The sequence below is a fragment of the Halomonas sp. B23F22_20 genome (assembly GCF_043496985.1).
In the GTDB taxonomy this organism is placed as follows: Bacteria; Pseudomonadota; Gammaproteobacteria; order Pseudomonadales; family Halomonadaceae; genus Halomonas.
On the sequence record NZ_JBIEKH010000009.1, the window covers coordinates 1 to 57,671 of the forward strand.

The 57,671-nt window shown below is 65.6% G+C and carries 40 protein-coding genes (1 of these 40 running past the window's edge); 17 read left to right on the forward strand and 23 right to left on the reverse strand.

Annotated elements, in window-relative coordinates:
• Nucleotides 1-199: 199 nt before the first annotated feature.
• The 9 genes from ACGTN6_RS08935 to pilM all read right to left on the reverse strand — a co-directional run bounded on the left by ACGTN6_RS08935 (nt 200) and on the right by pilM (nt 13,140).
• Complete coding sequence (locus ACGTN6_RS08935) at nt 200-1,618, reverse strand: FAD-dependent oxidoreductase (RefSeq protein WP_394591079.1); 1,419 nt, start codon at nt 1,616-1,618, stop codon at nt 200-202.
• A 23-nt stretch (nt 1,619-1,641) separates the two neighbouring features.
• Nucleotides 1,642-6,090, reverse strand: coding sequence for a glutamate synthase large subunit (gltB, locus tag ACGTN6_RS08940; protein WP_394591081.1), 4,449 nt, complete (start codon nt 6,088-6,090; stop codon nt 1,642-1,644).
• A gap of 452 nt (nt 6,091-6,542) precedes the next feature.
• Entirely contained in the window at nt 6,543-7,649 is a 1,107-nt protein-coding gene (gene aroB, locus ACGTN6_RS08945; RefSeq protein ID WP_394591083.1) for a 3-dehydroquinate synthase, read from the reverse strand.
• Nucleotides 7,650-7,652: 3 nt separating this feature from the next.
• Nucleotides 7,653-8,195, reverse strand: a complete 543-nt coding sequence (aroK, locus tag ACGTN6_RS08950; protein WP_394591085.1) for a shikimate kinase AroK — start codon at nt 8,193-8,195, stop codon at nt 7,653-7,655.
• A complete protein-coding gene (gene pilQ, locus ACGTN6_RS08955) occupies nt 8,195-10,300 on the reverse strand; it encodes a type IV pilus secretin PilQ (protein ID WP_394591088.1) in 2,106 nt (701 codons plus the stop codon). Before pilQ ends, aroK begins: the two co-directional genes overlap by 1 nt.
• A gap of 71 nt (nt 10,301-10,371) precedes the next feature.
• The gene (locus tag ACGTN6_RS08960; RefSeq protein ID WP_394591090.1) at nt 10,372-10,896 is read right to left on the reverse strand and encodes a pilus assembly protein PilP; all 525 of its coding nucleotides are present in this window, start codon (nt 10,894-10,896) and stop codon (nt 10,372-10,374) included.
• The gene (locus ACGTN6_RS08965) at nt 10,893-11,525 is read right to left on the reverse strand and encodes a type IV pilus inner membrane component PilO (protein ID WP_394591092.1); all 633 of its coding nucleotides are present in this window, start codon (nt 11,523-11,525) and stop codon (nt 10,893-10,895) included. Before ACGTN6_RS08965 ends, ACGTN6_RS08960 begins: the two co-directional genes overlap by 4 nt.
• The gene (locus ACGTN6_RS08970) at nt 11,522-12,082 is read right to left on the reverse strand and encodes a PilN domain-containing protein (protein WP_394591094.1); all 561 of its coding nucleotides are present in this window, start codon (nt 12,080-12,082) and stop codon (nt 11,522-11,524) included. Before ACGTN6_RS08970 ends, ACGTN6_RS08965 begins: the two co-directional genes overlap by 4 nt.
• The gene (gene pilM / locus ACGTN6_RS08975; protein WP_394591246.1) at nt 12,079-13,140 is read right to left on the reverse strand and encodes a type IV pilus assembly protein PilM; all 1,062 of its coding nucleotides are present in this window, start codon (nt 13,138-13,140) and stop codon (nt 12,079-12,081) included. The genes ACGTN6_RS08970 and pilM overlap by 4 nt, the downstream gene beginning before the upstream one ends.
• A 261-nt stretch (nt 13,141-13,401) precedes the next feature.
• Between pilM and ACGTN6_RS08980 the strand changes: the two genes are divergently transcribed.
• Together ACGTN6_RS08980 and ACGTN6_RS08985 are read left to right on the forward strand one after the other, a co-directional pair.
• Entirely contained in the window at nt 13,402-15,927 is a 2,526-nt protein-coding gene (locus tag ACGTN6_RS08980) for a penicillin-binding protein 1A (RefSeq protein WP_394591096.1), read from the forward strand.
• 67 nt (nt 15,928-15,994) lie between these two features.
• On the forward strand, nt 15,995-16,741 hold the full coding sequence (locus ACGTN6_RS08985; RefSeq protein ID WP_394591097.1) for a DUF481 domain-containing protein: 747 nt from the start codon (nt 15,995-15,997) through the stop codon (nt 16,739-16,741).
• Nucleotides 16,742-16,817: 76 nt separating this feature from the next.
• Here the strand turns inward: ACGTN6_RS08985 and ACGTN6_RS08990 are convergent, their stop codons facing one another.
• Together ACGTN6_RS08990 and rpmE are read right to left on the reverse strand one after the other, a co-directional pair.
• Nucleotides 16,818-18,089, reverse strand: coding sequence for a malic enzyme-like NAD(P)-binding protein (locus tag ACGTN6_RS08990; protein WP_394591098.1), 1,272 nt, complete (start codon nt 18,087-18,089; stop codon nt 16,818-16,820).
• A 266-nt stretch (nt 18,090-18,355) separates the two neighbouring features.
• Nucleotides 18,356-18,568: a 50S ribosomal protein L31 gene (rpmE, locus tag ACGTN6_RS08995; protein ID WP_183388321.1), complete on the reverse strand. Its 213-nt coding sequence runs from the start codon at nt 18,566-18,568 to the stop codon at nt 18,356-18,358.
• 20 nt (nt 18,569-18,588) lie between these two features.
• Between rpmE and ACGTN6_RS09000 the strand changes: the two genes are divergently transcribed.
• The 13 genes from ACGTN6_RS09000 to tatC all read left to right on the forward strand — a co-directional run bounded on the left by ACGTN6_RS09000 (nt 18,589) and on the right by tatC (nt 31,103).
• Nucleotides 18,589-20,946 carry a primosomal protein N' gene (locus tag ACGTN6_RS09000; protein ID WP_394591100.1) on the forward strand — a complete coding sequence of 786 codons (2,358 nt, stop codon included), beginning with the start codon at nt 18,589-18,591 and terminating at the stop codon, nt 20,944-20,946.
• Between the two features lie 215 nt (nt 20,947-21,161).
• Nucleotides 21,162-22,847 (forward strand): arginine--tRNA ligase, encoded by a 1,686-nt coding sequence (gene argS / locus ACGTN6_RS09005; RefSeq protein ID WP_394591101.1) that lies wholly within the window; start codon nt 21,162-21,164, stop codon nt 22,845-22,847.
• A 3-nt stretch (nt 22,848-22,850) separates the two neighbouring features.
• Nucleotides 22,851-23,561 carry an SPOR domain-containing protein gene (locus tag ACGTN6_RS09010; RefSeq protein WP_394591102.1) on the forward strand — a complete coding sequence of 237 codons (711 nt, stop codon included), beginning with the start codon at nt 22,851-22,853 and terminating at the stop codon, nt 23,559-23,561.
• Between the two features lie 126 nt (nt 23,562-23,687).
• A complete protein-coding gene (gene hslV, locus ACGTN6_RS09015; protein ID WP_394591104.1) occupies nt 23,688-24,206 on the forward strand; it encodes an ATP-dependent protease subunit HslV in 519 nt (172 codons plus the stop codon).
• 2 nt (nt 24,207-24,208) lie between these two features.
• Nucleotides 24,209-25,531, forward strand: a complete 1,323-nt coding sequence (gene hslU, locus ACGTN6_RS09020; protein ID WP_394591105.1) for an ATP-dependent protease ATPase subunit HslU — start codon at nt 24,209-24,211, stop codon at nt 25,529-25,531.
• A gap of 179 nt (nt 25,532-25,710) precedes the next feature.
• Nucleotides 25,711-26,094, forward strand: coding sequence for a gamma-butyrobetaine hydroxylase family protein (locus ACGTN6_RS09025; RefSeq protein WP_394591106.1), 384 nt, complete (start codon nt 25,711-25,713; stop codon nt 26,092-26,094).
• A 108-nt stretch (nt 26,095-26,202) separates the two neighbouring features.
• Entirely contained in the window at nt 26,203-26,958 is a 756-nt protein-coding gene (gene ubiE, locus ACGTN6_RS09030) for a bifunctional demethylmenaquinone methyltransferase/2-methoxy-6-polyprenyl-1,4-benzoquinol methylase UbiE (protein ID WP_394591108.1), read from the forward strand.
• Nucleotides 26,959-26,965: 7 nt separating this feature from the next.
• Entirely contained in the window at nt 26,966-27,607 is a 642-nt protein-coding gene (locus ACGTN6_RS09035) for a ubiquinone biosynthesis accessory factor UbiJ (protein WP_394591112.1), read from the forward strand.
• On the forward strand, nt 27,604-29,226 hold the full coding sequence (gene ubiB / locus ACGTN6_RS09040; RefSeq protein ID WP_394591113.1) for a ubiquinone biosynthesis regulatory protein kinase UbiB: 1,623 nt from the start codon (nt 27,604-27,606) through the stop codon (nt 29,224-29,226). The genes ACGTN6_RS09035 and ubiB overlap by 4 nt, the downstream gene beginning before the upstream one ends.
• A 28-nt stretch (nt 29,227-29,254) precedes the next feature.
• Complete coding sequence (locus tag ACGTN6_RS09045) at nt 29,255-29,590, forward strand: phosphoribosyl-ATP diphosphatase (RefSeq protein ID WP_394591114.1); 336 nt, start codon at nt 29,255-29,257, stop codon at nt 29,588-29,590.
• A 44-nt stretch (nt 29,591-29,634) separates the two neighbouring features.
• Nucleotides 29,635-29,898: a Sec-independent protein translocase subunit TatA gene (gene tatA / locus ACGTN6_RS09050; protein WP_394591115.1), complete on the forward strand. Its 264-nt coding sequence runs from the start codon at nt 29,635-29,637 to the stop codon at nt 29,896-29,898.
• A gap of 6 nt (nt 29,899-29,904) precedes the next feature.
• A complete protein-coding gene (gene tatB / locus ACGTN6_RS09055; RefSeq protein ID WP_394591116.1) occupies nt 29,905-30,333 on the forward strand; it encodes a Sec-independent protein translocase protein TatB in 429 nt (142 codons plus the stop codon).
• Nucleotides 30,330-31,103, forward strand: a complete 774-nt coding sequence (tatC, locus tag ACGTN6_RS09060; RefSeq protein WP_394591117.1) for a twin-arginine translocase subunit TatC — start codon at nt 30,330-30,332, stop codon at nt 31,101-31,103. Before tatB ends, tatC begins: the two co-directional genes overlap by 4 nt.
• Before the next feature lie 177 nt (nt 31,104-31,280).
• Here the strand turns inward: tatC and elbB are convergent, their stop codons facing one another.
• Nucleotides 31,281-31,943 (reverse strand): isoprenoid biosynthesis glyoxalase ElbB, encoded by a 663-nt coding sequence (gene elbB / locus ACGTN6_RS09065; RefSeq protein WP_394591118.1) that lies wholly within the window; start codon nt 31,941-31,943, stop codon nt 31,281-31,283.
• A gap of 210 nt (nt 31,944-32,153) precedes the next feature.
• Here elbB and hemB point away from each other — a divergent pair, with 210 nt between their 5' ends.
• Nucleotides 32,154-33,161, forward strand: coding sequence for a porphobilinogen synthase (gene hemB / locus ACGTN6_RS09070; protein WP_394591119.1), 1,008 nt, complete (start codon nt 32,154-32,156; stop codon nt 33,159-33,161).
• A 44-nt stretch (nt 33,162-33,205) separates the two neighbouring features.
• Nucleotides 33,206-35,410, forward strand: coding sequence for a polyphosphate kinase 1 (ppk1, locus tag ACGTN6_RS09075; protein ID WP_394591120.1), 2,205 nt, complete (start codon nt 33,206-33,208; stop codon nt 35,408-35,410).
• Nucleotides 35,411-35,624: 214 nt separating this feature from the next.
• Here the strand turns inward: ppk1 and ACGTN6_RS09080 are convergent, their stop codons facing one another.
• The 11 genes from ACGTN6_RS09080 to rho all read right to left on the reverse strand — a co-directional run.
• On the reverse strand, nt 35,625-36,431 hold the full coding sequence (locus ACGTN6_RS09080; RefSeq protein ID WP_394591122.1) for an OmpA family protein: 807 nt from the start codon (nt 36,429-36,431) through the stop codon (nt 35,625-35,627).
• A 17-nt stretch (nt 36,432-36,448) separates the two neighbouring features.
• Entirely contained in the window at nt 36,449-48,988 is a 12,540-nt protein-coding gene (locus ACGTN6_RS09085) for a YadA-like family protein (RefSeq protein ID WP_394591123.1), read from the reverse strand.
• Between the two features lie 1,148 nt (nt 48,989-50,136).
• Nucleotides 50,137-52,266, reverse strand: a complete 2,130-nt coding sequence (locus ACGTN6_RS09090) for a PhoX family protein (protein WP_394591124.1) — start codon at nt 52,264-52,266, stop codon at nt 50,137-50,139.
• A gap of 142 nt (nt 52,267-52,408) precedes the next feature.
• Nucleotides 52,409-53,479 (reverse strand): 3-deoxy-7-phosphoheptulonate synthase, encoded by a 1,071-nt coding sequence (locus ACGTN6_RS09095; RefSeq protein WP_394591125.1) that lies wholly within the window; start codon nt 53,477-53,479, stop codon nt 52,409-52,411.
• Nucleotides 53,480-53,486: 7 nt separating this feature from the next.
• Nucleotides 53,487-53,651, reverse strand: coding sequence for a hypothetical protein (locus ACGTN6_RS09100; protein WP_394591126.1), 165 nt, complete (start codon nt 53,649-53,651; stop codon nt 53,487-53,489).
• A gap of 124 nt (nt 53,652-53,775) precedes the next feature.
• Nucleotides 53,776-53,922 (reverse strand): hypothetical protein, encoded by a 147-nt coding sequence (locus tag ACGTN6_RS09105; RefSeq protein ID WP_394591127.1) that lies wholly within the window; start codon nt 53,920-53,922, stop codon nt 53,776-53,778.
• A gap of 63 nt (nt 53,923-53,985) precedes the next feature.
• Nucleotides 53,986-54,114 (reverse strand): hypothetical protein, encoded by a 129-nt coding sequence (locus tag ACGTN6_RS09110; protein WP_394591129.1) that lies wholly within the window; start codon nt 54,112-54,114, stop codon nt 53,986-53,988.
• A gap of 34 nt (nt 54,115-54,148) precedes the next feature.
• Nucleotides 54,149-54,862 (reverse strand): dihydromonapterin reductase, encoded by a 714-nt coding sequence (gene folM, locus ACGTN6_RS09115; protein WP_394591130.1) that lies wholly within the window; start codon nt 54,860-54,862, stop codon nt 54,149-54,151.
• On the reverse strand, nt 54,859-55,644 hold the full coding sequence (locus ACGTN6_RS09120) for an NAD(P)H-flavin reductase (protein WP_394591131.1): 786 nt from the start codon (nt 55,642-55,644) through the stop codon (nt 54,859-54,861). The genes folM and ACGTN6_RS09120 overlap by 4 nt, the downstream gene beginning before the upstream one ends.
• A complete protein-coding gene (ubiD, locus tag ACGTN6_RS09125) occupies nt 55,641-57,134 on the reverse strand; it encodes a 4-hydroxy-3-polyprenylbenzoate decarboxylase (protein ID WP_394591132.1) in 1,494 nt (497 codons plus the stop codon). The genes ACGTN6_RS09120 and ubiD overlap by 4 nt, the downstream gene beginning before the upstream one ends.
• Before the next feature lie 354 nt (nt 57,135-57,488).
• A protein-coding gene (gene rho / locus ACGTN6_RS09130; protein ID WP_016853467.1) for a transcription termination factor Rho crosses the window boundary here: on the reverse strand, nt 57,489-57,671 show its end. The gene runs 1,077 nt beyond the window's last position; 183 of the gene's 1,260 nt are visible here — the last part of the coding sequence; its start codon lies off the right edge, out of view — the gene reads right to left on this strand; its stop codon occupies nt 57,489-57,491.

Here is a 57,671-nt window from a genome sequence, read left to right on the forward strand (position 1 = left end):
CTGCGGGCTGCGGGCTGCGGGCTGCGGGCTGCGGGCTGCGGGCTGCGGGCTGCGGGCTGCGGGCTGCGGGCTGCGGGCTGCGGGCTGCGGGCTGCGGGCTGCGGGCTGCGGGCTGCGGGCTGCGGGCAGGATGATAATGCCGTCCTGCCCGCGGCTGACGCAAAGCGTCTCGCTCGAGGCCCGAGGCCCGAGCTGAGCCTTATACCTCCAGGTAGTCGAGGATGCCCTCACCGGCCTGCCGACCTTCGAACACCGCAGTAACCACCAGATCGGAGCCGCGCACCATGTCACCACCGGCGAAGATCTTCTCGTTGGTGGTCTGGAAGGCGTAGGCGCCGTGCTCGGGAGCCTTGACCCGGCCGCGCTCGTCGAGCTCGATGCCCACGGTGTCGAACCAGGGCGCCGGGCTCGGCTGGAAGCCGAAGGCAATGACCACGGCATCGGCGGCCACCACTTCCTCGGAGCCGGGCACCACCTCGGGGCGCTGGCGGCCGTTCTCGTCGGGCTCGCCGAGACGGGTGCGGACGACCTTCACGCCCTCGACCTTGTCCTCGCCGACCACCGCTACCGGCTGGCGATTGAACAGGAACTCCACGCCTTCCTCGCGGGCGTTGGCTACCTCCTTGCGCGACCCGGGCATGTTGTCCTCGTCGCGGCGGTAGGCACAGGTCACCGCCTCGGCTCCCTGACGGATGGCGGTGCGGTTGCAGTCCATGGCAGTATCACCGCCGCCCAGGACCACGACCTTTTGCCCTTCCAGGGAGACGTAGTCCGCCGGGTCCTTCTCGAAGCCCAGGCAGTGGTTCACGTTGGCGATCAGGTAGTCCAGCGCCTTGTGCACACCCGGCAGGTCCTCGCCCGGGAAGCCACCCTCCATGTACTTGTAGGTGCCCATGCCGAGGAAGACGGCGTCGTACTCGGCGAGCAGGCTATCGAAAGGGATGTCCTTGCCGATCTCGACACCCAGGCAGAATTCCACGCCCATCTCCTCGAAGACGGCGCGGCGGCGCTCCATCACGGTCTTCTCGAGCTTGAACTCGGGAATGCCGAAGGTCAGCAGCCCGCCGATCTCGGGATACTTGTCGAATACGACCGGCTTGACGCCGTTACGCACCAGGATATCGGCACAGCCGAGCCCCGCCGGACCGGCACCGATGATCGCCACCTTCTTGTCGGTCCAGGTGACCTGGGACATGTCCGGCCGCCAGCCCATGGCGAAGGCGGTATCGGTGATGTACTTCTCCACCGAGCCGATGGTCACGGCCCCGAAGCCGTCATTGAGGGTGCAATCACCCTCGCACAGGCGATCCTGCGGGCACACCCGGCCGCACACCTCGGGCAGCGAGTTGGTACGGTGGGAGAGCTCGGCGGCCTCCAGGATGTTGCCCTCGCTGACCAGCTGCAGCCAGTTGGGAATATAGTTGTGGACCGGGCACTTCCACTCGCAGTAGGGGTTGCCGCAGTGCAGACAGCGATGCGCCTGGGTCGCCGCGTCCTGGGGCTTGAACGGCTCATAGATCTCGGCGAACTGCTTCGCCCGCGTCACGGCCGGCTTCTTCTCCGGATCCTGACGCCCCACGTCGATGAACTGAAAGTCGTTGCTCAAACGGTTGGCCATGTTGTGTTCTCCTCTCTGCAGGCTTACTCGGGACGCCGACGGGATTCATCCAGCAGGCTGGCGAGACTCGCCGCCTTGGGCTTCACCAGCCAGAAGTGGCGGATGAAGTCGCTGAAGTCCTCGAGGATGTCGCGGCCGCGCTGCGAGCCGGTTTCCGCGACGAACTCCTCGATGATCTCCCTCAGGTGTCGCCGATGGGCCTCCATGGCCTCGGTGTTGACGCGGTGGATTTCCACCAGTTCATGGTTGTACTTGTCGACGAAGGTGCGGTCCTCGTCCAGCACGTAGGCGAAGCCGCCCGTCATGCCGGCACCGAAGTTGACACCGGTCTCGCCCAGCACCGCGACCAGACCACCGGTCATGTACTCGCAGCAGTGGTCCCCAGCCCCCTCGATCACCGCGTGGGCGCCGGAGTTGCGCACCCCGAAGCGCTCTCCGGCGGTGCCTGCGGCGAACAGCTTGCCGCCGGTGGCGCCGTACAGGCAGGTATTGCCGATGATCGCCGTCTTGTGGCTCTCGAACTGGCTCTCGCGCGGTGGCACGATCACCACCTTGCCGCCGTTCATGCCCTTGCCGACATAGTCGTTGGCGTCGCCTTCCAGGTAGAGGTGCAGGCCGCTGGCGTTCCACACCCCGAAGCTCTGGCCGGCCACGCCGGTGAAGCGGGCGGTCACCGGGGCATCCTCGAGGCCCGCTTCGCCATGGCGCTTGGCGATGGTGCCGGAGACCAGGGCACCCACAGAGCGGTCGCAGTTGGTGATCGCAAACTCGAACTCGCCACCGGACTTGTCCTCGATGGCCGTCTTCAGCGCTTCGAGCACCTCCTGGTTCTTGGCACCCGGATCATGGGGCACGTTACGGCTGACCTGGCAGAACTGCGGCGCCTCGGCGGGCACGAAGTCGTTGGTCATCAGCGGCGACAGGTCCAGCCGACGCTGGGAATCGGTCACCCCTTCGATCGCCTCGAGCAGGTCGGTGCGGCCGATCAGGTCGGTGAGCTGGCGCACGCCCAGCATCGCCATCAGCTCACGCACCTCCTCGGCGATGAAGCGGAAGTAGTGCTTGACCATGTCGACGGTGCCACGGAAGTGCTCGTCGCGCAGGTACTGGTGCTGGGTGGCGACCCCGGTCGCGCAGTTGTTGAGGTGGCAGATTCGCAGGTACTTGCAGCCCAGCGCGACCATCGGCGCGGTGCCGAAACCGAAGCTTTCGGCGCCGAGAATCGCCGCCTTGATGACGTCGAGACCGGTCTTCAGACCGCCATCGGTCTGCAGGCGAATCTTGTCGCGCAGGCCGTTGATGCGCAGCGCCTGGTGCACCTCGGGCAGACCCAGCTCCCAGGGGCTGCCGGCGTGCTTGATCGAGGTCAGCGGACTCGCCGCGGTACCGCCGTCATAGCCGGAGACGGTGATCAAATCGGCATAGGCCTTGGCCACGCCGGTGGCGATGGTGCCGATGCCCGGCTCCGAGACCAGCTTCACCGATACTTGGGCGCTCGGATTGACCTGCTTGAGGTCGAAGATCAGCTGGGCCAGGTCCTCGATGGAATAGATGTCGTGGTGCGGCGGCGGCGAGATCAGGGTCACGCCGGGCACCGCATAGCGCAGCCGAGCGATCAGTCCGTTCACCTTGCCGCCGGGCAGCTGACCGCCCTCACCGGGCTTGGCGCCCTGCGCCACCTTGATCTGCAGTACCTCGGCGTTGGCCAGGTAGGCCGGCGTCACGCCGAAGCGCCCCGAGGCGATCTGCTTGATCTTGGAAGAGCGAATGGTGCCGTAGCGGGCCGGATCCTCGCCGCCCTCGCCGGAATTGGAGCGACCACCGGCCTCGTTCATGGCTTGAGCCAGGGCCTCGTGTGCCTCCGGCGACAGCGCGCCCAGCGACATGCCGGCGCTGTCGAAGCGCGGCAGCAGGTCCTCGACGGGCTCGACCTCGTCCAGCGGCAGCGCCGTTTCGGCCGGTTTCAGCCGCAGCAGGTCACGAATGGTCGCCGGGTCACGCTCGTTGACCAGCGCCGCGAACGTCTTCCACTTGGCGTAATCGCCCTCCTGAACCGCCTCCTGCAGAGCCTTGACCACGTCCGGGTTGTAGGCGTGGTACTCGTGGCCGTGGACGTACTTCATCAGGCCGCCGTGAGAGATGCCCTTGCGCGGCGTCCAGGCCGTCTTGGCCAGCAGCTCCTGCTGCATCTGCAGCTCGGCGAAGCCGGTGCCCTCGATCCGCGAGGCCATGCCGGTGAAACACAGGTCCATGACCTCGGAGGCCAGGCCCACCGCCTCGAACAGCTGGGAGCCGCGATAGGACGCCAGCGTCGAGATCCCCATCTTGGAAAGGATCTTGAACAGGCCCTTCTGCAGACCCTTGCGATAGTTCTCGCGGGCATCGGCCGGATTGCCAACCAGCTCGCCGGTGCGATGCATGTCGGCCATGACCTGGTAGGCCAGCCACGGATAGACGGCCGTGGCACCCACACCGAACAGCACTGCCATCTGGTGGGCGTCGCGGGCGTAGCCGGTCTCGACGATCAGGTTGACCCGCGGCCGTAGGGCCAGGCGACCGAGGTGATGATGCACGGCACCCACCGCCAGGGCGGCATGAATCGGCAGCTGCCCCTTCTCAAGCTCGGCGTCGGAAAGCACCAGCAGCACCTTGCCGTCGCGTGCAGCCTGCTCGGCCTCGGCACATAGTGCCTGGAGCGCCCCCTTGAGACCGGTGACCTCGGGATCATAGGCCAGCGACAGAGTGTGGCTGACGAACGCCGGATCCTCGTGGGCCACCAGGGCGGAAAACTTGCGCGGCGACAGCACCGGAGTGGTCAGGATCAGCCGGTGTGCATGCTCCGGCGTCGCCTCGAAGACGTTGCGCTCGGACCCGATGCAGCTCTCGAGCGACATCACGATCGCTTCGCGCAGCGGATCGATAGCCGGATTGGTCACCTGAGCGAACTTCTGGCGGAAGTAGTCGGTCAGCAGCCGATGCTTGCCGGAGAGCACCGCCATGGGGGTATCGTCACCCATGGAGCCCACCGCTTCCTGGCCACTCTCGGCCAGCGGGCGCAGTACCTGGTCACGCTCCTCGAAGCTGACCTGGAACATCTTCTGCTGCACCGCCAAGGCATCGGCGTCCATGTTCTGGAAACGCGCCAGCTCGGTGAGCGCCGACTCCAGATAGCTGGCCTCCTGCTTGAGCCAGCGCTTGTAGGGATAGGCGGACTTGAGGCGCGAGTCGACGTCCTCGGTATGCAGCACCTCGCCGGTCTGGGTATCCACAGCCAGAATCTGGCCGGGGCCGACGCGGCCCTTGGCCACGACGTCTTCGGGCTTGTAGTCGTAGGTGCCGATCTCGGACGCCAGGGTGATGTAGCCGCTTTTGGTGATCACCCAGCGCGCCGGGCGCAGACCGTTGCGGTCGAGCATGCACACCGCCTGGCGACCATCGGTCATGACCACGCCGGCCGGGCCATCCCAGGGCTCCACATGCATGGAGTTGTACTCGTAGAAGGCGCGCAGATCGCCGTCCATGATCTCGACGTTCTGCCAGGCCGGCGGCACCATCATGCGCACCGCACGATGCAGCTCCATGCCCCCGGTCAGCAGGACTTCGAGCATGTTGTCCATGCTCGAGGAATCGGACCCGGTGGTATTGACGATCTCGTCCAGCTCGGCGATGTCGGGCAAGCGCGCGCTGGTGAAGTTCTCCTTGCGCGAATTGGCCCAGCCACGGTTGGCCTGGATGGTGTTGATCTCGCCGTTGTGGGCCAGCAGACGGAACGGCTGGGCCAGCGGCCAGCGCGGCGCGGTATTGGTGGAAAAGCGCTGGTGGAAGACGCAGATGGCGGTCTCGAGCCGCTCGTCGCCCAGATCCCGGTAGAAAGCCGGAAGATCCACCGGCATCACCAGCCCCTTGTAGGAGACGACCTCGGAGGACAGCGAACAGACGTAGAAATCCTCGTCGTCGCGCAGCGCCTGCTCGGTTCGGCGACGGGCCATGAAGAGTTCGACGTCAAAGGTGTCCGCGGCGGTCTCGCCAGGCTCGACGAACAGCTGACGAATGCGCGGCAGGCAGTCCAGGGCCATGGGCCCGCAGACGCTGGGATCGACCGGCACCTCGCGCCAGCCCAATACCTTGAGGCCACGACCCGCCAACTCCTGCTCGAGCGTCTCACGCCCCCGTGTCTCACGGGCGTCGTCATCGGGCAGGAAGACGGTTCCCACGGCAAAGCGCTCCCCGAGCTCGATACCCAAGGCTTCCTTGGCGGTGGCGCGCATGAAGGCTTCGGGCATCTTGAGCAGCAGGCCACAGCCGTCGCCGGTCTTGCCATCTGCGGCGATACCGCCCCGGTGGGTCATGCAGGTCAGTGATTCGATAGCGGTCTGCAGCAGATCGTGGCTGGCCTGACCCTCCATATGGGCGATCAGTCCGAACCCGCAGTTGTCGCGAAACTCGCCGGGTTGGTGAAGACCTCTGTTCATGGGCGTGCCTCAGTGTTGAAAGGATTTCATTCGCAGTATTTTTGTGGTATTATTTAAAGTTTTTCTTTTTTTATGATGCCCATTCTGCGGCATCATGACTGCGCGGCAAAAGGTTTGACAGCATAGCCACCGCCCCCTTCCCATGCAATGCCCCCGCCTCGCCACCACCCCAAAAATCATTGTCAAATCCGCTACTTGGCGAACCGCTCAAGAAAAAAACCACCACAACTCAACGGCTTGCACCGCCCTCTCGCCGGCACTTCCCATTGACACTTCACACATAGACTTTGGTCTATCACCCCAGATAACCCCCATGCCGATGCTGCATATGGCATGCGCGTTCCATAATTCTTGACACCCCTACCACCCCATCGTGCAAAGGGTTTCCACAAACGACGACGCCCGCTGCGAAAGGCAGCGGGCGTCGAGAGAGCGACAACCAGAACGCGTCGTCAGCGTCGGGGAAATGCTTCCAACAGAGCAGCCAAGGTGTCGGGAGGGGTCTCGTCGTGAACACAGGCCTCCCCGAGGCGCGTCAGCAGGATCAATCGCAGGCGCTCGTCGAGATTCTTCTTGTCCAGACGCATGATCGACACGAAGTCTTCGACGCCCATCTCGACCGGCGCAGCCAACGGTAGACCGGCGTCTTCCAGGATCGCACGAGTGCGCGCCACATCGGCTTCGGACAGCCAACCCAGCCGCCGGGACAACTCCGCCGCCATCAGCATGCCTGCCCCCACCGCCTCACCGTGCAACCAGCAACCATAGCCCTGATGGGTCTCGATGGCATGCCCGAAGGTATGGCCCAGGTTGAGCAGTGCCCTCACCCCCTGCTCGGTCTCGTCCTCGGCAACGATCTCGGCTTTGAGGCTGCAGCTGCGCTCGATGGCACGGGCCAGGGCGACGACCTCGAGCCCCTGCAGCGCCGGCATGTTCGCCTCCAGCCAGGCCAGGAAATCGGCATCGCGGATCAGGCCATACTTGATCACTTCGGCCAGGCCTGCAGACAGCTCACGCGCCGGCAGCGTCGACAGGGTATCGGTATCGATCAGCACCGCCCGGGGCTGCCAGAAGGCGCCGATCATGTTCTTGCCGCGAGGGTGATTGACGCCGGTCTTGCCGCCCACCGAGGAATCGACCTGGGACAGCAGCGTGGTCGGCACCTGCACGAAGGCCACACCGCGCTGGTAGCAAGCCGCCGCGAAGCCGACCATGTCACCGATCACCCCGCCACCCAGCGCCACCAGGGTACAGCGGCGATTGAACCCGGCCTCGAGCAGGGCATCCCAGATGCGCTCGACGCTGGCCAGGGTCTTGGTGGCTTCACCGTCCGGCAGCACCAGCTCACGCACCGTCAGGTCATCGCCCAGGCCGGCCTTGAGCCGCTCCAGGTAGAGCGGCGCCACGGTCTCGTTGGTCACCACCATCACCTGGCGACCAGCGAGATGGGGTCTCAGCCGTTGGGGGTCCCCTAGCAGACCAGGGCCGATATGGATGGGATAGCTACGCTCACCCAGGGCGACGCGCAGGGTGCTCTGGGCCTCTTCGGGTCGGGTCATGGTTCAGGCCTTGCAATGAAGGGGATCGATCATCCGCTCGACGCGACGCACGATCTCGTTGGACACCGCACGAGGGCCACGGCGATCGGTACGCACCACCATGTCGGCGGTCGCCCGATAGAGCGGGTCGCGCGTCCGGAACATCTCCTCGAGCACCTGCTCGCGGTCGCCACGCTGCAGCAGTGGACGGTTGCGATCCTTGGCGGTTCGCCGCAGCTGTTGCTCCACGGTAGTGTAGAGATAGATCACCGTACCACCGTCGCGCAGCATCCGGCGGTTCTCCTCGCGCAGCACGGCGCCACCGCCGGTGGCGATGACCACTCCCTCGCGCGTTGCCAGCTCTTGGATCATCTGCGTCTCGCGCTCGCGGAAGCCCGCCTCGCCCTCGACGTCGAAGATCCAGGGAATGTCGGCACCGCAACGATCCTGAATCTCATGGTCGCTGTCGAAGAAATCTCGTGATAGCTCGGCCGCCAGAAGGCGGCCGATGGTGCTCTTTCCGGCCCCCATGGGGCCAATCAATATCAGGTTGGGTAATGCCGGCATCAGCGAATCGCCAGGTTGTCATCCAGTATTCGGGGCGTGATGAATACCAGCAACTCTACCTTATCGTTGGAGTCCTCGGTATAGCGGAACAGATTTCCGAGCACCGGCAGGTCGCCGAGCAGGGGCGTCTTGAACAGGCTACGTACCTGCTCGGTGGTCAGAATACCGCCCAGCACCACGGTCTCGCCGTCGCTCACCAGCACCTGGGTGTTGATCTCGTTGGTATCGATGGCGGGCACGCCGTTGAACATTTCCCCCACGGTATCGTTGTTGATGGCCAGATCCATGATGATGCGATCGTCCGGGGTAATCTGCGGCGTCACCTCCAGCGACAGTACCGCTTCCTTGAACTCGGTGTCGGTCGCCCCGCTGGAGGTCGACTCCTGATAGGGGATCTCGGTGCCCTGCTTGATCACGGCAGTACTCTGGTTGGCGGTGATCACCCGCGGCTGGGAGATGGTCTGGCTCTTGCCTTCACTCTCCAGGGCTCTCAGCTCCAGATCGAGAAGGATGTCGCCGGAGAGGTAGCCGAAGGAAAAGCTGGTGGTGGGGTTCTCGCTGCCCAGATCCACCGCCAGCCCACCGCGCTCGAACACGGAGCCGCCGGGATCCTCGAACTGGCCGGTATACCGGCCGTCGGCATAGCGCTGTCCGTCCTGGCTCAATGCCTGCCCACTGGAAGCGCCGCCCAGGTCGAGCCGCCCGTCGCCATCGGTCGACAGCCCCCAGTTGACCCCCAGCTCCCGAGTCGCGCTGTCCCGGGCGATGACGATCCTCGCCTCGATCTGTACCTGACGCACGGCCACGTCGAGTCGCGCCAGGGTCTGCCGAATGCTGTCGATCTGGGCGGCGGTGTCCTGCACCAGCAGCGTATTGGTCCGTGGATCCACGGCAACGCGCCCACGCTCGGTCAGCAGCCCGAAACCGCTTTCGCCACGCAACAGCTGGGCGAGATCCTCGGCCTTGGCGTACTTGACCTGAATGTATGCGGTCTCCATGGGCGCCAGGGTCTCGAGCTGCTCACGAGTCTGCAGTTCCAGCTGCTCGCGGACCGCCAGCTCCTCGGCCGGCGCCACCACGATGACGTTGCCTTCCTGGCGACTGGCCAGGCCATGGCTCTTGAGCACCAGATCCAGGGCCTGATCCCAGGGCACGTCCTCGAGATTGAGCGTGACCCGACCGGTGACGCTGTCACTGGCCACGAGATTCAAGCCGGTGAAGTCGGCGATGACCGCCAGCACCGAGCGCACCTCGATGTCCTGGAAGTTCAGGGTGATGCGCTCACCGGTATAGGGAAACGGCTCGCGCTCCTCGCGATCGCGCGCCTGGGTACTGACCGGCTGAGCCGAGATGACCAGCTGCCGCCCGGCCTGGGTGGATAGCATGGCGAAGTCGCCACTGCCCTGGATCTCGAGGGTAACGCCATCACGCCCGACCCTTGGCGTGATGCGCCGCAGGGGCGTGCCGAAGTCGGTGACGTCATAGATCTGGTTGAGCGAGGCCGGCAGGTTGACGCCATTCAAGCGAGCCACGATATCCGAATCGCCGCTCTCGCTGACCCGAGCATCGACCCCGACCCGGTCGAAGGACACCACGACGCGGCCACCGCCCTCGTCGCCTCGGCGAAAGTCGATATCGGTGATGCTGGGCCCGGTCGTATAGGAAGCGTCACTCACTGCGGATGTAGCGGTCGAGGCATTCGCGGCGGCCGACGAGGAGACCGCAACATTCTCCCCGATCGACAGACGCAAGCGATTACCCTGCTGCGTGGTGTCATAAGGCAATGGCCCCGAGAGATCGAACACCAGCCGCGTCCGCGACCCCGCCTCCAGGACGGTGACACGCTCGACCCCACCGATGCCCAGCGCCTGGCGCCGCCGATCCAGGGCGCTGCGCGTGTCCATGAGATCGATGGTCAGTCGCGCCGGATCATCGAGACGATATCCCCTCACCTCAGGCACTGCACCATCGAACACCAGATCGACCTCCAGCGCCTCGCCATCGCCCTGGCGAACATCGAGGTCGGTCAGCGTCGAGGCCGCGATGGCGGTGGTGGAGACCACCCACATGGCCAGAGCCGCGAGAGCGCGCATCATCGTTGCCATGGTTCTCTCTCCCTTTAGCTGCCTCTCCCTTTAGCGGTCTTTCCCTCGCCGATCAGGCGACGCAAGATGAACTAGCCATCCAGCGACAGCTGGATACTGCGCTCGATCCAACCACCCCGACCGGTAGGCACGACCTCTACCAGCTGCACCGAAGCCTCGGTGATGCCGACGATACGCCCATAATCCGTGCCCAGATGATCACCCACGCGCAGCCGATGCACATGGCCGTCCGGCGCCTTGACCAGGGCAGAGGCCACGTCCCCCACCGTCAGAATTCCCACCAGGTCAAGCTGCTCGAGATCGTAGGCCTCCAGGGGCTCCTTGGGGCGCGAGGCGTCCGGCGTCAGATCGACGTCCCCCGCCGGCAACTCGTGAGCTTCCGGCAACTGCGCCTGAAAAGGGCTGCGTCGATCGGCGAAGCGATAGTCTACCGAGCGATAGACCGGCATCGGTGGCAACGGATCGAGCGTGACATTGCCCGGATCGGCTCGCAGTTCGGCAAGCTGGCGCTCGAGCCCCGTCATATCGCCGTCATGACAGGCCCCGAGCGCCAGCGCCGAAGGCAGTACGGCCACGATACGCAGCCAGGCTCTCATGGCTCCCCCTGCTGCTCGACCGTCGCCGTCGAGGAGCGATAGCTGTAGGTGCGTGCCAGCATCGACAGCGCCAGTTCGCCGTCGCCCGTGGGCGCCAGCTCGAAATCATGCAGAGTGACGACACGTGGCAGATCGGCGACAGCGGAGATGAAGGAGCCAAGGCGGTGATAGTCTCCCCGCACCCGGATATCGAACGGACGTCCCACGTAGAACTCCTGCTCGACAGGAGGTTGCAGGCGGATAGCATCGATGGAGAGCTGGTTATCGAGGGCCGCCTCACTGATGTCGTCAATCAACGACGGTATCTCGGGCCCACTGGGCAGCATGGCCACCAGGCCTTCCAGTCGCGCGTCGAGCGCCTCCACCTGTTCGCGCAGACCGGACAGGTTGGCCACCTGGGCTGCCTTGCCGCGAAAATCCCGCAGCAGCCGCGCTTCCTCCTGGCGGGCGCCACGCAGCTCTTCGGCCTTCGACGCCCCCAGATACCAGTAGAGCCCGGAGAACGTCAGCACCAGCACCAACAGGCAGCACAGCCATTGCAGTGACACGGGCCAACTGCCGGCCTCCTTGATGTCCAACTCGCCCCAGTCCAGCTCGCGTAGACGGCGAAGCTCGGCGGCCAGCGTCATGGCGTCACCCCCTGGCGCTCGCGATTCGGCATGTGCTGGCCGACGGTAAGCGCGAAGCGCCGCTGCCCCTCGGCGGTCTCGACCTCGGAGAGCACCGGCACATCAAACACCGGCGAGTTCTCAAGCCCGCGCAACTGATCGGACACGTGCCGATTGTCTTCGGCCATGCCGACCAGTCGCAACTGATCACCCTGGCGCGACAGACGCGAATAATGCACCCCCTCCTCGAGGCTCGCCGCCAGAGCATTGAAGACATGCACGGTCTGCGGACGCCCGAACTGCAAGCGCTGAAACACCTCGAGACGTCGAGCGAGGTCCTCGACCTGTGCCTCGTACTGGCTGACCGTAAGGATGTCACGATCGAGCTCCGCGGTGCGTCGACGGATCAAATCATGGCGCTGCTGCTGGGCAATGAGCTGCTGTTCATAGTGCCAAGTCACGGCATATCCGCCGCCCAGACCGACCAGAGCAGCCAGCCCCAGGGAGAGGTAGAAACGCTTGCTGCGCCGCTGACGCCGCGCTTCGCGCCAGGGCAACAGGTTGATCTCGACGGTCATTTGCGCCCCCTCATCGCCAGCCCACAGGCCGTCAGCATGGCTGGCGCATCCCCCGCCAGGGTTGGGACATCGACCCGCGGATTCACCTTCATACGGTGAAAGGGGTTGGCGATCACCACCTCCATCCCGCTCTCTTCCGCCAGACGATCCGTCAATCCAGGCAGCACGCTGCCGCCACCGGCCAACAGCATCCACCGCACTTCCCGCTTGCGTCCGGAGGTGTAATAGAGCTGCAAGGAACGCCCGACCTGCTGGCCAAGGGTGTCGAGAAAGGGAGCGAGGACGCTGCGCGGGTAATCCTCCGGCAAGCCTCCGCGCTTCTTGGCAAGGCCAGCCTCTTCAAGACTTAACCCATAGCGGCTGCGGATCTCTTCGGTCAGCGCGCGGCCCCCGAAGACGGTGTCACGGCTGTAGATGATCCGGCCATCGCGCAGCACATGGAAAGCGTTCATGTTGGCACCGATGTCCACCAACGCCACGTCATGGTCACGGCCGACCGTCGGCGGCAGCTGGAGGGCAAGTTCGGTATAGGCGCGCTCCATGGCGAAGGTCTCGACGTCTACCATGGCCGGGATCAGCCCCGCTTGGCGCACGGCGTCGGTCAGCTGGCTGACATCCTGCTGACGACAAGCCACCAGCAACACGTCCTGCTGATCACCATAGCGCGCGTTCAGCCCCAGACGCTGGAAGTCGAAGACCACCTCACTGAACGGAAAAGGGATATGCTTGTCGGACTCGAGCTGGATGCGGGTCTCGATCTCGTCATCGGAAAGCGTTGCCGGCAGTGTCAGCGTCTTGGTGATCGCCGCACTGGCCGGCACCGCCACCGACACCCGCCGGCCAGTGGGCCTGGCATGATCCACGGCACGCTTCAGGGCATCGACGACTTCACCCATATCGCGAATACGCCGCTCGACCACGGCGCCTTCGCGAAGCGGTCGCACTGCGTAGCTCTCGACTTGAAAGCCGCCACCGACTCGCTTGAGCTCGATGAGCTTGACGGTGGCTGACGTGATGTCGACACCGATCAGCCCCTTGCCGGATGCCCCTAGTCGCATCTGGGCCACACTCCCGACGACTCCTGCATGGAACCGTGCGTGATCGTCCTGCTGCGGCCCCTGGGTGAATGAACCAGCAGCCATCATTCCAAGCCTGTATATCGAGGTTACATGATATTTCATGAGCTCACATGAGAAAGGGTGTCGCCAGACGTCAACGCTGGTGGTCACGCTGCCGGATTCCTATAATGGCCGTCGCGTCGCCGGAACCATTCGCTCCCTTTCCTTCGCCCCCGTTCTCAGCATGGATACCGCCTTTTCATGAAGTTCTTCAGAATCCTGGCTTTCTCGGCATTCTGGCTGCTGGTCTCGCTGTCCACCGCCTCACTCCTGGCCGTGGTAGGCGCCGCACTCTACTTCGCTCCCGGCCTGCCGGACGTGCGCCAGCTGCAGGATTTCGAGTTGCAGACTCCCCTGCGCATCTTCACCCGCGACGGCAAGCTGATCGGCGAGTTCGGTGAGGAGCGTCGCCTCCCGGTGGAGTTCGACGAGATACCCGAGGGCATGGTCCAGGCGCTCATGGCCGCCGAGGACGCTGCCTACTTCGACCACCACGGGGTCGATCCCAAGGGACTGCTGCGCGCTGCCGTCGAACTGGTCGCCAGCGGTGGCGACATCCAGTCCGGCGGATCCACCATCACCATGCAGGTGGCCCGCAACTATCTGCTGACCCTGGACCGCACCTTCACCCGCAAGATTCGAGAGATCCTCCTGGCCCTGCAGATGGAGCAGATCCTCAGCAAGCAGGAGATTCTCGAGCTCTACGTCAACAAGATCTTCCTCGGCCATCGCGCCTACGGCATCGCTGCCGCCGCCGAGGTCTACTACGATCGCCCCCTGGGTGAGCTCACCCTGGCCGAGCAGGCGATGATCGCCGGCCTTCCCAAGGCGCCGTCCGCCTTCAATCCGCTGGCCAACGCCGAGCGCGCCCTGATCCGCCGCAACTGGATCCTGTATCGCATGCGCGATCTGGGCTACATCGACCAGGCGGCCTACGACGAGGCCGTCCAGGCGCCAATCACCGCCAGCCGCCACGTGGCCAAGGCGGAGATCCCCGCCGACTATGTCGCCGAGATGGCTCGGCAGTACGCCGTCGACCACTTCGACGACGCCTATACCGGCGGCTACCACATCACCACCACCCTGGACAGCGAACTCCAGCCCGAGGCCCGTCGCGCCCTGGCCGACGGCCTGATCGCCTATGACACCCGCCACGGCTGGCGCGGACCCGAGCAGACCGATATCCCTCGCAGCCTGGCAGAGGCCCAGGAACGCACCGATCGTGAAGGCCTCGAGGAAGAGCTCGCCGAATCACCCGAAGTCATGGCCACCGCGCGGCGCGCTGCCGAGCGCAGCCAGACCGAGGTCGAGGGCGTCGAAGGCGACGTCAGCAACTGGCTTCAGGTGCTGGAACGCACGCCGGTGCTGGGTCCGTTGGAGCCGGCCATCGTGGTCGCGAGCGAGGGACGCGAGATGCGCGTCCTGGCCCGCGGCGGCGAAGTCCGCACTCTGGACTGGAATGGCCTCGACTGGGCCCAGCCCTACCGCAACGCCCGCTATCGCGGCGCGGCGCCGAGCTCGGCCGCCGAGATCGCCAGCCCCGGCGACCTGGTACGCACCCTCCAGCGCGAGGACGGCAGCTGGCGACTCTCCCAGAAACCCGATGCCCAGGGCTCGCTAGTGGTAATGGACCCGCAGACAGGAGCCATCCTGGCCCTGCAGGGCGGCTTCGACTTCGACGCCAGCAAGTTCAATCGTGCCCTTCAGGCGCGCCGCCAGGCGGGCTCCATCTTCAAGCCCTTCGTCTACCTGGCGGGCCTGAACAGCGGCGAGGTAAATCCCGCTACCGTCATCAACGATGCGCCGGTGGTGATGCAGGACGGCAGCAGCGAGCTGTGGCGCCCCAGCAATTCCAGCGGCGACTTCCGCGGCCCGACCCGGCTGCGCGAGGGCCTGGCGCGTTCTCGCAACCTGGTCACCATCCGCCTGATGCAGACTCTCGGGCTGGAGCGCACCATCGATTTCCTCGAGAATTTCGGCTTCGATCCCGAGCGGCTGCCCCACGGCCTCTCGCTGGCCCTTGGCACCACCAGCCTGACGCCTCTGGAGATGACCCGCGGCTATGCGGTGCTGTCCAACGGCGGCTTCGCCGTCGAGCCCTGGCTGATCCAGAAGGTGACCCGCGGCGAGGGCCAGACAGTGGTCGGCGAAGCCGACCCGATGGTGGCCTGCCGCGAGTGTGCCGATGGCCAGGAGACCGTCGAACGCGACGGCAAGACCTATCGCGTCGCCCCACGCGTGGCCGACCCGGCCGCCGTCTACCTGCTTCGCGACATGCTGCGCGACGTGGTAGAGCATGGCACCGCCCGCCGTGCCCTGGCCCTGGAGCGCAGCGACATCGTCGGCAAGACCGGTACCACCAACGAGCAGCGCGACGCCTGGTTCGCCGGCTTCAACACCGACCTGGCCACCACCGTCTGGGTCGGCAAGGACGACAACTCCTCCACCGCGGAATACGGCTCCCAGGCCGCTCTGCCGATCTGGATCGACTTCATGGGCAAGGCCCTGGCGGACCGCCCGGAGCACTGGCCCGACCGTCCGGATGACGTGGTCGCCCGACGCATCGACCCCGACACCGGTCGCCTGCTGCACGACGACCAGCCCGGCGGCATGCAGGAGCTGTTCCGCGCCGACCACCTGCCCGGCTATCAGCCACGGCGGGTCGACCAGGCGGTGGAACAGGAAAGCGGCTCCCAGGGGACCGGCGCCTACGAAGCCATCTTCTAGACCCGAACCGATGAGGCGGCGCCCGCCGCCTCACCTTCTTTCCACCGGACCAACCGCGAGAAGCCCCATGCGTCTCAAGGTGATCCTCGCCCTCTGGTCAGGCCTGCTGACGACAGGGGGCATCGCCCAGGCATCCCCTTTCTATGCACCGCCACCGCCGGAGGACGACGCTCCCCCCTGGAGCGGTGAAGCCGAACTCGGCTTCACCCACCTGCAGGGCAATACCAACAGCCAGACCCTGATCGCCAAGGGGCGCCTGGTCTGGCTGACCGGCAACCTGACCCACAGCCTGCGCGGCGAGGTCCGCCACGTCACCCAGGACAGCGAGACCAGCGCGGAACAGTATCTGATGGCGGCCCGCGAGCGCATCGACATCGAGGGTCCGCACTACCTGTTCGGCTTCACCCGCTGGGAGAAGGACCGCTTCAGCGGCTACGACTACCAGGCCACCGCGATCGGCGGCTATGGCCGGCAGCTGGTGAGTAACGAAAGGCACATACTGTCGCTGGAGACCGGCCCCGGCTATCGCATCGACAGCGTGACCGATGACCGCGATCGCCGGCTCGGCGTGATCTACGGCGCGCTGGACTATCGCTGGCATTTCTCCGACACCGCGAGCCTCGGTCAGGAACTCTCGCTGGAGGCCACCGACCCCAACCTGACCACGCGCTCGCTCTCCACCCTCACCGCGCGCCTCAACTCGCATCTGGCGCTCAAGCTTTCCTACGAGCTCGAGCACAACTCCCGCCCGCCCGATGCGGCCATGGCTCGCACCGACCATATCACCAGCGCCTCGCTGCTCTACGACTGGTAACTCGGGCACGCCGACACGATACGACGACGCCGGCCCGAGGGCCGGCGTCGCATCCAAAGAAAAAAAGCCTTGGCGATCAGCCGCCGTAGACGTCATCCACGGTCTTCAGCGGGTAGTGAGACGGATAGGGCTTTCGCGCCACACCGGAATCCACCGCCGCCTGGGCCACCGCCGAGGACACCCGCTCCAGCAGCCGCACATCCACCGGCGTGGGAATGATGTAGTCGCGCCCGAAGCTCATGCTGCCCCGCTCATAGGCATCCAGCACCGCCTGGGGCACCGGCTCCCGGGCCAGGTCCTTCAGGGCGTGGACCGCCGCGACCTTCATCTCCTCGTTGATGCGGGTCGCCCGCACGTCCAGCGCACCGCGGAAGATGAAGGGAAAGCCCAACACGTTGTTGACCTGGTTGGGGTAGTCGGAGCGCCCGGTGGCCATGATCACGTCGGGCCGGGTTTCCCGGGCGAGATCCGGCTGGATTTCCGGATCCGGGTTGGTGCAGGCGAAGACCACCGGGTTATCGGCCATCTTGCGAATGTGGTCAGCGGTCATCAGGCCGGGACCGGAAAGGCCGACAAACACATCGGCGCCATCGATGGCGTCATCCAGGGTCCGCTTGTCGGTCTCGACCGCGAACATCGCCTTGTACTGGTTCAGGTCCTCGCGGCCGCTGTGGATCACGCCCTTGCGGTCCAGCATCACCAGATTCTCGGCCTTGGCGCCGCAGGACACCAGCAGCTTCATGCAGGCGATGGCTGCCGCTCCGGCGCCCAGACAGACGATCTTGGCGCTCTCCAGCGACTTGCCGGCGATGTCCAGCGCATTGAGCATGCCCGCCGCGGTGACGATAGCGGTGCCGTGCTGGTCATCGTGGAACACCGGAATGCTGCACTGCTCGACCAACGCCCGCTCGATCTCGAAGCACTCAGGCGCCTTGATGTCCTCGAGGTTGATGCCCCCCCAGGTGTCGGCGATGCGCGCCACGGTATCGATGAAGGCCTGGGGGCTCTCGGCATTGACCTCCAGGTCAGTGGAGTTGATACCGGCAAAGCGCTTGAACAGCACGCCCTTGCCCTCCATGACCGGCTTGCTCGCCAGAGCGCCCAGGTTGCCGAGGCCGAGAATGGCGCTGCCGTCGGAGATGACGGCCACCAGGTTGCCCTTGCCGGTATAGAGATAGGCATTCTCGGGGTCACGGGCAATCTCGCGAACCGGCTCGGCGACGCCCGGGCTATAGGCCAGGGAGAGATCCCGGGAGGTAGCGGTGGGCTTGGTCAGCTCCACCGACAGTTTTCCGGGAATGGGCTTCGCGTGATAGTCCAGTGCCGCCTGTCTCTTCGCGTCTGTCATGCTCGGATCCGGTCTCGAATGGTGTGGTGGGCGATGAGAATATAAAAAAAACTTCCATTTCTCAACTTAGTAAAATTACGTCAACTAGAAGCCTCATTCGAAGACGTTCGGCGATATTTGCTACAACTTATACTTTCGACGAATGCCATAAAGGATTACTTATCGTGGCGCTTCACTCCTGAGAATAGCGCAAAAAAAGAACCCGCCACGGGGGCGGGTTCTTCGACGATGTCGACGGCCGGCGTCGCAGGACGCCGGCAAACGCATCAGCGCTTGAGCGCGGCACCGAAGCGCTTGTTGAAGCGCTCGACGCGACCACCGGTGGTCGCCTGCTTTTGCTTGCCAGTGTAGAAGGGGTGGCACTGCGAGCAGACGTCCAGGGACAGATCCTGATCGTTGGTGGTGCCGACCTCGAAGGTGGCGCCGCAGGAACAGGTCGCGCTGACCGTCTTGTAATTCGGATGGATACCTTGTTTCATCTTGAGCCTCGCTGCACTGTATGCCGCCACCTGATCTGCTGCCAGGCACCGCATACGGGTTGTTTGAACGTTCAAACCGGGCGCCGCCCACACTGGGTGACGCGGCGGCCGAGCATTCTAGCAGAGCCGTTCCCGGAGGCCAATTGTCTGCCACTCCCCCGCCCCCCTCGGTGCTGGGCGTCGCCATTCCCTCGCCGCTGCGTCGACTGTTCGACTACCGCCCCGCCGGCACTCCCCCCGCGGGCGGCTGGCAGCCGGGAGTCAGGGTCCAGGTTCCCTTCGGTCGACGCCAGGTGGTCGGCGTGGTGCTGGAATGCCGTGCCACCAGCGATCTGCCGTTGGCGAAGCTGAAGCCGATCGATGCCTGTCTCGATGCGACGCCGCTGCCGACGGACTGGCTGTGGCTGTGCCGCTTCACCGCCCGCTACTACCAGCATGCACCGGGCGACACCCTGCACCAGGCGATGCCCGCGCTGCTGCGTCAGGGCCGCACCCTGGAGGCCCGCACCCGAGAGCGCTGGCAAGTCACCGAGGCAGGCACTGCCGAAGCGCCCCCGACCCTGGCCCGGGCGCCCCGACAGGCCGAGCTGTTGACCATGCTGCGCCAGCATCCCCACGGCCTGGTCAGCCAGGCCATTCTCGCCCAATCCTTCGGCCGCGACCAATTGCAGGCGCTGGAGCGCAAGGGCCTGATCATGCGACGCGAGGAACCTCTTACCGCAGCTCCCCCGAGCGGCGGACCGCTGCTGGCCGAGCCGGCACTGCCGCTCAACCGCGAGCAGGCCACCGCCCTGGCCGCTCTTCACGAACGGCTGGACGCCTACCACCCCTGCCTGTTGCACGGCGTCACCGGCAGCGGCAAGACCGAGGTCTATCTGCAGCTCATCGAGGCCGTGATCGGCCGCGACCGCCAGGCCCTGGTGCTGGTCCCCGAGATCGGCCTCACTCCGCAGACCCTGGCGCGCTTCCGACGGCGCTTCCGAGTGCCGGTGGTGGCCCTGCATTCCGGACTCACCGATCATGAGCGTCTGGACGCCTGGGAGGCCGCGGCCAGCGGCCGGGCGCCCATCGTCATCGGCACTCGCTCGGCAATCTTCACCCCCCTGGCACGCCCCGGCGCGATTATCGTCGACGAGGAGCACGACGGCTCCTTCAAACAGCAGGAGGGCCTGCGCTACCACGCCCGCGACCTGGCGGTGGTACGCGCCCACCAGCATGGTATTCCGCTGGTGCTGGGCAGCGCCACCCCCTCACTGGAGACCCTGCATCGGGCACGCAGCGGCGACTACCGCCACCTCAGGCTGACCCAGCGCGCCAGCCGACACGCCCCGGCACGCCTGGAACTGATCGACCTGCGTGGCCGCCCGCGCCGAGGCGGACTGATTCCACCGGTCATCGACGCCATCGAGACGACGCTATCCGCCGGCCATCAGGTGCTCGTCTTCATCAACCGCCGCGGCTTCGCCCCGACCCTGAGCTGCCACGCCTGCGGCTGGCTCGCCGAGTGCGATCACTGTGACGCCCGCCTCACCCTGCATCGCCAGCCGCCGCTGCTGGCCTGCCACCACTGCGACCATCGCCAGGCCCTGCCTGACGCCTGCCCCGAGTGCGGCAGCGCCGACCTGCGCCCGCTGGGCAGCGGCACCGAACGCACCGAGGAGACGCTGGCTGAGCGATTCCCTGACGTGCCGGTGCACCGCATCGACCGCGACAGCACCAGACGCCGCGACGCCCTGGAGCAGACCCTGGCCGAGGTACGCCGCGGCGAGCCCTGCCTGCTGGTCGGCACCCAGATGCTGGCCAAGGGCCACCATCTGCCCCACGTCACCCTAGTGGTAGTGGTCAATGCCGATGGTGGGCTCTACGCTAGCGACTTCCGGGCACTGGAACACAGTGCCCAACTGCTCGAGCAGGTGGCCGGCCGCGCCGGTCGCGCTGCCCACCCCGGCCGTGTGCTGGTGCAGACCATGCATGCCGACGACCCCAATCTTCGCCTGCTGGCAGCCCGCGGCTACGATGCCCTGGCCGAACAGCTGCTGGAGGAGCGACGCATTGCCGCTCTGCCACCCTTCCGCTTCCTGGCCCTGCTACGCCTCGAAGCCGCTCAGGAAGCGGCCGCCACCGAACTCGGCAACCGCGCCGCCGAGTCGCTGCGCATCTATCTCGCCGAACGCGCGCTGGACGTGGACTGTCTGGGGCCGGTACCGGCCCCCATGGAGCGTCGCCAGAACCGCTACCACATGCAGCTCATGCTCGGCGCCGCCAAACGCAGCCGCCTCCACGAAGCCGGCGCCTGGCTGGTTGCCTGGCTGGAAGCCGACCCCGCGGCGCGGCGGGTGCGCTGGTCGCTGGATATCGATCCGCAGACACTGAGCTGAAAGCTGGAAGCTGGAAGCTGGAAGCTGGAAGCTGGAAGGCAGCAAGAATTCGCCACGAAGGGGGCCAAGCCTTTTCCTCTTCAAGCTTACAGCTCCTCGCCCCGGTGAAACCGGGCAAGGGTTTAAAGCCTGCGCGCAATTGTCGATAATGTGCGCCCAAATGCCCGCCGACGGGCGATAGCCATCTGCCCGCGCCACAGGACATCCGATTACCCATGAAAGACACCATCATCTCCCTGCTGGAAGGCGCCCTGGCCGAACTCAAGAACCAGGGCATGCTGCCTGCCGAGCTGGCCCCGAGCATCAAGGTCGATCCCACCAAGGACAAGGCCCACGGCGATTACGCCACCAACCTGGCGCTGATGCTGGCCAAGCCCGCCGGTAAGAAACCCCGCGAGCTGGCCGAGGCGCTGGTCACAGCGCTGCCGGCGAGCGATGCCGTGTCAAAGGTCGAGATTGCCGGCCCCGGCTTCATCAACTTCTTCGCTGCCACCGACGCCGCCGCCCAGGTCATCCGCCAGGTGCTGGACGCCGGCGACACCTTCGGTCGCAGCCTGGCAGGTCAGGGACAGAAGGTGCAGGTGGAGTTCGTCTCCGCCAACCCCACCGGCCCGCTGCACGTCGGTCACGGCCGCGGCGCCGCCATCGGTGACTGCCTGTGCCGACTGCTCGAGGCCGTAGGCTTCGAGGTCACCCGCGAGTTCTACTACAACGATGCCGGCGCCCAGATCAGCAACCTGGCGCTCTCGGTCCAGGCCAGGGTCAAGGGCATCGATCCCGAGGACGACGACTGGCCGGCCGACGGCTATCGCGGCGGCTACATCATCGACGTGGCCAACAGCTATCTGGCCGGCGAAACAGTGCACGCCGATGATCGTCATGTCACCGGCGCCGCCGATCCGGACGATCTGGAGGCCATCCGCGAGTTTGCCGTGGCCTACCTGCGCCGTGAGCAGGACCTGGATCTGCGTGCCTTCGGCGTGGAGTTCGACGTCTACTTCCTGGAGTCCTCGCTGTATCGTGACGGCAAGGTAGAGGCCACCGCCGCGCGCCTGGCCGAGAAAGGGCATACCTACGAACACGAAGGCGCCACCTGGCTGCGCACCACCGACTTCGGTGACGACAAGGACCGGGTGATGCGCAAGCAGGACGGCCATTACACCTATTTCCTGCCCGACGTGGCCTATCACCTGGACAAGTGGCAACGCGGCTTCACCACCGTGATCAACGAGCAGGGCGCCGACCACCACTCCACGGTGACCCGCGTCCGCGCCGGTCTGCAGGCACTGGAGGCCGGCATCCCCCAGGGCTGGCCGGATTACGTGCTGCACCAGATGGTGATGGTCACCCGCTCCGGCGTCGAGGTGAAGCTTTCCAAGCGAGCCGGCAGCTACGTCACCGTACGCGACCTGATCGACGAGGTCGGCCGCGACGCCACGCGCTTCTTCCTCGCCGCGCGCCGGGCCGACTCCCAGCTGACCTTCGACATCGACCTGGCCCGCTCCCAGTCCAACGACAACCCGGTCTACTACGTGCAATACGCTCACGCCCGGGTGTGCAGCATGCTGCGCAAGGCCGAGTCCGCCGGCCAGCCCTTCGACCACGCCCTGGCCATGGAGCACCTGTCGCGCCTAGAGGCCGAGCAGGAGAAGGCGCTGATGAACCGCCTGGCCCGCTATCCGGAAGTGGTCGCCCACGCTGCCGCTAGCCGCGAGCCGCAGCAGATCGCCCAATACCTGCTCGACCTCGCCGCCGAGTTCCACACCTGCTACAACGCCGTCAAGGTCATGGTCGAGGACGATGCCCTGCGCAACTCACGCATGTCGCTGTTCCTTGCCGCCCGTCAGGTGCTGCGCAACGGCCTTGACCTGATGGGCGTCGGCGCCCCCGAGGAGATGTAAGCCATGGCCAGCCGCAAGCCCGCCGACGGCAACCGCAAGCGGGGCGCCACCACATCCAGGAAACGCCCCGCCAAGGCCGCCTCACGCCGTGGCGTGCCGGGCTGGCTATGGGGACTGGCCGGCCTGGTGGCCGGCTTCCTGATCTCGCAGCACCAGCATGGCACCGCTCCCTGGCAGGACGGCCCGCCCTCGACGGTGCCGCTGCCGGCCGGCGAGGCACCGAACCAGGCCAGCCGCGATCCCCAGGCGTCGGCGCCGGCGGACGAACCGCCGATGCCGACCTTCGAGTTCTACACTCTACTCCCCGAGTCGGAAGTGATCGCCCCTGGCGAGCAGGCCTCCACCGCGACACCGCCCCCGCGCCCCGCCGAGCCGGAAGAGGCCTCCTCAGGAGACGCCCCGGCCGACGATCCCATCGCCCAGGTAATCGCCGCCAACAGCGCGCCGGTCAAGTCCGCGGCGAACCGCGCCGAGGACGGCAAGCGCTATATGCTGCAGGCCGCCTCCTTCCGCGAGACCAGCGACGCCCAGCGGCTGGCCGGCCGCCTCAAGGACTTCGGCCTGCTGGCCCAGATCAGCGAGGTCCAGACCGGCGACGGCGCCACCTGGCATCGGGTCCAGGTCGGCCCCTACCGGGATCGCCGCGAGCTGACCCGCGCCCAGGACCTGATGGCCACCCAGGGCATCGAGCCGCTGCTCATCCAGCTGCAGTAAGCCGCGCCGGTTGAATTCCGGCCACGCCGCCCACACCTTTCCCTCCAGCTTATGCACGGCGTCACCCAGGTGACGCCGCGGGTACAAAGTCATCGGGAGCCCCCGCTCCCACAAGGAGTCTCCTCCATGACCACGATCGTTTCCGTGCGTCGCGGCGACCAGGTGGCACTGGCCGGCGACGGCCAGGTGTCGCTGGGCAACACCGTGATGAAGGGCAACGCCAGCAAGGTGCGCCGTCTCTATCGCGGCCAGGTGCTGGCCGGTTTTGCCGGCGGCACCGCCGACGCCTTCACCCTCTTCGAGCGCTTCGAGGCCCAGCTCGAGAAACACCAGGGCCACCTCACCAAGGCTGCCGTGGAACTGGCCAAGGACTGGCGCACCGACCGCGCCCTGCGCCGCCTGGAGGCGCTGCTGGCCGTGGCCGACAAGCACGCCTCGCTGATCATCACCGGTAACGGCGACGTGGTGGAGCCCGAGCGCGGCATCATCGCCATCGGCTCCGGCGGCAACTTCGCCCTGTCCGCCGCCCGAGCCCTGCTCGAGAACACCGAATTATCGGCCCGCGAGATCACCGAAAAATCGCTGGAGATCGCCGGCGATGTCTGCGTGTTCACCAACCATCACGTCACGCTGGAAGAGCTCTGATCATGACCCGGATGACCCCCCGCGAGATCGTTCACGCCCTGGACCAGTACATCGTCGGCCAGCAGGATGCCAAGCGTGCCGTGGCCGTCGCCCTGCGCAATCGCTGGCGGCGCATGCAGCTCGACGAGGAGCTGCGCCAGGAAGTCACGCCCAAGAACATCCTGATGATCGGCCCCACCGGCGTGGGCAAGACCGAGATCGCCCGTCGCCTGGCCAAGCTGGCCCGCGCGCCCTTCATCAAGGTCGAAGCCACCAAGTTCACCGAAGTGGGCTACGTCGGCCGCGACGTCGAGTCGATCATCCGCGACCTCACCGAGGCCGCCATCAAGCTGGTGCGTGAACAGGCCAAGGAAGAGGTGGGCCACCGCGCCGAGGACGCCGCCGAGGACCGCATCCTCGACGCCCTGCTGCCGCCGCCGCGCGGCCAGGAAAACGAGCCACGCACCGAGAACGCTACCCGTCAGTCGTTCCGCAAGAAGCTGCGCGAGGGCCAGCTCGACGACAAGGAAATCGATATCGAGGTCACTCCCCAGAGCCAGGGTGTCGATATCATGACGCCGCCGGGCATGGAGGAGATGACCAGCCAGCTGCAGAACCTGTTCTCCAGCATGGGCAAGCAGAAGACCGAGACCCGCCGGGTGGCGGTCAAGGACGCCTTCGCGCTGCTACGCGACGAGGAGGCCGCCAAGCTGGTCAATGAGGACGACATCAAGCAGCGCGCCATCGAGGCCGTCGAGCAGCACGGCATCGTGTTCCTCGACGAACTCGACAAGGTCGCCAAGGGCAGCGGCCAGTCCAGCGGCGGCGAGGTATCCCGCGAGGGCGTGCAGCGCGACCTGCTGCCGCTGATCGAGGGCTCCAGCGTCTCCACCAAGTACGGCATGGTGAAGACCGATCACATCCTGTTCATCGCCTCCGGCGCCTTCCACCTGTCGCGCCCGTCGGACCTGATCCCGGAGCTGCAGGGCCGCCTGCCGATCCGGGTGGAGCTCAACGCCCTGACGCCGGAAGACTTCAAGCGCATCCTCACCGAGCCTTCCGCGGCCCTGACCCGCCAGTACCAGGCGCTGATGGCCACCGAGGGCCTGGATGTGACCTTCACCGACGACGGCATCTCACGCATCGCCGAGATCGCCTGGAAGGTCAACGAAGGCACCGAGAACATCGGCGCCCGCCGCCTGCATACGGTGATGGAGCGCCTGCTCGAAGAAGCCTCCTACCAAGGCTCCGACCTGGGCAGCCCGCTGACCATCGACGCCGCCTACGTCGACTCACAGCTCGGCGAACTGGCGCTGGATGAGGATCTGTCGCGTTACATTCTGTGAGGCCTGCGCCAATCAGCAAGTACACAGGCTTCGATGCGAGAGCTGGAAGCTATAAGCTGTAAGCTTGAAGAAACATCGGCCTGTAGCTGGGACGATTGGCCACGCCGCCGCAAGCGATCACAACCATCGCTTGCGGCGGCGGTTGCTCTCTTCCAGCTTCAAGCTCACCGGAGGTGCCCATGTCCGCCCCCATTCCCACCCGAGTGCACTACCACAAACAGGCCCGCGAGCTGGAGCTGACCTTCGATGGCGGCGAGAGTCATCGGCTGTCGGTGGAATACCTGCGGGTGTTCTCGCCCTCCGCCGAGGTGCGCGGCCATGGCCGCGGCCAGGAGACCCTGCAGGTCGGCAAGAAGCACGTCGGCCTGGCCAATATCACTCAGGCCGGGCGCTATGCGCTCAAGCTGCACTTCGACGACGGCCACGACAGCGGCCTCTACAGCTGGGACTACCTCCACGAGCTTATCGTGAACCGCGAGGCCAACTGGGCCGACTATTTACGGCGCCTGGAAGAGGCCGGAGCCTACAGGGAGCCATTGGGCATCGAGATCAAGCAGCTGTAGAGGCGCCGTCAAGACAAGCCCCCCCGGGGGGCGCTACAATGCGCCCCATCGTGCGGGGCCGCCGAGCCTCGCCTCTCCATGTGCAGCTGACTCGGGAGCCTCCCTCGCATGACCCCCAGCGACAAGCGCACCACCCACTTCGGCTACCAGGAAGTCCCGGTCGACGAGAAGGCCTCCCGCGTGGCCGACGTCTTCCACTCGGTGGCCGCCCGCTATGACGTGATGAACGATCTGATGTCGTTCGGCATCCATCGGCTGTGGAAGCGCCTGACCATCGAACGCGCCGGGGTCCGCCCGGGCCACAGCGTGCTCGACATCGCCGGCGGCACCGGCGATCTGACGCTGAAGTTCTCGCGTCTGGTCGGCCCCAGGGGGCGCGTGGTGCTGGCCGATATCAACGCCTCCATGCTGCGGGTCGGGCGCGACAAGCTGCTCGACCAGGGCGTGGGTGGCAACGTCGAGTACGTCCAGGCCAACGCCGAAACGCTGCCCTTCCCGGACAACAGTTTCGACTGCATCACCATCGCCTTCGGCCTGCGCAACGTCACCGACAAGGACGCCGCCCTGCGCTCCATGGCCCGCGTGCTCAAGCCCGGCGGCCGGCTGCTGGTGCTGGAGTTCTCCAAGCCCGATAATCCTCTGCTGACCCGCGCCTACGACGACTACTCCTTCCACCTGCTGCCGCGCATGGGCGAGTTGGTGGCCGGCGACGCCGACAGCTACCGCTACCTGGCCGAGTCAATCCGCATGCATCCCGACCAGGAGACCCTCAAGGGCATGATGGAGGCCGCCGGCCTGGAGCGGGTCGAGTACACCAACCTTACCGGGGGCATCGTCGCCCTGCACCGCGGCATCAAGCTGTGAGGATCCGATGGCGCTGACACCGACCCTGCTGCTGGGCGGCCTCGAACGCAGCCTCAATGCCCTGCTTGCCCGAGATCCCGCCGCCCCCTCCCGGCTAGCCCGCCTGGCGGGCCAGCGCCTGCTGTTGCGGCTCGAGCACCCGCCCCTGGCGCTGGCCGTGGCCTTCCACCCCCAGGGGCTGGACCTGCTGCGCCCCGACGACGAGCCGGAGGAAGCCTTCGATGCCGTCGTCGAGGCTGACACCGAAACCCTTGGCGAGCTGCTCGGCGGCGCCTCGATGGAGCGCCTGATGTTCCAGGGCAAGCTCGCGGTGCGCGGGCGCATTCCGCTGCTCGAGGCGACCCGCGACCTGCTGCTCGACCTCGACCTCGACTGGGAGGGCGAGCTGGCTCACTGGCTGGGCGACATCCCCGCCCACAGCCTGGCAGAAGGCATGCGCAGCCTTGGGCGCTGGGGCCTGCGCACCCGCCAGGAGCTGTGCGCCGACGTCTCCGAGTACGTCTTCGAAGAAGCCAGGCTGCTGCCCGGCCGTCACCAGTTCGAGGGCCTGCGCGATCACCTCACCGAACTGGAGGTCGCCACCGACCGCCTCGAGGCCCGTCTGGAACGCCTGCGCCGACACCTGATGGAAGGGAGAAAGCGCGCATGATTCCGCGGCTGGCGCGCATCGCCTGGGTGGTCACCCGCTACCGCCTGGATACCCTGATTCCCCAGGAGCGACTGCCCTGGTGGCTGCGCGTCTTGCTCGCGCTGTCGCCGCTGCGCCTGGTGCCCATCGGGCCGCGCCCTCGCGGCGAGCGGCTACGCCTGGCGCTGGAGACCCTGGGACCGATCTACGTCAAGTTCGGCCAGGTGCTGTCGACCCGCCGCGACCTCTTTCCTCCCGACATTGCCGACGAACTCCGACGTCTCCAGGACCAGGTGCCGCCCTTCCCCGGAAAGCAGGCCCAGGCGCTGGTGGAGGAAGAGCTCGGGATGTCGCTGGAGGAAGCCTTCGCCGAGTTCTCACCCGAGCCGCTGGCTTCGGCGTCGGTAGCCCAGGTGCATGCCGCCAGGCTGCCCGACGGCGAACAGGTGGTGGTCAAGATCATCCGTCCCGGTATCGAGCGGGTCATGCGCCAGGACATGGCCCTGATGTATCGACTGGCCGCCGTGCTGGCCCGGGTGCCCGAGGCACGCCGGCTGCGCCCGGTGGAAGTGGTGCGCGACTACGAATCGACCCTGTTCGACGAGCTCGACCTGACCAAGGAAGCCGCCAACACCTCCCAGCTCAAGCGCAACTTCAAGGGCTCACCGCTGCTGTTCGTTCCGGCCATCCACTGGGGGCTGACCCGCCGCCGGGTGATGGTCCAGGAGCGCATTCACGGCGTGCCAGTGGCAGACACCGCCGCCCTCGAGGCCCAAGGCACCGATCTGCGCCGACTGGCCGAGCGCGGCGTGGAAATCTTCTTCACCCAGGTGTTCCGCGACAATTTCTTCCACGCCGACATGCATCCGGGCAACATCTTCGTGTCGCGCGAGACCCCCTGGAACCCTCAGTACATCGCCATCGACTGCGGCATCGTCGGCAGCCTGACCCGCGAGGACCAGGACTACCTGGCGCGCAACCTGCTGGCCTTTTTCCATCAGGACTACTACGAAGTGGCGGCGCTGCACATCGAATCGGGCTGGGTCGGCGAGGACACCCGCGCCAACGAGTTCGCCGCCGCGGTACGCACGGTGTGCGAGCCGATCCTCGAGAAGCCGCTCAAGGACATCTCCTTCGGCCAGGTGCTGCTGGGGCTGTTCCAGACCGCCAGGCGCTTCAACATGGAGGTGCAGCCTCAACTGGTGCTGTTGCAGAAGACCCTGCTCAACGTCGAGGGCCTGGGCCGCCAGCTGTACCCGGACCTCGACCTCTGGACCACCGCCAAGCCGTTCCTGGAGCAGTGGATGAAGGAGCGTGCCGGCACCCGCGGACTCTGGGAATCCATGAAACGCCAGGCCCCGGAGCTCACTCGCCAGATCCCCGAGCTGCCAGTGCTCGCCCATCAGGCCCTGGCCCGGGCCGAGCACGGTCATCAACAGCAACGCCGCCAGAGCGAGGCCATCGGCGCCATCCGCCGCCGACTCGAGCACCAGGGGCGGCGCCAGCGGCGCCTGCGCCTGGGACTTCTGGTCGTGGCGGTGGCACTCGCCTGGCAACCGCTGGTCGAATGGGCAGACGGTCAGCCCTGGCCGGTGCTTGGCGCCGCGGCCATCGGCGCGGCGCTGCTGGCGTGGAACTGATTCACTCACTGCAACGGAAACGTCTCATATGAGCGATATTCTCGACCGCCTCGACGAGGTCCTGGAAAGCCGCCGCCAGGCCGCCCCGGAAGACTCCTATGTGGCCAGCTTGCATCACAAGGGCCTGAACAAGATACTCGAGAAGATCGGCGAGGAAGCCACCGAGACACTGCTGGCGGCCAAGGACGCCGAGCAGGGCGACGACGCGGCACGCCGGGCACTGGTCTGTGAAACTACCGATCTGTGGTTTCACAGCCTGGTGATGCTGTCGCACCTGGGACTGAGCCATCGCGAGGTTCTCGACGAGCTGTCACGCCGCTTCGGCCTCTCCGGCCACGACGAGAAAGCCACGCGAACCCAATAAGTCTTCGACGCCGGGCCCCGGCGCCACAACCTGAGGAACACCCTATGTTAGGCGGTATCAGCATCTGGCAACTCCTGATCGTCCTCGGCATCATCATCCTGATCTTCGGCACCAAGAAGCTGCGCAACGTGGGCGGCGATCTGGGCGGTGCGGTCAAGGGCTTCAAGAAGGCCATGCACGAGGATGACGACAAGGGCGAGGAGAAAGACAAGCCTCAGGCCCAGGTGCGCCACGACGACGAGGGCGAGGGCGAGACCTACGACGTCCGCGCCGAGCGCAAGACCGAGGAACAGGAAGAGCGCAAGTAAGCCGCCATGTTCGACATCGGCTTTCTCGAACTCCTCATCATCGGCGTGGTGGGCCTGCTGGTACTGGGCCCCGAACGCCTGCCCAAGGCTGCCCGCACCACCGGACTGTGGATCGGCCGCATCAAGCGTAGCGTCTCCGGCATGCAGCGCGAGATCAACGCCCAGCTCGAGGCGGAGGAGCTGCGCCAGAAGCTCGCCGAGCAGCAGAAGAAGCTGGATGAAGGCCTCGACAGGGTCAAGCGAAACGTCGAAGGCTCGGTCGAGTCCCCCTCCGCCGACCGCGCGACACCGGACCGAAAGGCGTCGGAGCAGGCGAACGACGAGCGGCAGCAGCAAGGCTCGCCCGAGCGGCGCCTCGACGACGCCCTGGGGCGCGCGCGCCGGCAGGTCGATGACGCCGATTCCGACACCCACGAGGATGCCTCTCCCCGATGAGCCAATCCGACGACTCCCGGGGCCCCGAACAGGCCCAGGCCCCGCTGATCGAACATCTGGTCGAGCTACGCTCGCGGCTGCTGCGGGCGGTGATCGCCATTCTGGTGATCTTCCTCGGCCTCTACGCCTTCGCCAACGATATCTACGCCTTCGTCGCCCAACCGCTGATGGCGCTGCTGCCGGAAGGCTCGAGGATGATCGCCACCGAGGTGGCTTCACCGTTCCTCGCGCCCTTCAAGCTGACTCTGGTGGTGGCGGTATTCATCGCCGTGCCCTTCGTGCTCCACCAGGCCTGGGCGTTCATCGCCCCGGGACTCTACGACAACGAGAAGTCGCTGGCGCTGCCTCTGCTGGCCTCCAGCGTGGCGCTGTTCTATGCCGGGGCCGCCTTCGCCTACTACGTGGTCTTCCCGCTGCTGTTCAAGTTCTTCACCCAGACCGGGCCGGAGGACGTGGCGGTGATGACCGACATCAACCAGTACCTCAACTTCGTTCTCAAGCTGTTCTTCGCCTTCGGCGTGGCCTTCGAGATTCCCATCGCCACTTTCCTGCTGATCCTGACCGGGGCCACTACGGTGGAAAGCCTGTCGAAGAAACGCCCCTACGTGGTGCTGGGCTGTTTCGTGGTGGGCATGCTGATGACGCCCCCGGACGTGGTCTCGCAGAGCCTGCTGGCGGTGCCCATGTACCTGCTCTACGAAGTCGGCCTGCTATTCGGACGGCTGGTGCGCCACAAGCGCGAGAAGGATGCGGCCGACGGCGAGGCGTAAGCTCGAAGCTCGAAGCTCGAAGCTCGAAGCTCGAAGCTCGAAGCTCGAAGCTCGAAGCTCGAAGCCAAGCTGAACCAAAACGCCTCCCTGGCAAAGCCAGGGAGGCGTTCTTCTTCCCGCTTCAAGCTTCCAGGCGCGAAGCGCCGCTCTTCCAGCTACTGACCCGGCGCAGCCGGGTCAGAGATCCATCATCTCATCAATGCGATCTACCAGCTTGAAGATGCCGGTGGCCGCTTCGCCGATGCGAGTAGCCAGCATGTAGGCCGGGGTGGTGACCACGCGATTCTCGAAGTCGACCACGATATCCTCCACGCCGCAGCTGCGATGCAGGCCGCCCATGCTGCTGATCGCGCCGGCCACGCCCGGATCGTGGCCGATGGTCACGGCGATGCCGGGGCCCAGCAGACGCGGCACCATCACCGGCGCAATGCACATCAGGCCGATCGGCTTGCGCTCTTCACGGAACTCGGTCATGACGTCGACCAGGCCATCATGGATCACCATGTCGGCACCGGCCTCGGCGAAGTTGGAGAGGGTCTTGGCGGCCCCGAAGCCCCCCGGCAGGATCACGGCGTCGAAGTCGCCGGCGTCCAGCTCATCGAGCGGAGCGATCTCGCCGCGCGCCAGGCGCGCCGACTCGGCCAGCGCGTTGCGCCGCTCCTCGCGGGCCACCTCGCCGCTGCGATGATCGACCACGTCGTGCTGGTCGATATCGGGGGCGAAGCAGCGATAGCCGATGCCCAGCTGGTCCAGGCGCAGCAGGGTCAGAGTGGTCTCGTAGATCTCCGAGCCATCCTGAACACCGCACCCCGACAGAATGACTGCCACCTGCTTGCTCATATGCGTCTCCTCGTGCGCCTCCTGCCGCCGACCGGCAGGGCCGATAAACATGAAGCCATCACTTTAGAGAGTCGACGGTGGTGCGACAAGGCGCGTCTTTCGGCGGCGCCGGTTCACCCTGATATACTCGAACGATTGTCATCGTTTCGTCATCTACGCTCGCCAGACTAGGTTCTGGCGGCCCCGGTCACCGTTTCGGAGAGAGATGTCTTGAGCTTAACGACCGCACGCCAATATCCCGCCACCCGCATGCGTCGCATGCGGCGTGACGACTTTTCGCGTCGCCTGATGCGCGAGCAGACGCTGACCGCCGACGATTTGATCTGGCCGGTGTTCGTGCTCGAAGGCGAGGACCGGCGCGAGGCAGTGCCCTCCATGCCGGGCGTCGAGCGTCTGTCACTCGACCTGTTGATCGAGGAGGCCCGCGAGGCCCGCGACCTGGGCATCCCGTTACTGGCCCTGTTTCCGGTGGTGGACCCGGCGCTGAAGAGCGAGCTGGCCGAGGAAGCGTTCAGCGCGAGCGGACTGATCCAGCGCAGCGTACGCGCCCTCAAGGAGGCCGTGCCCGAGCTCGGCATCATGACCGACGTAGCGCTCGACCCCTACACTAGCCACGGCCAGGACGGCATCCTCGACGATCAGGGCTACGTGCAGAACGATCGCACCGTGGAAACCCTGCTCAAGCAGGCGCTCTCCCACGCCGAGGCCGGCGCCGACATCGTCGCGCCTTCGGACATGATGGACGGCCGCATCGGTGCCATCCGTCAGGTGCTGGAACAGGAGCAGCTGCACAATACCCGGATCATGGCCTACAGCGCCAAGTACGCCTCGAGCTATTACGGCCCATTTCGGGATGCCGTCGGTTCGGCGACGAACCTCGGCCGCGCCGACAAGTCCACCTATCAGATGGATCCGGCCAACGGCGAGGAGGCGCTGCACGAGGTGGCCCTGGACCTGGCAGAGGGCGCCGACATGGTGATGGTCAAGCCGGGCATGCCCTATCTGGACGTAGTGCGGCGCGTCAAGGACGAGCTCCGCGTGCCCACCTTCGCCTACCAGGTGAGCGGTGAATACGCCATGCACATGGCCGCCTTCGACAACGGCTGGCTGGATGCCGACGCGGTGATGCTGGAATCGCTGATGTGCTTCAAACGCGCCGGTGCCGACGGCGTGCTGACCTATTTTGCCAAGCGAGCGGCCCAGCTGCTCGCCGAGTAACCGCCGGATGGGGTACCCCTTCCGGCCGACGACAGGGTACACCCATGGACGAATCGCGTAGCCCCGACTCCCCCGCCACCGTGGAATCGCTTCCCGGTGGCGAGGCAATCACCGAGACGCCGATCCCGCGCCTCAACCAGACGCGCACCGGCATCAAGCCCAAGTCGCTGCCGGACCCCGAGGCCGACCTCAGCGACCCTGGCCTGTATTTCAATCGCGAGCTGTCGCACCTGCAGTTCAACGTGCGAGTCCTCGAGCAGGCCCTGGACGAGGCGCACCCGCTGCTGAACCGGCTGATGTTCCTGCTGATCTTCTCATCGAACATGGATGAGTTCTTCGAGATCCGCGTGGCCGGCCTCAAGAACCAGGTGATGATCGGCGACGCCACCTCGGGGGCCGACGGCCGCTCCCCGCGCTCGGTGCTGGCCGAGATTTCACAGATCGCCCACGAACAGGTGGAACGCCAGTACCGCATTCTCAACGAGGCACTGATCCCAGCGCTCGAAGCTCAGGGCCTGCGTTTCCGGCGCCGCGGCGACTGGACCGAGGCCCAGCGGGACTGGGTGCGCGACTACTTCGAGACCGAGATCATGCCGGTGATCAGTCCCATCGGCCTCGATCCGTCGCACCCCTTCCCGAGGCTGGTCAACAAGAGCCTCAACTTCATCGTCGAGCTGGAGGGCAAGGACGCCTTCGGCCGCGAAGGCGGTCTGGCGATCCTGCCGGCGCCGCGCTCGTTGCCAAGGGTCATCGGTCTGCCCGAGGAACTCTGCGAGTCGGGCTTCGCCGAGTATGTCTTCCTGTCGTCGATGATCCACGCCCACGCCGAGGAAGTGTTCCCCGGCATGAAGGTGCGCGGCTGCTACCAGTTCCGCCTGACGCGCAACGCCGACCTCTCGGTGGACCCGGAAGACGTCTCCGACCTGGCCTCGGCGCTACGCGGCGAACTGCTCTCGCGCCGCTATGGCAGCGGCGTTCGCCTGGAAGTGGCCGACAACTGCCCCGACGACCTGGCCGAATTCCTGATCAAGCAGTTCCAACTCGAGGCCTCCGACCTCTACCGGGTCAACGGCCCGGTGAACCTGACGCGCATGATGTCGGTGCTGGGCGATGTGGAACGCCCCGAGCTGTGCTATCGCGCCTTCACCCCAGGCCTGCCCAAGGCCCTGCGCAAGCGCGACAGCGTGCTGCAGGCCATGGCCGAGGGCGATATCCTGCTCCACCACCCCTTCCACTCCTTCTCGCCCGTGGAAGAGCTGCTGCGCGAGGCGGCCCGCGATCCGGACGTGCTGGCCATCAAGCAGACGCTCTACCGCACCGGGGCCGACTCGCCGATCGTCAACGCGCTGGTGGAAGCCGCCGGCAACGGCAAGGAAGTCACGGTCGTGATCGAGCTGCGGGCACGCTTCGACGAGGCCGACAACCTGGCCCTGGCCTCGCGCCTGCAGGAAGCTGGTGCCATCGTCATCTACGGGGTGATGGCCTACAAAACCCACGCCAAGATGATGCACATCGTGCGCCGCGAGAAAGGCCAGCTGCGCCATTACGCTCACCTGGGCACCGGCAACTATCACTCCAAGACAGCCAAGCTGTATACCGACTACAGCCTGCTGACTGCCGACCCCGTGCTGTGCGCCGACGTGCACAAGGTCTTTCAGCAGCTCTCCGGTATGGGCCGTGCGCGCAAGATCGAGAAACTGCTGCACGCTCCCTTCACCCTTCACGAGCGACTGGTGGCGATGATCGACCGCGAGGCCGAGCATGCCCGCAAGGGCAAGCGAGCCCACCTGGTCATCAAGTGCAACTCGCTCACCGAGCCCAAGCTGATCCAGGCGCTGTACCGAGCCTCCCAGGCCGGCGTCGAGTGCGACCTGATCATCCGCGGCATGTGCTGCCTGCGCCCCGGCCTGCCCGGCATCTCCGAGACCATCCGGGTGCGCTCGATCATCGGTCGCTTTCTGGAACACACCCGAGTGTTCCACTTCCACAACGACGGCAAGTCCGAGACCTGGGGCTCGAGCGCGGACTTCATGGCCCGCAACATGTTCCACCGGGTCGAAACCTGCTTCCCGCTGCTCGACAAGAAACTGGCGGCCCAGGTCCGCAAGGATCTGGAGACCTATCTGGTGGACAACTGTCAGAGCTGGCAGCTGCGGCCCGACGGCACCTACGTCAAGCAGTCGCCCGGCGAGGCCGCGCCGATCAGCGCCCAGGAGACCCTGCTCTACGCCTACGCGGCTCGCGCCTGAACTCGACCTTGCGAACGACCCGCCCCTCCGAGATATCCCCTCTCGGTGGGGCGTCGTGATGCGACATGGTCCGTCGATACTCGCCTCACGCCATCGTCAGAAGGCAGAGAAAGAGGGCATCGACATGCCCGACTTTTCCTTATGACGAAAAAAACCGCGGAAACCTGACGCCTCGTCACGTTTCCGCGGCCATGGCCCAGCCCCTCCCCAGACGCTAGCTCGTTTCGCTAACCTCGATATCGACACGCCTGTCGGGCTGCAAACATGCCTTCAGCCCCGGCGTCGCGCGCGTTCCTTCACAGCGCGTCACCGGCTGGCGTTCGCCAACTCCCCGGCTACGAATCGATGACGGGGCAATCCCGTTGCTGACCAGGACGGAACGCACCGTGGCGGCACGACGCTCGGACAACCCCTGGTTATAGTCACCGCTACCCAGGCGATCGGTATGCCCAAGCACCATCACATCGGGAGCCGTGAAGTCGATGCGAATACGACTCGCGATGTCGCTCACCTGCTGCCGCCCCTGCGGCGACAGTCGAGCACTATCGAACTCGAACAACGTATCGGCCAACAGGGTAAGACGCATCGTCTCGGTGCTATGGGGCTCGAGCAGGGCGGCGCACGCCTCGTCCCGCCAGCGCAGGCTGTCGGCCAGCATATCGTCGTCGAACATCACCTGATACTGGCAGGTCATGTAATTTCCATCGCCCGTGGGCAGATGGAAGACATAGTTCCATTCATGCACCCCGAACAACCCCTCGGAGAAATGCGGGCGCCCGATCAAGTCATAGGTCTGATCCTTGGAAAGCCCCTGCTGCATGTTGCCCAGATTTTCGACGTTGACATAGGTGCCATCGACCCAAGCCTCCCCCGGGTCGGGGAAGGTCGCCGTCTCATCGGCCGCCTGGGGCGGAACTTCCGCCCCGCCCTCGCCACTGGTGACACAACCCTGCAGCCCCAAGGCCGTCATCCCGACAATGCCAAACGCCAGTACTGCCCTGTAATAGCTTGGATGTTCCATGTTCATCCCCTAGTCGTTTACCAGTGGAAACCCACACCGACACCGGCACCGAAGTTGCTCTGCGAATCGCCGGTGGCATTGAGCTTCACCGCCCAACGACCGTTATCCGAGAGACGAGATACCCCGACGGAAACCGCCGATTCGCCGCTGTAGGTGCCCGCACCGACGGCCACCATGCTTTTACCGGGCAGATAGGCCTGAGGCACGGAAGCCGCCGCGATCGCACTCGCCGTGCCCGCATTGGCCTGGTCCTCGACATCCTCGATGCGATGGCTGAGGCTGCCGATCTGCTGGTTGAACTGTTGGTTCAGCTCCTGCAGCTGCCCCACGTTGGCCGCATCCGTCGGCAGTTCACCTGCCGCCACGTTGTGGATCTGCGTCGGCGTGCCTTCCTGACCCAACGTGACCGAGCCGTAGTTCACACTGCCGTCATCGTTGCGGTCATAGCCCACTGAGCCGGCCTGCACCGCCTCCAACTGACGGACGTTGACCGCATCCGTGGCTTCGGTACCGCCGGCCACGTTCGTGATCTGACGTTCGCCGCCTTCGCTGCCGACAGAGACCGCCCCCTGGGTCGACGCCACGGATTCGCCGGAGAAGGCTTCCTCTGCACCGTTCATGCCTTCACGGGTCGCCTGCGAGCCGGCCCCCAGGGCCACCCCACCGTCGCTTTCAGCCACCGCGCCATCACCGGCTGCCACGCTGTGGTCACCCTGGGCCACGCTGTTCGGCCCCATGGCGACGCTCTCGGCGCCTTCCGCCCGGGCCGCTGCCGCCTCGGAGTTGGCCTTGAAGTACTTGCTGCCTCCCTCGTTGATGGTGGTGAGCTGTTCCTGCATCTCCCACAGCTGGCTACCGTTGACGGCATCGCTGCTGTCCTCGGAGACATCACCGTCCGCCACGTTAGTAATGGTGGTGCCACTGTCACCCGCCAGGGTAATCGAGTCGTAGTTGACGTTGCCGTCTTCGGTGTCGTACTTCACGGCACGATCGTCCAAGTCGGCGAGATCATTGCCGATACTGGAGACATCGCCCTCGACGTTGGACACCCGATCGCCCAGTTGGGTGACATCACCCTCTACGTTGGTGACACGGCCATCGAGATTGTCGACATCCCCCTCGACGTTGGTCACACGGTCTTCGACGTCCCCGACTGCCTGATTGACGTCTCCCACCGCCTGGTTGGTGGCGTAAAGCTGACTGCCATTGATGGCATCCGTGCTGTCCGCCGTCACGCGTCCCGCTGCCACATGGGTGATCGTACGTTCGGCGCCGGCGGAACCGACACTGAAGGTGCCGATGGGCGAGACACCGGCGAAGGCATAAGTCTGCCCGCCGATCGTGATATCGGCCGTGCCGACCGCCGCCTCGGTCGTCGCTCCCGAGCCCATCGCCACGCTATCGGCCTCGCTGGAAATGGCGCCAGCGCCCATGGCGATGCTGCCCTCCGCCGTGGCCGAGGCATCCACGCCAGCGGCGATGGCGTTCACCCCCGTCGCCCCGTCGTTGTCGTAGTTCCCGCCCTCGGTGCCCGCGTCGTTGACGCTGTAATAGTGCACCTGGCCGGCCTCGACTTCCTGACCCAAGGCATCAATGGCGCTGTTGGTGGCATACAGCTGGCTGCCGTTGACGGCATCGGTGCTTGTCTCGCTGACGCGCCCTGCCGCCACATTGGTGGCCGTACGCTCGGCATCCACATCACCCAACGACACGGTACCCTCTGGATCGGTACCGGCCACCAGGTAGGTCTCGCCATTGATGACCACCTCGGTGGTCCCTTCGACCGGCGCCGTCGCACTGTTGGCGCCCAACGCCACGCTGTTGGCATCCTCGGCCGTGGCACCGGCCCCCAGAGCCATGGCACCCTCTGCCGAGGCAGAGGCATCCACGCCGGCAGCGATGGCATTCACGCCCGTCGCCCCGTCGTTGTCGTAGTTACCTCCCTGGGTCCCGCCGTCGTTGACGCTGTAGTAGTGGGCGCGGTTCTCATCGAAGTAGTCGAGATTGACCGCATCGCCACCGTTCATCGGATCGCCGACATTGGCGATGGTGTCACCGCCCATGTCGATACCGCTGTCGTTGAGCGTCGGCCCATCGGTGCCGATGTTCACCTCATTGGCCAGATCGAAGGTCACCGTCTCCTGAGAACCGTCAGTGGCGTTCTTGCTGATCACCAGGTTGCCGTCGGCGTTGCTCAGGTCCACCGCATCGCCTGGAGCGACGTTGGTGGTGTCGGCCCCCTGGGCGCTGAGATCCCAGCCGGCGCTGGCTACGTCGCTGACGACCTGCAGCTGCTCCTCGGTAGCCGCACGGCCCTCGGTAGCGAAGCTCGGATCGCTCAGATCGGTGTTGGACAGGCCAGTGATCGTATTGGTCGTGCCATCCACGTTGATGTTACCGCTGGCCACACCGATAGCGGTCAGCGACGTAGTGGTCGTACCGTCGGTCACTGTGGTGCCGGTGGCCGCGGTGGTGGTCACGTTGCCGCTGCCATCATCCACGACCAGCCCGCTGTTGCTCAGGGTGCTGTTGCCAGTAGAGACGCTGGTGACATCGAGATCGTCGGCCAGATCAAAGGTCACCGTTTCCTGTGCCCCATCAGTGGCATTCTTGGCGATCACCAGGTTGCCGTCGGTATTGGACAGATCCACGCTGTCGCCCGGCGCCACATTGGTGGTATCGGCCCCCTGGGCGCTGAGATCCCACCCTTGGCTGGCCGACTCCACCGCCTGGTTGGTGGCATAGAGCTGGCTGCCGTTGACCGCATCGGTACTTGTCTCCGAGAGGCGCCCTGCCGCCACATTGGTAAGGGTGCGCTCGTTGCCCACATCCCCGATGCTCACCGTGCTCTGCGGCGCGATGCCAGCAAAGTCGTAGTCGATACCGGCGATGGTCGCCCCCGGGGTGGCCACCGGTTCGGCGGTGACCGAGTTACTGCCCAGCGCCACGCTCTGGTCGTGGCTGACCGTCGCCCCGGCCCCCAGCGCGATGCCCTGCTCAGCCTCAGACAGTGCTGATGTCCCCAGAGCCATGCCGTCGGCCAGCATCACGCGGGCGCCATCGCCAATCGCGGTGCCGCCTGGCGCCACCTGGTCGACGATGGCCCCGTTGCCCATGCCGATCCCATTGTCGCCGTCGACCACCGTCGTGGGGCCCACGGCAATGCTGTCCTGGCCGACCGCAGCGGAATCCGGCTGAACCGAATTGGCATGGAAATACTGTGTACCGGTGACGGTGACCGAGCCGATAGCACCCTGCAGCTGACGAACCGTCACGGCATCTTGCGCCAGGATGCCGTCCGCTACATTGGTGATCTGACGATAGGAGTCACTATCCCCTACGGAAATGGCCCCCAACAGCTCCTTGTCGGTGGTGTTGTAGGTGACGGTGGCACTTCCCGCCGGAATGGCACCGGAAGACGGCGCCAGGTTGCGATTGGCGATCGAGCCGCTACCCAGCGCCACGCTGCCGTCGATCGAGGCCTCGGCATTTACGCCGGAGGCAATGGCATTGATCCCGGTGGCGCCATCATTGTTGTAGTTGCCTCCGATCACGCCGTTGTCGTTGACGCTGTAGTAGTGGGCACGGTTCTCGTCGAAGTAGCCGAGATTGATGGCATCGCCACCGTTCACCGGCGCGGCAACGTTGGTGATGGTCTGGCCCCCGGCGTCGATGCCGCCGCTGTTGGTCACGCTGGGACCGCCCGCCACGGTCAGGCCATCATCGGTCACGGTGGTGACGTTGCCGCTGCCGTCGTCCACCGCCAGCCCGCTGTCGTCCAGGGTGCTGTTGCCGGTGGTAACGCTGTCCAGGTCGAGGTCGCGGTTGAGGGTGATCTCGACCGCGCCGGCGTCATCGACACCGGTCTGGGCCACGTCGATATTGGCATCACCGCTGAAGGTGACGTCGCCGTCGGGCCCGATGTTGGCAGCGCTGGTGCCGTCGGTGACGTTCCAGCCGGCATTGGCGGCGGTATTCGCGGCCGCGATGGCGTCGTCCACCGTGTCTTCACCGGTGCCACCGATATCGCTGGTGGTCACGGTGCCGTCTGGATTGACGACCGCATTGCCGCCGATCACGGTGTTCACCGAGTCGGCCACGTCGAACAGCTGGCTACCATTGACGGCGTCGGTGCTGCCGGCCCCGACAGTCCCCGCACCCAGGTTGGTGATGGTGTCGCCGCCCATGTCGATGCCGGTGTTGTCGATCGTGGTGTTGCCGATCGTCACGCTGTCGGACAGGTCGAAGGTCACCGTCTCCTGAGCGCCGTCGGTGGCGTTCTTGGTGATAGACAGGTTGCCGTCGGCATTGGTCAGGTCCACCACATCGCCCGGCGCCACGTTGGTGGTGTCGGCGCCCTGGGCGGAGAGATCCCAGCCCTGGCCGGCGGTGGCCGCCGCGTCCTCCACGGCCTGGTTGGTGGCGAACAGCTGGCTGCCGTTGATGGCATCGGTGCTGCTGGCCGAGATCCGGCCGGCCGCCACGTTGGTGACGGTGCGCTCGTTGCCGACGTCACCCACGCTCACCGTGCCGCTCGGCGCGGTGCCGGCGAAGTTGTAGGTGGTGCCGGCAATGGTGGTATCGGCCGTGCCCACCGGCGCGGCGGTCACCGAGTCGGTGCCCAGCGCCACGCTGTCGGCGTTGCCCGCCGTGGCGCCGAAGCCCAGGGCGACGGCGCCATCCGCCGTAGCGGCGGCATCGACTCCGGACGCCACGGCATTCACGCCGGTCGCTCCGTCGTTGTCGTAGTTGCCGCCTATCACACCATCGTCGTTGACGCTGTAGTAGTGCGTCGCGATGCCCTTGAGCTGCGAGACGTTCACCGCATCGGTATCGGCACTGCCCGCCGCGACGCCGGTAATCTGGCGTTCGCCCGGCTCCGTCAGTTGGGTGCCGCTGTCGTCGAAGACCGCGACCTGGCCGATGGCCAGTTCACCCTTGGAGGTCTGCGGCGCCTCCAGGCCGTACGCCACATAGTCGTCCTGCGGTCCTCTCACCGTCTGGGAAGCGCCGCCCAGGGCGATACTTTGGTCGTGTACCGCGGAGGATCGGGCCCCGATCGCCATGCTACCGAACGCCTGGGCGTCGGCGTTCGAGCCAAGGGCCGTGGCGCCTTGGCCGGCGGCGATGCTGTTATTACCGATAGCCGAGCTACGCAGCCCGCTGGCGTCGGCCTGAGTACCTACCGACATAGCGTCTTCCGCCGAGGCTACGGCTTCAAGGCCGATCGCCGAGGAGCGCAGTCCCGTGGCCAGCGACATCTGACCGAGGGCCATCGAGTTTTCCCCCGATGCCACGGCTGTATTGCCGGCAGCGAAGGCATTCAATGCCGAGGCGTCAGAGCTATTACCCAGCGCCATGGCGTGCTGCGAGGTGGCCGAGGCCTGGGTCCCCAACGCCAGGGTATCGAGCGCCCCGCTGGTGGCATTGTTGCCCACCGCGAAGGCCCCGTCGCCGCTCACCATGTTGTCGTTGCCCAGAGCCACGGCACCGTTGCCGGTGGCCTGGTTGTTGACCCCCATGGTGATGGAACCATTGCCTGTGGCGGTATTAGTGTCACCGATCGCCAGGGCACCGTCACCCTCGGAGGTGTTGTTGTTGCCCACGGCCACCGCCCCGGTGCCTTCGGCATAGTTGTCCTTGCCCAGGGCCAGGGCGCCGTCGCCGATCGCGGTGCTCGGGTCACCGATCGACACCGCGCCATCCCCCGTGGCCGTGTTGCCGTAGCCGATGGAGATCGCCTGCCCACCATTGGCGGTAGCATCGCGCCCGATGGCAACGGACCCGCCCGACTCGGCGCTGGCATACTGGCCGATGGCCACGCTGTCCACGCCGGTAGCGCTGGTGTTGTAGCCAAGCGCCACGGCGCGCTCGGCGCCAGCTCCGGTAGAGGCCGCCACACCGGCGGCCAGGGAATCCACTCCCGACGCACCGTCGTTGTCGTAGTTGTCCTGCTGGGTGCCGCCATCGTTGACGCTGTAGTAATGCGTCTCGGTGGCGGCCTGCACCGCTTGCAGCTGGTTGAGGTTGACGGCATCGGTACCTGCCGTGCCATCGGCCACGTTAGAGATGGTCTGGCCCCCGGCGTCGATGCCACCGCTGTTGGTCACGCTGGGACCACCCGCCACGGTCAGGCCGTCATCGGTCACGGTGGTGACGTTGCCGCTGCCGTCGTCGACCGCCAGCCCACCGTCGTCCAGGGTGCTGTTGCCGGTGGTGACGCTGTCCAGGTCGAGGTCGCGGTTGAGGGTGATCTCGACCGCGCCGGCGTCATCGACACCGGTCTGGGCCACGTCGATATTGGCATCACCGCTGAAGGTGACGTCGCCGTCGGGCCCGATGTTGGCAGCGCTGGTGCCGTCGGTGACGTTCCAGCCGGCATTGGCGGCGGTATTCGCGGCCGCGATGGCGTCGTCCACCGTGTCTTCACCGGTGCCACCGATATCGCTGGTGGTCACGGTGCCGTCTGGATTGACGACCGCATTGCCGCCGATCACGGTGTTCACCGAGTCGGCCACGTCGAACAGCTGGCTACCATTGACGGCGTCGGTGCTGCCGGCCCCGACAGTCCCCGCACCCAGGTTGGTGATGGTGTCGCCGCCCATGTCGATGCCGGTGTTGTCGATCGTGGTGTTGCCGATCGTCACGCTGTCGGACAGGTCGAAGGTCACCGTCTCCTGAGCGCCGTCGGTGGCGTTCTTGGTGATAGACAGGTTGCCGTCGGCATTGGTCAGATCCACCGCATCGCCCGGCGCCACGTTGGTGGTGTCGGCACCCTGGGCGGAGAGATCCCAGCCCTGGCTGGCGGTGGCCGCCGCGTCCTCCACGGCCTGGTTGGTGGCGAACAGCTGGCTGCCGTTGATGGCATCGGTGCTGCTGGCCGAGATCCGGCCGGCCGCCACGTTGGTGACGGTGCGCTCGTTGCCCACGTCACCCACGCTCACCGTGCCGGTCGGTGTACCACCGGCGAAGGTGTAGTTGGTGCCGGCCAAAGTGATATCCGTGGTGCCCACCGGCGCGGCAGTCACCGAATCGAGCCCAAGCGCCACGCTGCCGGCGTGGTCTGCCGATGCGCCGTTGCCCACGGCAATGCCGTTGTCGACGCTGACGTAGGCATCCGAGCCGATGGCAATGCCGTCGAGCAGCCCGGTGTCGGTAGAGGCCCCGCTACCCATGGCGATATTGCGCTGACCGCTGGCCGCGGCCCCTGTACCGATCGCCAGGTCGTCTTCCCCGAATGAGGAAGCGTTGCTGCCGATGGCGATCTGGTTGTTGCCGAACACATCGTTGGAAGCGCCATTACCCAGGGCAATGGAGGATGCTCCTCGGGAGGAAGTTCCCGTGCCGACGGCGATACCATCGCTCTGCTGCACGTTGGCACCAAAGCCCATGGCGACACTGCCATTTCCAGCGGCCGTGGCATCCACGCCAGCGGCGATGGAATTCACGCCGATAGCACCATCGTTGTCATAGTTGCCGCCCTGGGTGCCGTTGTCGTTGACGCTGTAGTAGTGGGCGCGGTTCTCGTCGAAGTAGTCGAGATTGACCGCATCTCCCCCGTTCACCGGCCCACCGACGTTGGTGATGGTGTCTCCGCCCATGTCGATGCCGTTGTCGTTGAGCGTCGGGCCGTTGTTGATGGTCAGGCTGTCGGCCGTCAGATCGGCGCTGGTGGCCACCGTCACGTCGGTGCCATTGCGGCTGATATCGATGTTCTGGCCATCGAGGAACTGCACGGTGTCGCCCGGCGCTACTTCGGTAGCCCCATCACCGTTGGCCTGGACGTTCCAGCCTGTGTTAGCCACTTCGTTCACTGCCTTCAACTGGCTGACGTTGACCGCATCGGTATCTGCCGAGCCGGCAGCCACGTTGGTGATGCGGCGCTCACTACCGGCGCTACCCACGGAAACTTCGCTTACCGGGTTGAGACCCACCACATCGTTTTGGTCACCGGTGGGGGAGTAGGCGTCATCGATTAGCGTACTTCCATCGGCAACAGAACCAGCGCCTAACGCGACATTTTTGGTGCCCTCCGCAGAAGCACCGCTACCAATGGCAACAGTTTCTACGCCACCAACAAACAAATCAGTTGAGGCCCCAGCGCCTGAACCAATAGCAATTGATCCATTACCACCCGCCAAAGCACCAGTCCCAACCGCCACCTGCTCGTCACCAACACTCGCTGTGCGTGCACCGTCACCGACAGCGACAGAGGAGTTGCCATCAGATACAGCGTTAGGACCCGCTGCCAACGCATTGACACCATTTATAGCGCCATCGTTGTTGTAGTTACCCTGAAGAGTGCCGTCATCGTTAACGCTGTAGTAATGTGTTTTGCTGGCCTTAAGCTGAGCAACGTTGACCGCATCGGTATCTTCCGCGCCTGCAGCCACGCCAGTGATCTGGCGGGTTACGCCATTCGCCGCGTCGCCCACGCTCACCGCGCTCGCGGTGCTCTGCCACGTCGCCGACGTGCCGGTCGAGGGAGCACCCGTTACCGGATCATAGCCCGCGACGCCCGACGCCGTGCTGGCGACCGAATTGGCGCCCAACGCGACACCGCCTGCCTGGGTCACGCTTGATGCGTTACCCAGCGCGACGGCCTCGCTGATGTTCTCGCCGATAGTGACGTCATTACCCAGCACAAAGCTGTTGTCCGCGCCCGTCTCCAGCGTATTGTTGTTACCGACGCTATAGCTGTTCGCGGCATCGATGATCGACGGATCACCAATCGCGCCTGAATTATCGCCGCTCACCACATTGCCAGTACCGATACTGATCGATTGGCTGCCCGTGGCTTTAGCATCATGCCCCAGAGCGATGGCGTTTTTGGCTGCTTCTGTGTCAGAACCTATGGCCACCGCATCAAGCCCATTGGCTGAAGCATTAGCGCCAATCGCCACACCCGATACAGCGCCTTCAAGCACCTGGGCGGTACTACCGATGGCCGTTCCAAAGTTGGCGTTAATCGCCACGTTCGCGTCCTGCCCGATAGCCACAGAGCGATTCGAATTGACCGTGGCGTTACGGCCAACTGCCGTGGAATAGTAAGCACCACTCGCTACTGTCGCGCCCTGCCCGACGACCACTGAGCTAAATGCATCGGCATTAACCGTGGCGCTGCGACCGATTGCCGTGGAGGAAGAGGCATTATCATCCACCGTCGCTTCGTTGCCGATGGCGATCGAGCTGCTTGCATTGTCGCCGACCGTCGCCCTCGGGCCGATCGCCGCCGCATAGCTTGACCCCGCCCCTGTGCTTGCACTAGAGCCTAAGGCAAGGGCAGCGACATCGCTGGCTGTTGCTTGACGGCCAATGGCGATGACCGAGTTAACGCTTGCTATAGAGGTGCCCGTCGCCTCAGCCCCTTCGCCAATGGCAATGGCGGTGCCACCAAACGCCTTCGCTCCCCTACCGATGGCCACGTTGTCAGCTTGACTCCCGGTTGCGCCAGCAATTGCCCCCGTCTCGGCCGTGTTACCAATGGCAATGTCCCGCGTTGTACCTGCCGTGGCCGTATTGCCAACGGCCACGGAGGACTCCCCGACAGCACTAGCACTTACTCCTGCCGCCAGCGCATTCGTCCCGGTCGCACCATCATTATTAAAGTTTGATCCAGCGCCGGTCACAGTGGAGTTGACGCTGTAGTAGTTCGTTCCGCCACCACCGAGAGACAGGTCCTCGAGCGCCTGGTTGGTGGCGAACAGTTGGCTGCCGTTGATGGCATCGGTGCTGCTGGCCGATACGCGCCCCGCCGCCACATTGGTGATCTGACGCTCTTCGTTGTTATCGCCGATGCTGACCACCCCGATCGGCGCACCGCCGGCATAGCTGTAGAGCGTGCCGTTGATGGTGCCGCTCGGCGTCGCATTCGGCCCCGCCGTGCGAGCATCGACCCCCAGGGCCGTGCTGTTGGCGTCGCTGGCCCTGGCGCCCTGGCCGATGGCGATACCGCCCTGGGTATTGGCAAGCGACTCAGCGCCGATGGCGATGGTGTCCTGCTGAGAGGCGTTGGCGCCCGAAGAGGCGTTGCCGCCAATGGCGATCGCCCCGTCACCCCCTGCGTTGGACTCACGGCCCAGCGATACTGCGTTGTCGCCGCTGGCCTGCGTCGAGGGACCCAGCGCCAAGGCGAAGTCGCCCGAGGCTGTCGTGCCGGTGCTGAACGGATAGCCACCGATCGCCACCGAGTTCTCGCCGTTGGCCGTGGCGTAATCGCCGATCGCGATCTGCGAGCCGGCGCCATCGGCATTGGCGTGTGCGCCGATCGCCGTGGGCGATGCCTGGGAGGTGTTGACGGCGGAGGAGTCGAAGCCGATCGCCACCCCTTCGCTATGGATCTGCGAGCCGCTCACTTCCGCGCCGCCGACTTGGGCGCCCGACCCGATCGCGACCCCCCGATCGGGGAACTGGCTGTTCGAGCCACCCACCAGCCCCACGGTGGCATCGTTGCCAATGGCCACCGAGTTGCTGCCCATCGCCGTGGCAGCGTTGCCCATGGCTACCGAGTTATTACCGGCGGCCAGCGAGTCATGGCCAACGGCCGTGGCATTTATGCGGACCGCGCTGGCGTTCACGCCGGCGGCCATGGCGTTGCTCGCGGTCGCGCCGTCATTCTCGTAGTTCCCGTCCAGCGTGCCACCATCAACGCTGTAGAAGTGAACGCGGTTATCCTCGATCGCCTGGTTGGTGGCAAACAGCTGGCTGCCGTTGATGGCATCGGTGCTGGTCGACGACACGCGACCCGCCGCTACGTTGGTGATGGTGCGCTCGTTACCGCTGGTTCCCACACTCACTGTACCGATCGGCGATTCGCCCTCGAAGTCGTAGGTTACATCGGCAATGGTTATATCGGCGGTGCCGACCGCGGCGGCCGTGTTGGCATTGGAGCCCAGCGCCACGCTGTCGGCGATATCGGCCGTGGCACCATCGCCCAGAGCAACGGCACCGGCCTGAGAAGCCGTGGCATCCACGCCCCCAGCCAGTGCCCCGACACCGCTCGCCGTGCTGTTGGCGCCAACCGCCACCGTGGTCGTCGAGGAGGATGTCGCCCCGCTACCCAGCGCCAGACTGTCGGCGGTAGTGGCTTCCGCGGTGTCGCCGATGGCCACGGCGCCGGCATCCATCGCGCTGCTGGTGTTGCCGATGGCCACCGAGCCCTGGCCGACCACTTCATTCTGGTAACCAATACCGACCGCGCCCTGGGCCGCCGTGCCGGCGGTACCCACCGCCTGGCCGCCGCCGCCCACCATGTTGGTATTACCGAGCGCCACCGTACCGTTGCCGGTGGCCGTATTATCCATACCCTGCGCAATGGCACCGTCACCGGTTGCCGTATTGGGATCGCCGATCGCCACGGCGCCGTTGCCCGACGCGACGTTTTCCGACCCAATCGAGACCGATTTGCCACCGGTGGCAGTGGCGGCATTACCAATAGCCACAGCTTCATCCGTATCGGCCGTTGCCCCTGTGCCCATGGCGATGGCCGAGATACCAGAGGCCGTGGCGGAATCGCCAAAAGCCAAGGTGGACGCCGCTGACGCAGTGCTATCCTGTCCGAACGCCAAGGAGGTATCACCGCTGGCGGTAGTATCCGAGCCGACGGCGATGCCCTCATCAACCGACGCTGTGGTATTGCGACCAAGCGCAATCGTGCCGACCGCCGATGCCTCGGCACTGTTGCCGACCGCGATTGATCCGCCACCCGTCGCCAGAGCCGGTGCCGCATCTGTCGTCCCGATGCCGATCGACCGGTTACCGGTGGCCTGGGCACCCATGCCCAAGGCCGTGGCCGCCAACTGGGTACCGGCGCCTCCAGAGCCCGCGACAGCCCCGAACCCCACGGCCACCCCGCCATAGGATTCCGCCAGCCCACCCACGGCCACGCCTCCCGCCGTGGTGCCCGCTCCGGTATTGACAGACTCGGCCGAGGCCCCAGTCCCCATGGCAATGGTCGAGATGCCAGAGGCCGTGGCGGAATCACCAATCGCGTAGGATGATTCGCTCGAAGCCACCGCTCCCGCGCCCAGGGCAAGTGAGCGAAGGTCGCTGGCTACCGAGCGGGTGCCAATCGCAATGGCCCCCGGCCCATCGGCAATGGCTCCACTCCCTTCCGCATTACCGCCGCCAAGCGCGACCGAGTAATTATCCAAAGCCTGTGCGTACTCTGCTCCAGCGAAAGAGCCTGCCCCTATCGCCTGGGTTTCAAGACCAATCGCAACAGACCCGTTGCCTGAGGAGGTGCTATTGCGACCGATAGCGGTCGCACTTTCTTCTGAGCTGACGGCGTTAGCGCCAAGGGCAAGGGCAAACGTATCACACGCCGAAGCACCAGCGCCGATGGCGGTGCGTCCGGCATCGCCTGTGCAATCATCGCCTCCACCTGCTTCATAAGCTTGGACCGGCGTGAGCGCACCGACGCCAGCGACCAGGCCGAGTGCCAGCAAGGCACGCCGCACCAGCCCATCCCGAGACTTGGTACGACGCTTGGCCAGTTCGGACGTCACCACGGACTGCCCACGAGACACACTCCAGACGATGCAATAGATGGTATTCATACTGTTCCCTCAGATTTGCGACGAGACGCGCCTGATGCTCGAGCGACGCGATACGCCCGGTCAGCCCTACGTCTCGCAAGGCACACGTCCTGGACGCCCTTATTTATCGCTGCCATATCTGCCAGAGACGAGCAGCTCCCCGTGAAGGCAAGCGTTCGGCTGCCGATATCACTTGCGCTTCACCACCCCCTCTTACATGCATTTGTAATATTATTTATAAAAAATGCCTTTCGGCGCTGCGTACTCACCGATGAGCACCGAGTCATAAAGGTCAGAGCCCTGAGGATTTCGCTCCGCTTCTCAAGAGAAGAAATCACCTGTTTCAGAACCCCATGAAATCGAAGAGCACAGGCAAATTTTCTTGAAACATGAGCCACCAGGTGGGTGCTCGAGGTTGACATGATCACAACCCCCATCCCTGATCGACATTCCCAAGACATCTCACCCGTGAAACGCCTCCACCCGCTTGTCGACACCATAGTGATCGCGCATCGCCATTCATCACCTCCTGAGATCTTGTCGATCTACTCCACGCTCGATACTGACAATCACCCGTGCAATACACCTGCCGCCAAAACAACACCTAGCCTGTAACACCACGCCCTGGCAAGGATAAAAAATTTCACAATTTTCGACCTGATCACGCTGCAGGCCACGGCTCCCGTGGCATTCAGCATCTCCACATTACAAGGATTGACAGGATTCTCCTACATGAAATATAGCTAATGTCTTACACGAAGACATTAAAGCCTCAGGGTTCTTCCTAGAATGTCAAGACATAAGAATGAAAGAATATGAAATCAAACTCAAAGTAGCAGCACCTTGTTTATACTTTCAAGCGGCAGTTCGCCCATCAGACGAACGCCAGTAAATTGGCCATGAAATCAAGGTGAAAAGCGGCGAAAAGGTGGGACAAAAAAACCGACACCACCTCTATCAAGATCATGATTTTTTCGTCAACTCGCCACGAAACGACTCATTCAAGAAGAAATAACATTTGGATGCCGAACATGATGGTTCGGGCATCTCTTACGTCACGGAGCCAACTGCGAGTAAAAAATGACAAGACCGCTCCCTCGGAAGAGCTCCGAAGCAACGGCCTTGAAGATGTAGAGGCGGCACCGAGGGCGTGCGATGCCGCGGGTAGATCAGACGGCGACCGGGCCGCCGTCGCTCTTCTGGATCACCACAGTGGCGGCCCGGGGGCGAACGCTACCTTGGGCGGCGACGGTGGCATCCTCGGCGGCGGGCCAGTTGCCGGGGTGCTGGATATTGATGAACAGGGCCGTGCGGTCCGGGGTGGCGAAGATCCCGGTCACCTCGCAGCCGTTCGGGCCCACGGCGAAGCGACGGAGCTGGCTCTGGTTGGCCGAACCGATGACCGCGGCACTCCCATCGCCAGGCGACACGCTCTGCGGTACCACCGCCAGCAGCTGGTCGTTGGTGGCCTCCGCCACGCCCGCGTAGCCATTGTCGGTCTGGATCCACAGGATGCCCTGCCCGTCGCCGCGATCGTCGTACCACAGGCCGTCGGGGCTGGCGAACTGGTTGCGCTCGGTCAGACCGGAGAGGTTGCCGGCATCATCGGCGGCGGCCCCGAACACGAACACTTCCCAGGAGAAGGCAGTATCCTCGCCCTCGCGCCAGCGAATGACCTGGCCGGCCTCGTTGTCGGCCCGCGGGTTGGGCGCATTGATCGGCGCAGTGGCATAGCCCACGCCGCGCTGTTCGATGCCCGCGCCGTCGTGGGTGAAGGTTGCCGCGGTGCCGTCTGCGGTGCGCTGAGAGTTGTTGGTCAGGGTCATGTAGACGTCGCCGGAGGCCGGGTCGACGGTGCCCCACTCGGGGCGGTCCATCGGCGTGGCGCCCAGCAGGTCCGCGGCGTCGCAGGTGTGGATGATCACCCCGGCCCGGTCGTCGGCGGCCAGGCCCAGCGCCTCGGCCAGGGTTCGACCGTCGGCAGTCACGGCGTCCGGGGTCAGCGGCAACCACTCGCCGCCACCGTCGGCGTCGAAGCGCGCCACGTAGAGCGTACCCTGGTCCATGTACTTGGCGCCCAGGGCCAGGCGATCGTATTCCTGCCCGGGGCGGTTGGCGTCGGCCGGATCCCAGCGGGCATCGGAGACGAACTTGTAGATGTACTCGTTGCGCGAGTCGTGGCCGGAGTAGAACACCACCGGCTCGCCGGCAACCAGCTTGCCCGGCCAGCAGCCCTCGTGGCGGAAGCGCCCGAGGGCGGTGCGCTTGACCGCTCGCGCGCCGCTGTAGGGATCGATCTCGACGATGTAGCCGAAGGTTCGCGGCTCGTTACGATAGTCGTCACCGGCCGTGTCGCCGCGCGGCGTGGCGTCGAAGCGGGAGAACTCGTCGTCGGCCTCGCCGTCTGCGGCAGCGGTCTCCCAGCCATAGCGACCGCGCTCCTCGGGGATGCCAAGGCGATCGTCGTCGGCCTGACGATCGGCGCGCTTGATGAAGTAGCCCGGCCAGTTCTCCTCGCAGGTCAGGTAGGTACCCCAGGGCGTGAAGCCGTTGGCACAGTTGTTGTTGGTGCCGCGGGTACGGGTGCCGTCCGGCGAGAACCGCGTCCTGACGTATTCACTGCCGGCCACCGGGCCGCCCAGCGCCATCTCGGTGGCACTGGTGATGCGGCGGTTGTAGGGTGAGTCGGTCACGTGGGACCAGCGGCCCTGCTCGTCCTTGCGGACTTCCACCACGGTCACACCATGGGCATTGATCTCGGTGCGGGCCTCGTCGGCCGGGCGTGCGCCCTCGCTGGCATTGGTGGCGCCACCGCGGGCGGCCCACAGCGCAGCCTGATCGATGTACTCGTTATTCATCGCCAGCAGGAAGCGACGCGAGGCGTTCGCCTCGTCCAGGGCGAAGGCATGCATGCCATCGTGATGCATGCCGACGCTGTTGGCCTGCCCCTCCGGAGTGGGGTCCAGGTCCTCGCGCCAGGCCGGCGCCTTGTCGTTGAGCGGGGTGCCCCAGGGCAGCAACACCTGGGCCCGATAGCCTTCGGGCACCACGATGGCATCGCTACGCGAACCGGCGATGGATTCGAACGCCAGCGCCAGCGGCGACCTGGTCGCCCCGGCCGATTCGGCATGGGCCAGGCGACTGCCGACGAGCCCGAAGCCGCCCAGCATGGTCATGGCGGCCATGCCGAGCCCACCCTGCATGACGCGCCGCCGAGACACATGGCGCTCGAGCACCGAGGAGAAGGGTTCGTTCGTGCTGCGGTTGAGAATCCGCGGGTCTTCGATTTCCTTGCTCATGATCTTCCTCACTAGTGACAACGATCCTGCGCCATGCGGTCGGATCGCCGCACGGTCGCGTGTCGCGAACATTAGCGAGAAAAGGTGACGGTCGAGTGACCGGCACATGATCGACGGGCCGGACAGGCCCGCCGATCGGGGATCAGGCGCCCTGGCGCAGGCGCTCCGCGGCGTTCGTCAGCAGATGCTCGGTGGTCTCCCAGCCGATGCAGGCGTCGGTGACCGAGACCCCGTGGCGCAGCTTGCCCGGCGCCAGCGACTGCTTGCCCTCGTGGAGGTGGCTCTCGAGCATCAGCCCCATCAGCGAGGCGTCCCCCGCCAGACGCTGCCCCAGCACGTCGAGCATCACCTCGCTCTGGCGGCGGTGGTCCTTGCGGGCGTTGGCATGGCTGCAGTCGACCATCAGTCGCGGCGACTGGCCGGCTTCTTCCAGAGTGCGACGCGCCGCCGCCACCTGGGGCGCGCGGAAGTTAGGCTCGCCGTGGCCGCCACGCAACACCGCGTGGGTGTGGGAGTTGCCAGGCGTCTCGCGCATCATCGGCCGGCCGTCCGCTCCCATGGCGAAATGCTGGTGAGGATGCGCCGCGGCACGCATGGCATCCACTGCCACCTGCAGGTCGCCGCTGGTGGCATTCTTGAAGCCGACCACCGCCTCGAGGCCGCTGGCCAGCTCGCGGTGTAGCTGGGATTCGGTGGTGCGGGCGCCGATCGCCACCCAGCTCAGCAGGTCGTCGAGGTAGGGCGCCAGCATCGGCTGCAGCAGCTCGGTGGCCACCGGCAGGCCCAGCTCGGCGATCTCGCGCATCAGCGAGCGCGACAGCTCGAGGCCGCGCGCCAGGTCGCCGCTGCCGTCCAGGTCCGGGTCGTAGGCCAGGCCCTTCCAGCCGACGGTGGTGCGCGGCTTCTCGACATAGACGCGCATCACCAGCAGCAGCCGATCCTCGACCGCAGGCGCCAACGCGGCCAGCCGGTGGGCGTACTCGAGGGCCGCCTCGGGATCGTGGATCGAACAGGGGCCGACCACTACCAGCAGCCGGTCGTCGTGGCCGGCGAGGATATCGCGTATGGCCTGGCGCTGGCCGGCGATGCGCCGGGCGAGCGCCGGTTCGAGCGGCAGGGCCCGGTGAAGTTCCGCTGGCGTGGGCAGAACAGCGTGGGCGGTACGGGTCGGAGCGGGCTCCGAGTGAGAAGCGAGAGAAACTGGGGCGTTCATAGGGGCATCAACTCCGTGAGCGGGAACATCGGGGTGTGGTCATGCCACCGGCAAGCTCACGGTCGGAGGTGGCGCACTGACCCGACCGCATGTCGATAAATCGCCAGCCATAGCCGTAATAGTCCCGGCCCTGGGGGCGAAACTCGGCGTGGGCGCGATCGAATGCGGTCATGGGTCATCTCCTCGGAATGATGGTGTTGAAAACGCAGAACCCCCGGGCGGGGTTGCCGTCCGGGGGTTCTGCATGTCGGAGGCAACCCTGGGCGGGGCGTGCCTCGCGGCGTCGTCCTGTGCTGTCAGGAACCGGCCGCCGGCACGCCGTCGCTAAACCAGTAGCCCGGCCAATAATAGCTGGCACCAAAGACGCTCTCGTGACCACGAGCCATCGACGCCGAATCGGCGGTCGGCGCAAGGCGTGTGGTGGTGAGCGGGCTCGGTGTCATGGGCGGTCTCTCCTGTGTACTCGCATTATCCTGCCCTCTCGCGGGCGGGATGACAAGGCTCCGTCAGCCGGTGGCCAGCTGAACCCAGGCAATGGTGGCCGGCAGGCAGCTCATTCCGACCAGCACCGCCAGGCCCAGAACCACCGCCAGCATGCCGCTGTCGTCCTTGAAGCTTTCATCATGTCCCGTCATCGGAGGCTCCTCTCTGTTGGAATTTTTTTGCAGTCTAGCGAAGGTGACGCCCGCCATCGACCGGTAGCGTGACGCCCGTCACGTAGCGGTTGTCGAGCAGGTAGCGCAGGCTCTGGTGAATGACGCCGGGCCCGGGGATCATGTCCATCGCCGACTTGGCCCTGGCCTTCTCGGCGTAGGCCTCGTCGTCGTCCTCGTTGAGCATGATCATCGCCGGGGCAATGGCGTTGACCTGGATCGTCGGTGCATACATGGCGGCGAACGACAGGGTCAGGTTCTCGAGCCCGGCCTTGGTGGCGGCATAGGCGGCGTGCTTGCGCGAGCCCTTGTCCGCCACGTAGTCGGTCATGTGCACGATGTCGCGCATCGGTTCGCTGCAGGCTTCGAGTAATGAGCGGGCGCCAAGGTTGATCAGATAGGGCGCCAGCATGTGCACCCGGAACAGTCGCTCGAAGTTGTCGCCGGCCTCGGGGCCGTCGACGTCCGGTGCCCAGTCGCTGGCGTTGTGGACGATGGCGCGCAGCGAGGTGGTCTCGGCGCGCAGTCGCTCGAGAAAATCCTCGATGCCGGCCTGAGTGGAAAAGTCGGCTTGCAGGGTGACGATGCCTCGGCCGCGCAGCGTCTCGAGCTCCTCGCGCTCGCGACGGTAGCTGACGATCACCGGGTGCCCCTCGTCACGCAGCCGCTCGGCGCAGTGGCGGCCCAGCCGCTGGGCGCCGCCGGTGATCAGGATCGGCGAAGCGCTCATGCCCGCGTCTCCCTCACCAGGCTGCCCACCGTAGGCACCAGCGGATCGCGAGGCGCATAGGCGAAGACGTCGGAGAACACCCGTGAGGGCTCGAGCCCCAGCGACGCCAGGACATCGACGCAGGCATAGACCATGCCGGGCGAGCCGGAGAGGTAGACGTCATGGCCGGAGACGTCGACGTCGTCGAGGGCTTCGCCCAGGGCGGCGTCGATGCGGCCGGCATGCCCCTGGATGCGCTCGGCGGCGAAGGCCGGGTCCATGCCCTGCTCGCTGACGCCGTGGAAGGTCACGTTCGGGTGCTGGGCGGCCCACTCCCGCGCCAGGCTCTCCAGGTAGAGCTCGCGGCGCTCCTTGGCCGCCCACCACAGGGAGATCTCGCGCTCGGGGTCGGCATGCAGTGCAGCCTCGACGATGGCCTTCATCTGGGCGAAGCCGGTGCCGGCGGCCACCAGCAGCAGCGGGCGGACGCTGTCCGGATCGAGCACGCAGTCGCCGCCGGGCAGGCGCAGGGTCAGGTGCTGGGCTTCCACCAGCAGCTCGCGCAGCCGCGCCGAGTTGGAGCGCTCGGGCCAGTGCTGGATATGCAGTTCCAGGCGGCCGTCGCCGCCGTGGGCGTTGGCGATGGAGAACGGCACCCAGGTCTCGGGGTCCAGCTGCATCTCCAGGTACTGGCCGGGCGCATGGGCCATGGCTTCGGCGCGGCCCTCCAGGTGAACTCGGAAGACGTCGGGGGTGAGGTCCTCGACCTCGACGACCTGACAGGTCAGGGTCCTTGCCGTCATGAATGCCTCTTGTCGATGTCAGGGGTGTCGATGCCCAGTTCGGCCCAGCGTTCGCTGACGCGGGCCTTGACGGCCGCGTCCATGACGATGGGCGTGCCCCATTCGCGATCGGTTTCACCGGGCCACTTGTCGGTGGCATCCAGGCCCATCTTGGAGCCCAGCCCCGCCACCGGCGAGGCGAAATCCAGATAGTCGATGGGGGTGTTCTCCACCATCACGGTATCCCGCGCGGGGTCCATGCGGGTGGTGATGGCCCAGATCACGTCTTCCCAGCGGCGAGCGTCGACGTCGTCGTCGAGCACCACCACGAACTTCGTGTACATGAACTGGCGCAGGAAGCTCCACACGCCCATCATCACTCGTTTGGCATGGCCGGGGTACTGCTTCTTCATGGTCACCACCGCCATGCGGTAGGAGCAGCCCTCCGGGGGCAGGTAGAAGTCGACGATCTCGGGAAACTGGCGACGCAGGATGGGCACGAAGACCTCGTTGAGCGCCAGGCCCAGGATCGCCGGTTCGTCCGGCGGACGGCCAGTGTAGGTGGAGTGATAGATGGCATCGCGGCGCATGGTCATGCGCGTCACGGTGAACACCGGGAAGGTCTCCACCTCGTTGTAATAGCCGGTGTGGTCGCCGTAGGGGCCTTCCGGGGCGGTATCGTCGGGGTACAGGAAGCCTTCGAGGATGATTTCGGCGGACGCCGGCACCTCGAGGTCGGCGTGGCCGCACTGGACCAGCTCGGTGCGCGAGCCCCTCAGCAGGCCGGCGAAGGCATACTCGGCGAGACTGTCCGGCACTGGCGTCACCGCGCCAAGGATGGTCGCCGGATCGGCGCCCAGCGCCACCGCCACCGGGAAGGGCTCGCCGGGGTGCGCCTGGCACCACTCCTGGAAATCCAGGGCGCCGCCGCGATGCGACAGCCAGCGCATGATCAGGCGATTGCGCGACAGCTTCTGCTGGCGGTAGATCCCCAGATTCTGGCGCTTCTTGTTGGGTCCTCGAGTGACCACCAGCGGCCAGGTCACCAGCGGCGCCGCGTCACCCGGCCAGCAGTGCTGGATGGGCAGGCGGTCAAGATCGACGTCATCGCCTTCCAGCACCACCTCCTGCACCGGCGCACGCTTGAGCCGCTTGGGCCCCATGCTCATGACCTGCTTGTAGACCGGCAGCTTGTCCAAGGCATCGCGGAAGCCCTTGGGCGGCTCCGGCTCCTTGAGGAAAGCCAGCAGCTCGCCGACCTCGCGCAGCGCGCTGACCGAATCCTGGCCCATGCCCATGGCGACTCGCTTCGGCGTGCCGAAGAGGTTGCCGAGCAGCGGCATGTCATGGCCCTTGACGTTCTCGAACAGCAGCGCCGGCCCGCCCGCCTGCAGGGTGCGATCGCAGATCTCGGTAATTTCCAGGTAGGGATCCACCTCGGCAGTGACGCGCTTGAGCTCGCCCTGTGCTTCCAGCGCGGCGATGAACTCGCGCAGGTCCTTGTACTTCATGCGGCCTTCCCGTTTCCCGAACGACACTCACGCAAAAGGGGCAGCATACCATGCTGCCCCTTCGGGATGCTGCGCCTGGCCGCCATGAGCCCGACCTCTGACATGTCGAGCTCGGTTAGCTGGCCATCGACAACGCTCGACTCGAACCTGAGGAAGCGTGGCGAGGGCCGCCGCGCAAGCAAGCATTTCCAGACAACGTGCACCGAGGCGTTGAGAGCTGGCCGTTGCGAGCGAAGACGAGACAAGGCGGAAAACAGCGAAAGTGCGGAGTTTACTCTAGTAAATGAGCCGCTTGACCGAGCTGGCGCACCAGCTGTTTTCCAACGCCGTATCGTCGAGCGCAGCAGGCCAGGATCAACGTCTTTTCATGGCCTCGAAGAACTCGAGGTTGGTCTTGGTATCCTTCAGACGATCGATCAGGAACTCGGTGGCCGCGGTATCGTCCATCGGGTTGAGCAGCTTGCGCAGGATCCACATGCGCTGCATCTCGTCCTCGGAGGCGATCAGGTCCTCGCGGCGGGTGCCGGAGCGGCGGAT

What these genes read in the sequence shown, in the direction of transcription:
- ACGTN6_RS09095 (WP_394591125.1), bottom strand. Translation starts at nt 53,479, where the DNA reads ATGAACGCCCCAGTTTCTCTCGCTTCTCACTCGGAGCCCGCTCCGACC.
- ACGTN6_RS09100 (WP_394591126.1), bottom strand. Translation starts at nt 53,651, where the DNA reads ATGACCGCATTCGATCGCGCCCACGCCGAGTTTCGCCCCCAGGGCCGG.
- ACGTN6_RS09080 (WP_394591122.1), bottom strand. Translation starts at nt 36,431, where the DNA reads ATGGAACATCCAAGCTATTACAGGGCAGTACTGGCGTTTGGCATTGTC.
- ACGTN6_RS08965 (WP_394591092.1), bottom strand. Translation starts at nt 11,525, where the DNA reads ATGACGCTGGCCGCCGAGCTTCGCCGTCTACGCGAGCTGGACTGGGGC.
- ubiD (WP_394591132.1), bottom strand. Translation starts at nt 57,134, where the DNA reads ATGAAGTACAAGGACCTGCGCGAGTTCATCGCCGCGCTGGAAGCACAG.
- ACGTN6_RS09105 (WP_394591127.1), bottom strand. Translation starts at nt 53,922, where the DNA reads ATGACACCGAGCCCGCTCACCACCACACGCCTTGCGCCGACCGCCGAT.
- ACGTN6_RS09085 (WP_394591123.1), bottom strand. Translation starts at nt 48,988, where the DNA reads ATGAATACCATCTATTGCATCGTCTGGAGTGTGTCTCGTGGGCAGTCC.
- ACGTN6_RS08960 (WP_394591090.1), bottom strand. Translation starts at nt 10,896, where the DNA reads ATGAGAGCCTGGCTGCGTATCGTGGCCGTACTGCCTTCGGCGCTGGCG.
- pilQ (WP_394591088.1), bottom strand. Translation starts at nt 10,300, where the DNA reads ATGGCAACGATGATGCGCGCTCTCGCGGCTCTGGCCATGTGGGTGGTC.
- ACGTN6_RS08990 (WP_394591098.1), bottom strand. Translation starts at nt 18,089, where the DNA reads ATGACAGACGCGAAGAGACAGGCGGCACTGGACTATCACGCGAAGCCC.
- aroB (WP_394591083.1), bottom strand. Translation starts at nt 7,649, where the DNA reads ATGACCCGACCCGAAGAGGCCCAGAGCACCCTGCGCGTCGCCCTGGGT.
- hslU (WP_394591105.1), top strand. Translation starts at nt 24,209, where the DNA reads ATGACCCGGATGACCCCCCGCGAGATCGTTCACGCCCTGGACCAGTAC.
- hslV (WP_394591104.1), top strand. Translation starts at nt 23,688, where the DNA reads ATGACCACGATCGTTTCCGTGCGTCGCGGCGACCAGGTGGCACTGGCC.
- folM (WP_394591130.1), bottom strand. Translation starts at nt 54,862, where the DNA reads ATGAGCGCTTCGCCGATCCTGATCACCGGCGGCGCCCAGCGGCTGGGC.
- ACGTN6_RS09025 (WP_394591106.1), top strand. Translation starts at nt 25,711, where the DNA reads ATGTCCGCCCCCATTCCCACCCGAGTGCACTACCACAAACAGGCCCGC.
- ACGTN6_RS08985 (WP_394591097.1), top strand. Translation starts at nt 15,995, where the DNA reads ATGCGTCTCAAGGTGATCCTCGCCCTCTGGTCAGGCCTGCTGACGACA.
- ubiE (WP_394591108.1), top strand. Translation starts at nt 26,203, where the DNA reads ATGACCCCCAGCGACAAGCGCACCACCCACTTCGGCTACCAGGAAGTC.
- ubiB (WP_394591113.1), top strand. Translation starts at nt 27,604, where the DNA reads ATGATTCCGCGGCTGGCGCGCATCGCCTGGGTGGTCACCCGCTACCGC.
- ACGTN6_RS09045 (WP_394591114.1), top strand. Translation starts at nt 29,255, where the DNA reads ATGAGCGATATTCTCGACCGCCTCGACGAGGTCCTGGAAAGCCGCCGC.
- pilM (WP_394591246.1), bottom strand. Translation starts at nt 13,140, where the DNA reads ATGCGACTAGGGGCATCCGGCAAGGGGCTGATCGGTGTCGACATCACG.
- ACGTN6_RS09035 (WP_394591112.1), top strand. Translation starts at nt 26,966, where the DNA reads ATGGCGCTGACACCGACCCTGCTGCTGGGCGGCCTCGAACGCAGCCTC.
- ACGTN6_RS09110 (WP_394591129.1), bottom strand. Translation starts at nt 54,114, where the DNA reads ATGACGGGACATGATGAAAGCTTCAAGGACGACAGCGGCATGCTGGCG.
- tatA (WP_394591115.1), top strand. Translation starts at nt 29,635, where the DNA reads ATGTTAGGCGGTATCAGCATCTGGCAACTCCTGATCGTCCTCGGCATC.
- tatB (WP_394591116.1), top strand. Translation starts at nt 29,905, where the DNA reads ATGTTCGACATCGGCTTTCTCGAACTCCTCATCATCGGCGTGGTGGGC.
- ACGTN6_RS08970 (WP_394591094.1), bottom strand. Translation starts at nt 12,082, where the DNA reads ATGACCGTCGAGATCAACCTGTTGCCCTGGCGCGAAGCGCGGCGTCAG.
- rpmE (WP_183388321.1), bottom strand. Translation starts at nt 18,568, where the DNA reads ATGAAACAAGGTATCCATCCGAATTACAAGACGGTCAGCGCGACCTGT.
- gltB (WP_394591081.1), bottom strand. Translation starts at nt 6,090, where the DNA reads ATGAACAGAGGTCTTCACCAACCCGGCGAGTTTCGCGACAACTGCGGG.
- aroK (WP_394591085.1), bottom strand. Translation starts at nt 8,195, where the DNA reads ATGCCGGCATTACCCAACCTGATATTGATTGGCCCCATGGGGGCCGGA.
- argS (WP_394591101.1), top strand. Translation starts at nt 21,162, where the DNA reads ATGAAAGACACCATCATCTCCCTGCTGGAAGGCGCCCTGGCCGAACTC.
- tatC (WP_394591117.1), top strand. Translation starts at nt 30,330, where the DNA reads ATGAGCCAATCCGACGACTCCCGGGGCCCCGAACAGGCCCAGGCCCCG.
- elbB (WP_394591118.1), bottom strand. Translation starts at nt 31,943, where the DNA reads ATGAGCAAGCAGGTGGCAGTCATTCTGTCGGGGTGCGGTGTTCAGGAT.
- ACGTN6_RS09000 (WP_394591100.1), top strand. Translation starts at nt 18,589, where the DNA reads ATGCCGCCACCTGATCTGCTGCCAGGCACCGCATACGGGTTGTTTGAA.
- ACGTN6_RS08935 (WP_394591079.1), bottom strand. Translation starts at nt 1,618, where the DNA reads ATGGCCAACCGTTTGAGCAACGACTTTCAGTTCATCGACGTGGGGCGT.
- ACGTN6_RS08980 (WP_394591096.1), top strand. Translation starts at nt 13,402, where the DNA reads ATGAAGTTCTTCAGAATCCTGGCTTTCTCGGCATTCTGGCTGCTGGTC.
- ACGTN6_RS09010 (WP_394591102.1), top strand. Translation starts at nt 22,851, where the DNA reads ATGGCCAGCCGCAAGCCCGCCGACGGCAACCGCAAGCGGGGCGCCACC.
- ppk1 (WP_394591120.1), top strand. Translation starts at nt 33,206, where the DNA reads ATGGACGAATCGCGTAGCCCCGACTCCCCCGCCACCGTGGAATCGCTT.
- ACGTN6_RS09120 (WP_394591131.1), bottom strand. Translation starts at nt 55,644, where the DNA reads ATGACGGCAAGGACCCTGACCTGTCAGGTCGTCGAGGTCGAGGACCTC.
- ACGTN6_RS09090 (WP_394591124.1), bottom strand. Translation starts at nt 52,266, where the DNA reads ATGAGCAAGGAAATCGAAGACCCGCGGATTCTCAACCGCAGCACGAAC.